This window comes from Fangia hongkongensis FSC776 = DSM 21703, assembly GCF_000379445.1.
GTDB lineage: Bacteria > Pseudomonadota > Gammaproteobacteria > Francisellales > Francisellaceae > Fangia > Fangia hongkongensis.
This window is the reverse complement of sequence record NZ_KB902242.1, coordinates 1-57,671: the sequence shown is the minus strand read 5'-3', so window position 1 is coordinate 57,671 and position 57,671 is coordinate 1. Positions and strand designations below refer to the sequence as shown.

Annotated in this window: 55 protein-coding genes, 2 tRNA genes and 1 riboswitch (1 of these 58 running past the window's edge); of the genes, 21 read left to right on the top strand and 36 right to left on the bottom strand. The window is 38.5% G+C overall.

Annotation, left to right across the window (positions count from 1 at the left end; genetic code table 11):
• From mraY to A37Q_RS0103470, 4 genes are all read right to left on the bottom strand, one after another.
• Nucleotides 1-450, bottom strand: the start of a protein-coding gene (gene mraY / locus A37Q_RS0103485; RefSeq protein ID WP_018298884.1) for a phospho-N-acetylmuramoyl-pentapeptide-transferase. Its footprint begins 642 nt before the window's first position; the window shows 450 of its 1,092 coding nt (coding positions 1-450); its start codon is at nucleotides 448-450; its stop codon lies beyond the left edge, outside the window.
• Nucleotides 451-614: 164 nt separating this feature from the next.
• Entirely contained in the window at nucleotides 615-2,033 is a 1,419-nt protein-coding gene (locus A37Q_RS0103480) for a YfcC family protein (RefSeq protein WP_018298883.1), read from the bottom strand.
• 36 nt (nucleotides 2,034-2,069) lie between these two features.
• Nucleotides 2,070-3,299 (bottom strand): M20 family metallo-hydrolase, encoded by a 1,230-nt coding sequence (locus A37Q_RS0103475; protein ID WP_018298882.1) that lies wholly within the window; start codon nucleotides 3,297-3,299, stop codon nucleotides 2,070-2,072.
• Nucleotides 3,300-3,441: 142 nt separating this feature from the next.
• A complete protein-coding gene (locus tag A37Q_RS0103470; RefSeq protein WP_018298881.1) occupies nucleotides 3,442-4,131 on the bottom strand; it encodes a DUF1028 domain-containing protein in 690 nt (229 codons plus the stop codon).
• Between the two features lie 193 nt (nucleotides 4,132-4,324).
• Here A37Q_RS0103470 and A37Q_RS0103465 point away from each other — a divergent pair, with 193 nt between their 5' ends.
• Together A37Q_RS0103465 and A37Q_RS0103460 are read left to right on the top strand one after the other, a co-directional pair.
• On the top strand, nucleotides 4,325-6,085 hold the full coding sequence (locus A37Q_RS0103465) for a hypothetical protein (protein WP_018298880.1): 1,761 nt from the start codon (nucleotides 4,325-4,327) through the stop codon (nucleotides 6,083-6,085).
• A 3-nt stretch (nucleotides 6,086-6,088) separates the two neighbouring features.
• Entirely contained in the window at nucleotides 6,089-7,621 is a 1,533-nt protein-coding gene (locus A37Q_RS0103460; protein ID WP_018298879.1) for a hypothetical protein, read from the top strand.
• A 247-nt stretch (nucleotides 7,622-7,868) separates the two neighbouring features.
• On the opposite strand, the gene A37Q_RS0103455 is transcribed toward A37Q_RS0103460, so the two are convergent.
• Together A37Q_RS0103455 and A37Q_RS0103450 are read right to left on the bottom strand one after the other, a co-directional pair.
• Entirely contained in the window at nucleotides 7,869-9,287 is a 1,419-nt protein-coding gene (locus A37Q_RS0103455) for an exodeoxyribonuclease I (protein WP_018298878.1), read from the bottom strand.
• A 17-nt stretch (nucleotides 9,288-9,304) separates the two neighbouring features.
• Nucleotides 9,305-9,769 carry a peroxiredoxin gene (locus A37Q_RS0103450; RefSeq protein WP_200403652.1) on the bottom strand — a complete coding sequence of 155 codons (465 nt, stop codon included), beginning with the start codon at nucleotides 9,767-9,769 and terminating at the stop codon, nucleotides 9,305-9,307.
• Between the two features lie 116 nt (nucleotides 9,770-9,885).
• Between A37Q_RS0103450 and A37Q_RS15765 the strand changes: the two genes are divergently transcribed.
• The 9 genes from A37Q_RS15765 (at nucleotide 9,886) to dusA (ending at nucleotide 17,151) form a co-directional block, all read left to right on the top strand.
• Entirely contained in the window at nucleotides 9,886-10,413 is a 528-nt protein-coding gene (locus tag A37Q_RS15765) for a YceD family protein (RefSeq protein WP_018298876.1), read from the top strand.
• A gap of 24 nt (nucleotides 10,414-10,437) precedes the next feature.
• Complete coding sequence (rpmF, locus tag A37Q_RS0103440; RefSeq protein ID WP_018298875.1) at nucleotides 10,438-10,623, top strand: 50S ribosomal protein L32; 186 nt, start codon at nucleotides 10,438-10,440, stop codon at nucleotides 10,621-10,623.
• 38 nt (nucleotides 10,624-10,661) lie between these two features.
• Nucleotides 10,662-11,714, top strand: coding sequence for a phosphate acyltransferase PlsX (gene plsX / locus A37Q_RS0103435; RefSeq protein ID WP_276104171.1), 1,053 nt, complete (start codon nucleotides 10,662-10,664; stop codon nucleotides 11,712-11,714).
• A 4-nt stretch (nucleotides 11,715-11,718) separates the two neighbouring features.
• Nucleotides 11,719-12,684 carry a beta-ketoacyl-ACP synthase III gene (locus A37Q_RS0103430; RefSeq protein WP_018298873.1) on the top strand — a complete coding sequence of 322 codons (966 nt, stop codon included), beginning with the start codon at nucleotides 11,719-11,721 and terminating at the stop codon, nucleotides 12,682-12,684.
• Between the two features lie 67 nt (nucleotides 12,685-12,751).
• Complete coding sequence (gene fabD / locus A37Q_RS0103425) at nucleotides 12,752-13,684, top strand: ACP S-malonyltransferase (protein WP_018298872.1); 933 nt, start codon at nucleotides 12,752-12,754, stop codon at nucleotides 13,682-13,684.
• 24 nt (nucleotides 13,685-13,708) lie between these two features.
• On the top strand, nucleotides 13,709-14,449 hold the full coding sequence (gene fabG, locus A37Q_RS0103420) for a 3-oxoacyl-ACP reductase FabG (RefSeq protein ID WP_018298871.1): 741 nt from the start codon (nucleotides 13,709-13,711) through the stop codon (nucleotides 14,447-14,449).
• Between the two features lie 134 nt (nucleotides 14,450-14,583).
• Entirely contained in the window at nucleotides 14,584-14,823 is a 240-nt protein-coding gene (gene acpP, locus A37Q_RS0103415) for an acyl carrier protein (RefSeq protein ID WP_018298870.1), read from the top strand.
• A 100-nt stretch (nucleotides 14,824-14,923) separates the two neighbouring features.
• Nucleotides 14,924-16,177 (top strand): beta-ketoacyl-ACP synthase II, encoded by a 1,254-nt coding sequence (gene fabF / locus A37Q_RS0103410; protein WP_026196499.1) that lies wholly within the window; start codon nucleotides 14,924-14,926, stop codon nucleotides 16,175-16,177.
• Entirely contained in the window at nucleotides 16,177-17,151 is a 975-nt protein-coding gene (dusA, locus tag A37Q_RS0103405) for a tRNA dihydrouridine(20/20a) synthase DusA (protein WP_018298868.1), read from the top strand. Before fabF ends, dusA begins: the two co-directional genes overlap by 1 nt.
• Here the strand turns inward: dusA and A37Q_RS14525 are convergent.
• Nucleotides 17,148-17,873, bottom strand: a complete 726-nt coding sequence (locus tag A37Q_RS14525) for a copper homeostasis protein CutC (RefSeq protein ID WP_018298867.1) — start codon at nucleotides 17,871-17,873, stop codon at nucleotides 17,148-17,150. The two genes, dusA and A37Q_RS14525, sit on opposite strands and share 4 nt — an antisense overlap.
• Before the next feature lie 105 nt (nucleotides 17,874-17,978).
• Here A37Q_RS14525 and A37Q_RS0103395 point away from each other — a divergent pair, with 105 nt between their 5' ends.
• The 3 genes from A37Q_RS0103395 (at nucleotide 17,979) to A37Q_RS0103385 (ending at nucleotide 20,610) form a co-directional block, all read left to right on the top strand.
• Complete coding sequence (locus A37Q_RS0103395; RefSeq protein ID WP_018298866.1) at nucleotides 17,979-18,323, top strand: ZapG family protein; 345 nt, start codon at nucleotides 17,979-17,981, stop codon at nucleotides 18,321-18,323.
• Nucleotides 18,316-19,308, top strand: coding sequence for a tRNA pseudouridine(13) synthase TruD (gene truD, locus A37Q_RS0103390; protein WP_026196498.1), 993 nt, complete (start codon nucleotides 18,316-18,318; stop codon nucleotides 19,306-19,308). The genes A37Q_RS0103395 and truD overlap by 8 nt, the downstream gene beginning before the upstream one ends.
• Nucleotides 19,309-19,392: 84 nt before the next feature.
• Complete coding sequence (locus A37Q_RS0103385; RefSeq protein WP_018298864.1) at nucleotides 19,393-20,610, top strand: protoporphyrinogen/coproporphyrinogen oxidase; 1,218 nt, start codon at nucleotides 19,393-19,395, stop codon at nucleotides 20,608-20,610.
• On the opposite strand, the gene metG is transcribed toward A37Q_RS0103385, so the two are convergent.
• Entirely contained in the window at nucleotides 20,603-22,630 is a 2,028-nt protein-coding gene (gene metG, locus A37Q_RS0103380; RefSeq protein ID WP_026196497.1) for a methionine--tRNA ligase, read from the bottom strand. The genes A37Q_RS0103385 and metG overlap by 8 nt on opposite strands.
• 78 nt (nucleotides 22,631-22,708) lie before the next feature.
• Nucleotides 22,709-23,803: a hypothetical protein gene (locus tag A37Q_RS0103375; RefSeq protein WP_018298862.1), complete on the bottom strand. Its 1,095-nt coding sequence runs from the start codon at nucleotides 23,801-23,803 to the stop codon at nucleotides 22,709-22,711.
• 387 nt (nucleotides 23,804-24,190) lie between these two features.
• Between A37Q_RS0103375 and A37Q_RS0103370 the strand changes: the two genes are divergently transcribed.
• The gene (locus tag A37Q_RS0103370; protein ID WP_018298861.1) at nucleotides 24,191-24,835 is read left to right on the top strand and encodes a helix-turn-helix domain-containing protein; all 645 of its coding nucleotides are present in this window, start codon (nucleotides 24,191-24,193) and stop codon (nucleotides 24,833-24,835) included.
• Nucleotides 24,836-24,837: 2 nt separating this feature from the next.
• On the opposite strand, the gene A37Q_RS0103365 is transcribed toward A37Q_RS0103370, so the two are convergent.
• Nucleotides 24,838-25,824 carry a VUT family protein gene (locus A37Q_RS0103365; protein WP_018298860.1) on the bottom strand — a complete coding sequence of 329 codons (987 nt, stop codon included), beginning with the start codon at nucleotides 25,822-25,824 and terminating at the stop codon, nucleotides 24,838-24,840.
• A 10-nt stretch (nucleotides 25,825-25,834) separates the two neighbouring features.
• Nucleotides 25,835-26,668 carry an NADPH-dependent 7-cyano-7-deazaguanine reductase QueF gene (gene queF / locus A37Q_RS0103360; protein ID WP_026196496.1) on the bottom strand — a complete coding sequence of 278 codons (834 nt, stop codon included), beginning with the start codon at nucleotides 26,666-26,668 and terminating at the stop codon, nucleotides 25,835-25,837.
• A 160-nt stretch (nucleotides 26,669-26,828) separates the two neighbouring features.
• On the opposite strand from queF, the gene A37Q_RS0103355 reads away from it, so the two are divergent.
• The gene (locus A37Q_RS0103355; RefSeq protein WP_018298858.1) at nucleotides 26,829-28,298 is read left to right on the top strand and encodes a peptide MFS transporter; all 1,470 of its coding nucleotides are present in this window, start codon (nucleotides 26,829-26,831) and stop codon (nucleotides 28,296-28,298) included.
• A 71-nt stretch (nucleotides 28,299-28,369) separates the two neighbouring features.
• Here the strand turns inward: A37Q_RS0103355 and A37Q_RS0103350 are convergent, their stop codons facing one another.
• From A37Q_RS0103350 to gltX, 10 genes are all read right to left on the bottom strand, one after another.
• Entirely contained in the window at nucleotides 28,370-30,481 is a 2,112-nt protein-coding gene (locus A37Q_RS0103350; protein WP_018298857.1) for a hypothetical protein, read from the bottom strand.
• A 117-nt stretch (nucleotides 30,482-30,598) separates the two neighbouring features.
• A complete protein-coding gene (locus A37Q_RS0103345) occupies nucleotides 30,599-31,717 on the bottom strand; it encodes a M14 family zinc carboxypeptidase (protein ID WP_018298856.1) in 1,119 nt (372 codons plus the stop codon).
• The gene (locus tag A37Q_RS0103340; RefSeq protein WP_026196494.1) at nucleotides 31,717-32,949 is read right to left on the bottom strand and encodes a PLP-dependent decarboxylase; all 1,233 of its coding nucleotides are present in this window, start codon (nucleotides 32,947-32,949) and stop codon (nucleotides 31,717-31,719) included. The genes A37Q_RS0103345 and A37Q_RS0103340 overlap by 1 nt, the downstream gene beginning before the upstream one ends.
• Before the next feature lie 8 nt (nucleotides 32,950-32,957).
• Entirely contained in the window at nucleotides 32,958-33,707 is a 750-nt protein-coding gene (locus A37Q_RS0103335; RefSeq protein WP_018298854.1) for a 2,3,4,5-tetrahydropyridine-2,6-dicarboxylate N-succinyltransferase, read from the bottom strand.
• Complete coding sequence (gene dapA / locus A37Q_RS0103330; protein ID WP_018298853.1) at nucleotides 33,708-34,610, bottom strand: 4-hydroxy-tetrahydrodipicolinate synthase; 903 nt, start codon at nucleotides 34,608-34,610, stop codon at nucleotides 33,708-33,710.
• Nucleotides 34,597-35,283, bottom strand: coding sequence for a dihydrodipicolinate reductase C-terminal domain-containing protein (locus A37Q_RS0103325; protein ID WP_018298852.1), 687 nt, complete (start codon nucleotides 35,281-35,283; stop codon nucleotides 34,597-34,599). Before A37Q_RS0103325 ends, dapA begins: the two co-directional genes overlap by 14 nt.
• Complete coding sequence (gene lysC / locus A37Q_RS0103320) at nucleotides 35,280-36,671, bottom strand: lysine-sensitive aspartokinase 3 (protein WP_018298851.1); 1,392 nt, start codon at nucleotides 36,669-36,671, stop codon at nucleotides 35,280-35,282. Before lysC ends, A37Q_RS0103325 begins: the two co-directional genes overlap by 4 nt.
• Nucleotides 36,672-36,729: 58 nt before the next feature.
• Nucleotides 36,730-36,913, bottom strand: a riboswitch (Lysine riboswitch).
• 123 nt (nucleotides 36,914-37,036) lie between these two features.
• A tRNA-Glu gene (locus tag A37Q_RS0103315) sits at nucleotides 37,037-37,112 on the bottom strand.
• Between the two features lie 21 nt (nucleotides 37,113-37,133).
• A tRNA-Ala gene (locus A37Q_RS0103310) sits at nucleotides 37,134-37,209 on the bottom strand.
• A 38-nt stretch (nucleotides 37,210-37,247) separates the two neighbouring features.
• A complete protein-coding gene (gltX, locus tag A37Q_RS0103305) occupies nucleotides 37,248-38,684 on the bottom strand; it encodes a glutamate--tRNA ligase (protein ID WP_018298850.1) in 1,437 nt (478 codons plus the stop codon).
• Between the two features lie 168 nt (nucleotides 38,685-38,852).
• On the opposite strand from gltX, the gene A37Q_RS0103300 reads away from it, so the two are divergent.
• The 3 genes from A37Q_RS0103300 (at nucleotide 38,853) to gltS (ending at nucleotide 42,422) form a co-directional block, all read left to right on the top strand.
• Nucleotides 38,853-39,671, top strand: coding sequence for a sulfite exporter TauE/SafE family protein (locus A37Q_RS0103300; protein WP_018298849.1), 819 nt, complete (start codon nucleotides 38,853-38,855; stop codon nucleotides 39,669-39,671).
• A 231-nt stretch (nucleotides 39,672-39,902) separates the two neighbouring features.
• Nucleotides 39,903-41,135, top strand: coding sequence for an MFS transporter (locus A37Q_RS0103295; protein ID WP_018298848.1), 1,233 nt, complete (start codon nucleotides 39,903-39,905; stop codon nucleotides 41,133-41,135).
• Between the two features lie 90 nt (nucleotides 41,136-41,225).
• Complete coding sequence (gene gltS / locus A37Q_RS0103290) at nucleotides 41,226-42,422, top strand: sodium/glutamate symporter (RefSeq protein WP_018298847.1); 1,197 nt, start codon at nucleotides 41,226-41,228, stop codon at nucleotides 42,420-42,422.
• A 1-nt stretch (nucleotide 42,423) separates the two neighbouring features.
• On the opposite strand, the gene hisIE is transcribed toward gltS, so the two are convergent.
• The 9 genes from hisIE to A37Q_RS0103245 are packed head-to-tail and all read right to left on the bottom strand — an operon-like array spanning nucleotide 42,424 to nucleotide 49,847.
• Nucleotides 42,424-43,062 carry a bifunctional phosphoribosyl-AMP cyclohydrolase/phosphoribosyl-ATP diphosphatase HisIE gene (hisIE, locus tag A37Q_RS0103285; RefSeq protein WP_018298846.1) on the bottom strand — a complete coding sequence of 213 codons (639 nt, stop codon included), beginning with the start codon at nucleotides 43,060-43,062 and terminating at the stop codon, nucleotides 42,424-42,426.
• Nucleotides 43,055-43,840 (bottom strand): imidazole glycerol phosphate synthase subunit HisF, encoded by a 786-nt coding sequence (gene hisF, locus A37Q_RS0103280; RefSeq protein ID WP_018298845.1) that lies wholly within the window; start codon nucleotides 43,838-43,840, stop codon nucleotides 43,055-43,057. The genes hisIE and hisF overlap by 8 nt, the downstream gene beginning before the upstream one ends.
• Nucleotides 43,834-44,559, bottom strand: coding sequence for a 1-(5-phosphoribosyl)-5-[(5-phosphoribosylamino)methylideneamino]imidazole-4-carboxamide isomerase (gene hisA / locus A37Q_RS0103275; protein WP_018298844.1), 726 nt, complete (start codon nucleotides 44,557-44,559; stop codon nucleotides 43,834-43,836). The genes hisF and hisA overlap by 7 nt, the downstream gene beginning before the upstream one ends.
• On the bottom strand, nucleotides 44,556-45,155 hold the full coding sequence (gene hisH, locus A37Q_RS0103270) for an imidazole glycerol phosphate synthase subunit HisH (protein WP_018298843.1): 600 nt from the start codon (nucleotides 45,153-45,155) through the stop codon (nucleotides 44,556-44,558). Before hisH ends, hisA begins: the two co-directional genes overlap by 4 nt.
• Complete coding sequence (hisB, locus tag A37Q_RS0103265) at nucleotides 45,152-46,222, bottom strand: bifunctional histidinol-phosphatase/imidazoleglycerol-phosphate dehydratase HisB (RefSeq protein ID WP_018298842.1); 1,071 nt, start codon at nucleotides 46,220-46,222, stop codon at nucleotides 45,152-45,154. The genes hisH and hisB overlap by 4 nt, the downstream gene beginning before the upstream one ends.
• Entirely contained in the window at nucleotides 46,209-47,276 is a 1,068-nt protein-coding gene (gene hisC, locus A37Q_RS0103260; protein WP_018298841.1) for a histidinol-phosphate transaminase, read from the bottom strand. The genes hisB and hisC overlap by 14 nt, the downstream gene beginning before the upstream one ends.
• Nucleotides 47,266-48,585, bottom strand: a complete 1,320-nt coding sequence (gene hisD / locus A37Q_RS0103255; protein WP_018298840.1) for a histidinol dehydrogenase — start codon at nucleotides 48,583-48,585, stop codon at nucleotides 47,266-47,268. The genes hisC and hisD overlap by 11 nt, the downstream gene beginning before the upstream one ends.
• A 9-nt stretch (nucleotides 48,586-48,594) precedes the next feature.
• Nucleotides 48,595-49,491, bottom strand: a complete 897-nt coding sequence (gene hisG / locus A37Q_RS0103250) for an ATP phosphoribosyltransferase (RefSeq protein ID WP_018298839.1) — start codon at nucleotides 49,489-49,491, stop codon at nucleotides 48,595-48,597.
• Between the two features lie 41 nt (nucleotides 49,492-49,532).
• A complete protein-coding gene (locus A37Q_RS0103245) occupies nucleotides 49,533-49,847 on the bottom strand; it encodes a YerC/YecD family TrpR-related protein (protein ID WP_018298838.1) in 315 nt (104 codons plus the stop codon).
• Between the two features lie 250 nt (nucleotides 49,848-50,097).
• On the opposite strand from A37Q_RS0103245, the gene phaR reads away from it, so the two are divergent.
• Nucleotides 50,098-50,553: a polyhydroxyalkanoate synthesis repressor PhaR gene (gene phaR, locus A37Q_RS14520; RefSeq protein ID WP_018298837.1), complete on the top strand. Its 456-nt coding sequence runs from the start codon at nucleotides 50,098-50,100 to the stop codon at nucleotides 50,551-50,553.
• A 4-nt stretch (nucleotides 50,554-50,557) separates the two neighbouring features.
• Nucleotides 50,558-51,439, top strand: a complete 882-nt coding sequence (locus A37Q_RS0103235; protein ID WP_018298836.1) for a helix-turn-helix transcriptional regulator — start codon at nucleotides 50,558-50,560, stop codon at nucleotides 51,437-51,439.
• A 20-nt stretch (nucleotides 51,440-51,459) separates the two neighbouring features.
• Here A37Q_RS0103235 and A37Q_RS0103230 read toward each other — a convergent pair whose 3' ends face one another.
• From A37Q_RS0103230 to A37Q_RS16570, 6 genes are all read right to left on the bottom strand, one after another.
• Nucleotides 51,460-54,081: a hypothetical protein gene (locus A37Q_RS0103230; protein ID WP_018298835.1), complete on the bottom strand. Its 2,622-nt coding sequence runs from the start codon at nucleotides 54,079-54,081 to the stop codon at nucleotides 51,460-51,462.
• Between the two features lie 220 nt (nucleotides 54,082-54,301).
• A complete protein-coding gene (gene tgt / locus A37Q_RS0103225) occupies nucleotides 54,302-55,420 on the bottom strand; it encodes a tRNA guanosine(34) transglycosylase Tgt (protein WP_018298834.1) in 1,119 nt (372 codons plus the stop codon).
• 131 nt (nucleotides 55,421-55,551) lie between these two features.
• Nucleotides 55,552-55,830, bottom strand: a complete 279-nt coding sequence (locus A37Q_RS14515; RefSeq protein ID WP_018298833.1) for a CopG family antitoxin — start codon at nucleotides 55,828-55,830, stop codon at nucleotides 55,552-55,554.
• Nucleotides 55,809-56,096 (bottom strand): hypothetical protein, encoded by a 288-nt coding sequence (locus A37Q_RS0103215; protein WP_018298832.1) that lies wholly within the window; start codon nucleotides 56,094-56,096, stop codon nucleotides 55,809-55,811. The genes A37Q_RS14515 and A37Q_RS0103215 overlap by 22 nt, the downstream gene beginning before the upstream one ends.
• A 177-nt stretch (nucleotides 56,097-56,273) precedes the next feature.
• Complete coding sequence (locus tag A37Q_RS16475; protein WP_018298831.1) at nucleotides 56,274-56,525, bottom strand: BrnA antitoxin family protein; 252 nt, start codon at nucleotides 56,523-56,525, stop codon at nucleotides 56,274-56,276.
• Nucleotides 56,479-56,757, bottom strand: coding sequence for a BrnT family toxin (locus A37Q_RS16570; protein WP_018298830.1), 279 nt, complete (start codon nucleotides 56,755-56,757; stop codon nucleotides 56,479-56,481). The genes A37Q_RS16475 and A37Q_RS16570 overlap by 47 nt, the downstream gene beginning before the upstream one ends.
• Between the last annotated feature and the right edge of the window lie 914 nt (nucleotides 56,758-57,671).

Genomic DNA, 57,671 nt, shown 5'->3' with positions numbered 1-57,671 from the left:
ATAAAGCCAGATCATGGCAATAATAGCAACCAGTGACTGACAAAGGTATTTATATTTTGCTCTTAGTCCTTTTGGGTTTTTCAGCACCAATTTGAGATAATCATCCAAAAAGCCGATCACGCCAAACCCTAACAGCACAAATAAGACAAGCCAAATAAACTGGCTATCAAGCTTTGCCCACAGTAACACTGAGATTGTAATAGAAAATAGAATTAAGCAGCCACCCATTGTTGGCGTATTGCCTTTTTTCAAATGCGATTTAGGTCCATCATCACGTATTACTTGGCCAATTTGCATTTTTGTTAGCCAATTGATCATGGGCTTACCCATAAAAAGTGCAATAATGAGCGCGCTTAATGCTGCCAAGATTGCCCTAACTGAAACATAATTAACAAACACATTTAAAAAACTGGCATATTTGTCTAAATATGCCGCTAACCATACTAACATCTATTGAAATCTAAGTGAGTTATTGCTTGTTAGCTATTGTATGGGCTGGATGTAAATAAATAAAGCAAACTCTCGGTCTTTTGCGCTATAACAAAGCTTTTCCATATTCGATATCATCCACTTAATGATTATCTTGCACAAAGAAAATAATATGACAGCAAAAACTACCACCCGATCACATAACCAATAATAATAAATAGCCACGACAGCAAATAGGCAAATATCATAAAAGGAAAAATCACTTTTAACCAATTGGTGTACGAGACCCTTGCAAGCGCTATCATGGCAAGGGTACCTCCTGATGTAGGAACGATTAAGTTTGTCAATCCATCACCTACTTGAAATGCCAGAATCATCAGCTGTTTACTCATACCAATCAAGCTCGCGACTGGCAGTAAAATAGGCATAGTGGCAAGAGCTTGACCTGAACCTCCGGGGATAAATAAATTGATCACACCTTGTATCACACTCATCATCACAGCTGAAATCACAACGGGAATATTATCAAGCGATCCGCTTAAATAAAACACTATTGTGTCAATGATATGCCCTTCTTCTAAAATAATTTTAATCGATGCGGCCAAGCCAATAACAAGCGCCCCTGCTGTCACTCTGGATGCCCCTTCCATCATTAATTGGATAAAATAATTAGGAGGATAGCGATAAATAAACGCCACGATAAAAGCAATAACCAGAAAAACTGCCGCTATCTGATTAATATACCAGCCCTCTACAAATATGGAGCCTAATGCAATAGCCGCAATCCCTAAAAATAACGTACTGATCACCAGCCAATCTTTTAGATGCATCTTGTAATCTGATAACGCTTTTTTTAATGACAAATCATTTATAGACGATTGTTCACTGTGCTTTGGAACAACAAAGCGCACAATATAATAAGCAAGTGCACTTAAAGTGATAAACACCAAAATTGTCCTTAATAAGGCGCCTGAAAAAATGGGCAGCTGTGCCATATGTTGCGCAACACCAATAGTATAAGGATTAATAGGCGAAAGCGCAAACCCAACACCAATGCCTCCAACGGCAATACATGCTCCCACAACATTTGATAACCCAAGCGCAGATGAAATTAATATCGCAATGGGAACCAGTGCAATGTTATTTTCAAAGCCAACAGCAACGCCAAATATCCCATATAAATATACTGACAAGTAAATCAATAGATGACGTCTTTTTGTTCCAATATGCTTCACTGCCGTTCCGATTGCATTTTCCAGTGCTTCAGTTTTTGAAAGAAGATGAAACAGCCCTCCTGCAATAAACACAATAAATAGATACTGACCAGCTGCAAGCAAGCCCTTTGGAATGGCAACAAAAATATCAAAGAGATTAACCGGCGTCTGTTTAATTTGCGTATACGAGCCTGTAACAACTTCCATTTGGCCATTGGCTAAAACCCTTTGAAACTCCCCAGAGGGAATGATATACGTCAAAATAGCGACAATTATTAGGATATAAAATATAATTGCCATTGGATCATCTACTTTCTTATACCAACGTGTTAATTTTTTACACTCTAGTGCACCTTCCCTCTCTATGGTATTAAGACTAACTTTATCCATTTCCCCCTCCTGTTTGTAAATATAACTAGATTTAACTTACGCCTCTTCTAACTCCAAGAGAAATGTTTCTATGACTTCAGCAGCAATAATTGCATCATGATAATCTATGTCTTCTTCGTGATGATGGCTTAACCCTTCCTTGCAACGCAAAAATAACATAGCAACACCAGTTAATCTGTCCATAGCCAAACCATCATGCCCCGCGCCACTGAATAAATGAAATACAGGGCGATTATTTTTCTCTATTGCCTCTCCTAATATTGATTGCAACTTCTCATCACACTTTATACCATCCATTTCATAATTATGATTAAAGTTAATTGCTGTATTTTGTTCAGATGCAAGCTTATTTGCATATTGGTATATCTTCTCAGCAGCTTCTTGTCTTATTTTCTTATCGGGAGATCTTATCTCAACAGTTAAATCAACCCGATCAGGAATGACATTCACTGCATTTGGATATACATTAAGCTCGCCCACAACACCCACTAAATTCTCCGTATTGCAAAACAAGTCATTGGCAAAACAAATGATATGAGATGCTGTGACCAATGCATCTTGACGCATATCCATCGGGGTTGTTCCTGCATGATTTGCCTTTCCCTGTATAAAAAGCCTATGGCGTTCAATTCCAGTAATGGCCGTCACCACACCAACAGGAAGTGACTCACTCTCAAGCACAGGCCCTTGTTCAATATGCACTTCAAAAAAGCCCAATACATCGTCTTTATCATATGCACATTTTGTAATCTCATTTGTATTGGCACCTAAAAACTCAAGCGCTGATTTCAGTGTCACCCCATCCTTATCAACCACTTCTAAATCTGCACTACAAACATCACCACAAAGCGATTTACTACCGAGCAGTGTTTTTGGAAAACGCACCCCTTCTTCATCACCAAAAGCAATTAGCTCAATATGATAATTCAATTCAATTTCTTGCTCATGCATCCTTTTTAAAACATAAAGTGGTAGAAGCACGCCCAGTATTCCATCATATTTTCCGCCTTCTATCACTGAATCTTGATGTGAGCCTATAATGAGTGTTTTTGCTTCTTTATTTTTTGACTTTTTAAACCCCCTAAGATTTCCCAGCGCATCCAAGCGAACTTGAAGTCCCGCTCCCTCCATCCAATTTCTCAGAACAGGCAATAAAGCTTTATGCTCCTCAGAGCAAAAAAGACGTGTAACACCTCTATCGCTTGACGAGAACTTTGCTGCCTTATCGAAGTAGTCTCTTATATCACTTATTTTATATTCAAGCATTTAACCCCCTATATAATAAAATTCCACACAATATTTCAATTAATTAACATTATGATGCTGACTCAACCTATCAAAGCATCTGGCTTAAATAATAGCCAGCCTTTATACCAGCTTAACTAGAGCTTATTTGCACTAATGCTATTTACTTATTTAGGCCCGCTTTAGAATAAAAACCATCCGTAGGAATGGCATTCAAAAAGCTCTGAAAACTATCATCAAGGTACCTCTGGTAAAGTGCTTTGACCATAGAAAAGATATGTTCTTGATCACCGTAGTCAATACGCAAATCTATTGGGCTTTTTTTCATATTCACCACTTTAATGGCAATAGAGCAAGCACCCTTTCTATCTCCACCTGCCTTGAACCCGCATTCCAAGGCATTGATCAATCTTAAAACCAGATCCCCTTCTTTCAACTGATAACCTTCCAGCATATTCTCCAGTACAGCATGACTATGCAAACGATTCCCCGCAACAGCAATATTCTTATCACAAATCATTCCTGCATCAGCATCGTTATGACAACCTGTAAAGCCACTAGTAGAGCCATTTTGATCAAGCACAATAATTTGTCGATACTCACGATTGTCATCGGCATTTATCGCATATGACAAAGCGGCATCTGCGCTTAGCCCTTCTACTAACTTTTCTTTCACCTTCTGTGCATATAAACGATTTGTATAAAAACCTTGAGTTGCTACACCACCGATATTTGGGAATACGTGAGGCACAAAAGCACCAACACAAACTGAGGCTGTAACTGTTGCTACAGCATAGTTATCACCTTCTTTTGCAAGAATTGAATACGTCAAATAACCTTCCTCAATTGTCACCCCCTAAAGTCCAATCTAACAACTTTGCAATAGTGAGTCAATATCGAATGTGCTTTGTTTTTACTCTATTCTTGCTTTAAATATAGGTTTTAATAAAGACAAGAAAGGTTAAATATAGAGCATAACTTTACTTGTTATCTCATCTCAATAAACCTAGGCTAGTTAAATATTTAAACCATGGAGCTATTATGTTATGCACATCTCAACCGCTGATCTTATCACTGTTTTTAATTCATCAGGCAGCATTAAGCGCATATTGACACGCTATGAGTTTAGAGATGCTCACAACATACATCCAGCTCCACAAAAATCTATTGAACTCGTTAAAATCATTAATGAGTGTACAGAGAGGCTAAAGCTCAGCATTCAAAATAATACAACAATGACTCCCTTTCAAAAAAATGCCCAGATGGCGCTTTGTGAGCCGCAGGCTGTCCGCCAAGCTATTTGTGAAATCTTTACTAACCAGCATCCAAATTTCACAAAAGATGAATTTGGAAACTATATAAACCCTTTGATCTTTTCACTTGCTTCTTTTTTCCAGCAAAGTAGTTTGAATATTGGCTGTTGCCGGAGTGAATATGAACTGCATGTTATTTTACTTACCTTAAAGGTTGCAATCGAGCTTTCCTGTTTGAATGTTTTTGATGAAAACTCAAATGCTTTTAAGATTGCAGTGCCAAGCTACGCACTACAAGAGACTTACAAAAGCATTGACAAGGTAAGCAAAATAATTCAATTTAATCTCCGTGTTTATGATAGTATTGCGCTACAGCTATATAGCGCTTTTGCCGCTTATTGGGAAGTTGATTGCAAAAAGAATGGTGCTAACTTTGCAAAGAAATGTGCTGATCTTTTTACCCCTAATAATAACTCTTCCCTTTCGCCACTAACATCACTCGATGACATGATATTTTCTGAGAACACTGAAGATATGCGTCACTTTATTCAAAACTTCAAGCTCACTCCAGATATAGGAAATTATACCGAGAACCTAATAGCCGAGCTGCCAAAAATCGCTCAGAATATTAATCAATCTTATGGCAAGCTTACACAAAATAAAACTCGCCTAAATTGTTTTAAAGAGGCGTTACTAAATGCTGATTTAACAATTCAAGCCAACGGCAAAAATGCCTTTAGTCTACATGCTTGCAATTATAATGATTTTATTGCTAAACATCAGTATGCTAAAGATCTAAGAAATCTAGCAAAAGCCTCACGTCAAGCACTACAGGAAAGGTATCCTACACCTCAAAATGGACAACTATGTTTTAATTTCATTAATGATAATGGGATTCAGATGGAATTAGCGTCATTTTTTAAGAAAGTTCCACAATATTTCAAGTTAAAGCCGATCTCTAGAACAAAGATATTCAACACTAGAATGCTTGGGCACTCTACTGAGTATAATGAAGACCGAGTTGACATCCTTGAAAAAATAACTTCTGCTGATAGTGAAGATACACTGCTTGCCATACGACTTCTATGGTTTCAAAGTGATATTTTTTTACAGCACCCTGGAAAGTATAAAACATCATTACACTGGAGCGTTGCACCTGATGGCAACATCGTTAGAATATCCGAAAGGAACAGTCGCCTCAATCTCCTTCTTGCCATTCGCCTTTATTTTCTTTGGTATCAAAACAGGCGCTTTCCGACTCAAGCTGACCTTGATAAATATATCTGCGATCACCCTCAATTATATTTCACCAAGCTTGCACGTAGAACTTATGTTGGCGGACTTAACTACCCTGATATATTGAAACGATCAATAAAAACTTCGTCTTTATATCAAACATACTGCAAGTACCTCAATCAACAACTAACGCCTGAACAAATAAAAGCCTATCTTGAAAGAAGATGGAATGAATATATAACAAAGTTAGATCACTCATTGCATTTAAACAGAAGTCCCAACTTTACAAACTATAGACTCACAATCGGAGCCTTATAAACTATGGCAAAACACCTTATTATTGATTTTTTAGGTACTGGCGATCATTCTGCAAAGTCTAATCTTCCCATCTCTGTACAAGATATATCGCTCAATTCCTTATCTAGAAATGCTGATCACCATCTTTTTTATGTTGAAGGCTGCGGACAAACAAACTATGATTTTGCTTTTCCTGATATTTCAAAAACAGCCCAGTTTATCGCATACCAATTACTATATAGCAATGGCAATCATCCATATAATAATGACAACTCTATTGGCCAACAATTTACCCAATATGAAAACAAGGAACATGTTGGAAATCATAAAAACAAAAGGTATCTACGCCCTTTCAATCTTAGTAGAAAGCACCCAGATACTTTGCAAAATTATGATAGTATTCAATTTATTGGGTTTAGTCGCGGCTGCTTTACTGCTATCTTTACCATCAAATACCTTTTAGATTTTTATCAACAGGAGCATAAAAATATTAATTGCATCACCAGCACAGATTCACTTGCCCACAAAGTTTTTTTATATTGTTTTGACCCTATCCCCGGTAACCTGATTCGAGGATGGAGTCTGCCAAGTGAAAAACTGCAATCCATTAGCAACAAGGCTAAGGTGTTGAAAGAGCTGCCTATTCGCTTTGTTCTCTACGCCTACTCTGCAACTACTTATCTTCTCCCTGGCTTTTTTCGATATCTACCTGAGACTTCACTTTATACAGAAACAGATATGCTACTGCTCCCTGGGGATTTTTTCAAATGGGCAACAACTAACCATCGTAGCTGCACTCGGTATAAAGAAAATATTTTACAGTTATATCTGGCACAACAGGAAAGAAATAATAACTCTCCAATAATAGGCAATGAGGTGGAATTAAATCCAGAGATCAGTTTCGCCCAGCTACCCCCTTATTTTTTCACTGCTAGACAGCCTCAAAAATCAAATATCCAATCTTTCGAGGCAATGCTAGCGGGCTTCCCAGTGACTTATTTTCCCCAAGGCACTATGAAAATATACTGCGCTCACATGTATTTTTCTTCTATCAATAAATATTTAGAGGAGTATCGGTTTACAACACCCAATACTAATATGATAAGTTTATGTCGCCTTTATGCACTCACCCAAGGAATTTTACAAAACTTAAATGTACTCCCCAATGTTCGCTCAGATAAAAAGAAGCAGCTTACTCGAATTAAAGAAACTATTGTCTCATATATTAAAGCTCACTATACACTTTCCAACCCTTCTATAAGCACACCTAACCAGCAGTCTGTCGATCAATTTATTTCTAACCAGCTAAAAAGCATCTGTCAGTATGTGATAAAAAAGAGTGTTAATTTCTACCGCAATAATGAAAAAACTCAATCCTATACAAACTTTATTCAAGCATTACAACACCCCAGTTATCGCTGTCTTTTTACTATTTGGTATGTTCAAGTGCCGCACCACTCATTTTTTCAAGAAAATGAAATCAAAAGCTTTATTTATCATCTTAACAATATTCATATTGATAATATTGAAAGACAAAGGTTATCTAGCAGTATCTAGGCATCAAATATTGAAGCCAAGCAAAATCTAAACTAACCCTACGACCAACCCAGAAGCAAAAGCATTAGTGAGGACAGATTTTTCTCCCCAGATAGTTTTAGACAACTACCTGCTGACTTTTTGGATTGAGGATAAGTTGCTTTCTATATCCGAAAGCCTGTTATTCCAACTTAGAAATAGCCTTCTTGTTGTCAATTCTCAATAATGGAGTTGTGTTTCACTTTATACAGGATAAATTTATGCATTATTATGACAAATAACCCTCAAGCTCCTCAAGTAAGGTAATTTGCTCCTCTGTCAGATTATCCTCCAAAAGAAGCTTTTGAATTTCCTCATATGCCTCAGGTAATGAGAGTTTACGCTCCCCTTTATAATCAACCGGCATATTTTCAACTTCATAACTGGCAATTTGCTCAAGATAAGCTTGAAATTCAAGCTGCATATCAGCTGTCAGCGACTCTGGAGACAAGCGTCCAATAACACGAAGTGCACGCTGGTAATAGTCCTTATTCATCTCCCCTAGTAGAGACACTTTTTTGTTTACATTTCCTTGATGAAAGGCTCTTGATAAATTTTGCTCTGCTTGATTCATAAAGCCCGCCTGATAAAGCGCCGCATCTGCATCCACATTTTCAACCACTGGGTAAGTATAATCCAAGATATAATCACGTATTTCAATAAACACTTCGGGGTTATCTTGCAAAAATGCTTTATTCTTTTTGATTATCTCTATACGATCCTGTGAAAACTTAGCCAAAAAGCGCTTTTTAGCAGGAAGTAAAATGGGGGGCTCTCCCCACTTTTTATTCATTCCCCAGATGAAATCTGTGAAATTATCGCTATTTGCTTTTGACAAGTCCTCTAAATCAAGGCGTAAAAAACACCATTGATTCTTATAATGACGGTGCTGACCAAGTGAGAGAACAGGCGCAATAAAGTTTGCATCCGAACCAAATTTACCTGACACCATCAGCGCCTGAAGGTAGCTTTTTTTATCAACCTCCAATCCCACATCCAACTGCCCCATAACTTTCTGGTCTTCTGCTTTATCAAATCTCTGGGTTAGATAATGCCACATTTTTTCATTGGCCGATTTTAGCTTTTTTGCCAACTCTAAAGTAACCACAACATCACTCATCGCATCGTGCGCACGCCCTTGCAAAAACAAATGATTCATCTCATTTAGATGCTCAAGTTTTAAAGAAGTTTTTTGCTTCTCATTAGTAGGCCATTTCAACACATCATCTGCAAAAAGATAATAAGCACTCACAATCGGATATAAGTCCATACGCATGCAGTTATTTTTATACTGATGGTCATAGGGCGGAAGCAAATTTTTAAAAAAAGAAAAGCGCAAAAACTCATCATCAAAACCAAGCGTATTATAACCAATACTGATAGTATTCGGTGTATTAATTAGCTTGAAAATACGACAAACCGCCTCATATTCACTGATCCCTGTGTTTGCCTTTTCAATGGATATATGATGGGTGATACTCGCTTTTGGGTGTGGAATGGTATCTGGGTTTAAACGCACTAAAAATTCATAGCGTTCCAGCTCACGGAGGTTTTCATCCGTTCTAATCGCTGCAAATTGCAAGATTTGATCAAAGCATTTATTAATGCCTGATGTTTCCAAGTCATAAAAAAGATAGCTCTTTTGCATCCTAATCGGTTCTCAATTTATAAGGTTTGCACGAAGGATAACACTTCCAAAACATGCCCTGGCACCTTCACTTTTCGCCACTCTTTGACAAGTTTTTCCTCTTTATCAATGACAAAAGTACTTCTTTCGATTCCCATATATTTTTTGCCAAACATGCTTTTTTCCTTTAAGACACCAAAAGCTTCACACAAATACTTTTCTGTATCGGCAATTAGCTCAAAAGGCATGTTGTACTTCTCTTTAAATTTTTCATGTGATTTAAGCGTGTCTTTAGATATACCAAAAATAACGCTGTCTGCTTGATTAAACGCTTCAATTTCATTACTAAAATCAATGCTTTCATTGGTGCACCCAGGTGTGCTGTCCTTTGGATAAAAATATAAAATCACATTCTTGCCTTTATAATCTTCAAGCGTAAAGGTTTTATCTGAAGTCATTGGTACTGAATCTAGTGTGATTTTCTCATTAAGTTTAAAGCACATCGCTTGCATACTCCCATAGATTGTATATTATATGCTCTCAAAGGCATCTGCATGATTCCTTTAACAGGCTAGATAAATAGCCCTACTTTATACAATTTTTAAAAAGAGATCAAAGCGTGTTGAACAAAAAGACCCTCTTAAACTTATCAAAAGCAGTAAAAGATTCACTCATTGTGGATGAAAACTATGATTTAAATGAGCTTCACAGCCTCAATCCTTGTATTTCAGCGAAAGAATATCCTTTTCATCTCAAGGGAAATTTTAGCACGGAAAATGCAAAGATGCTTTTTACTGGGCAGTTAAGTGGAACGCTCACTCTAATCTGCCAAAGAACACTTGATGCTTTTCCCTTGCCGATCAACATTGAAATAAAGCTTGGATTTGTCACAGATGATCGGTTCTTTAAAGGCTTCCCCGCTGAGTATGAACCTTATGTCTATGATGATGATCAAATTAATATTAAAGAGATGATCGAACAAGAGGTATTATTGAGTGTCCCAATGATTCCAAAAAAACCACTAAAAGATTGTCAAGGTAAAGAAAATACGTCATACTATGGCGTTTCTGAAACTAAGGGTAGTAAATCCCAAGAAAAAGAGAACCCTTTTTCTGTGTTAAAAACACTTAAGTTTGATAAAGAATAACAGTTAAGCAATAGGAGAATAACCATGGCTGTACAACAAAACAAGAAAAGTCGCTCTAAAAGAGATATGCGCCGTTCACACGATGCATTAAGCGCTTCTGCACTTTCTACTGACAAGACAACAGGTGAGCTTCACCTACGTCACCATGTTACTGCAAATGGCTACTACAAAGGCAAGAAAGTAGTTGCTGTTAGCGGCGATGACGAATAGAATACCTTGCATGATAGCGTAACTTTCCAACATGTATTGTGAAGGTAGATAATTATACAATTTCTATTGACGCCATGGGCGGCGATCACGGTTTAGATAGCACACTACCAGCTGCTATCTCTGCTCTTAACAAAGATCAGCAACTACAAGTTGTCCTCGTTGGCAATGCTGATCACATTCATCAAAGATTAAAATCACACTTCAGTGGCAAATATGATGTTGCTCGCTTAAGTGTTATTCATGCCAGTCAGATTGTTGAGATGGATGAGTCACCTGCACTTGCTCTTCGAAACAAAAAAGACTCTTCAATGCGTGTTGCGATTAATCTTGTTAAAGACGGAACAGTAGATGCTTGCATTAGCGCGGGCAACACCGGCGCCTTAATGGCTACTTCTAAATTTGTCTTAAAAACACTCCCGGAAATTGACAGGCCTGCCATTGTCTATGCCATCCCCTCTTTAGATAGAAAAACCAAGAAAATGAATCCTGTCTATATGCTGGATTTGGGTGCTAATGTAAACTGCTCCTCTGAACAGCTTTTTCAGTTTGGCATTATGGGGTCGATTCTGGCTGAAAACTTGAAAGGCAAAGAAAGACCTTCTGTCGCACTTTTGAATATTGGCGAAGAAGAAATGAAGGGCTTAGATAGCATTAAACAAGCAGCAAAAATGTTTAATAACTATGACCCTGTTAACTATATCGGCTATGTTGAAGGTAATGATATCTTCTCTGCTAAGGCCGATGTCATTGTCTGTGACGGTTTTGCTGGCAATATTGCGCTTAAGACCTCCGAAGGCACGGCGAAGCTTATTGCTGATATGATCAAAGATAGCTTCAATAACAGCTTATTCTCAAAATTTGCCATGTTATTATCTGCCCCAGTACTTAAGAAAATTAAAAACAAGCTGAATATTAATCAGTATAATGGCGCCTCTTTACTTGGACTTCGCGGCATTGTTATTAAAAGCCATGGCGGTGCATCAAGCGAAGCGTTTGAAACAGCCATTTTTGAAGGCATTAAAGAAATTCGCCACAATATCCCTCAAAAAATACAATCGCAGATTGAAAACGTCATGCAAAGTGAAGGCTAGAGGGATGTTTGCAAAAATAACAGGCACAGGGAGCTACTTACCTAAAAAGTCACTGACAAACCATGATTTAGCTGAATTTGTTGATACATCAGATGAATGGGTTAAACAACGCGTTGGCATTAAATCAAGACATATAGCAAGCGATGATGAAACCACATCACTCATGGCACTTGAGGCTGCAAAAGATGCGATTAAAAGTGCTAACATTTCAGCAAAAGATATCGGACTTGTTATTGTTGCAACAGGGACCAGTGAGTATCTAATGCCCTCTGTAGCCAGTATTTTACAGCATGAGCTTTCCATACCAAGTTGCCCTGCCTTTGATATAGGCGCCGCTTGTAGCGGTTTTGTCTACGCTGTAGATATCGCTAAGCAATATATTGAAAATAACACCGCAAAACATGTTTTGGTTGTTGCCTCTGAGAGAATGTCTCGGGCACTTGACTGGAATGATCGCTCCACCTGTGTTCTTTTTGGTGATGGCGCAGGCGCTGTTATCTTATCACAAAGTCATGAACCGGGAATCATTGCTTCAAAGCTACACACAAACGGTGAAGGCCTTGAAATGTTGCAGTTTAAAAGCCCGCTCAAAAGAAAACTTGATGAAACACATAGCGAGAATGCCTATATTACCATGCAAGGTAATAAGGTTTTCAAGCAAGCAGTCTCAAGCCTAACCACTTTGGTTAATGAGCTATTAGAAGATGCCAAGATCACAAAAAAAGACATCGATTGGCTCGTACCCCATCAAGCAAATTATCGCATATTAGAAGCAACTGCTAAAAAGCTTGGACTTTGCATGTCACAAGTTGTTGTGACACTTGATACACAAGGAAATACTTCAGCGGCCTCCATTCCCCTTGCATTAGACTATGCCATAAAAAACAAAATGATCACCTCAGGACAAACTATTTTAACCGAGGCATTTGGGGCAGGACTAGTTTGGGGCGGGTTTATCGCAAAGTTTTAATACGCTAAAAACCATTTAGTTAATATTCGTTCAACATAACAACAATTAAAAAAAATAGGGTGGGAAGATGACAAAACTTGCAATTGTTTTTCCAGGTCAAGGATCACAACGCCTTGGCATGCTTAAAGATTACTATGAGCAATTTGATCTTGTAAAGCATACTTTTCAAGAAGCCAATGAAGCACTTGGTTTTGATTTATGGCAAATCATTCAACGAGATGAGCAAAAGCTTAATCAAACCGAATACACGCAACCTGCACTTTTAGCCTCAAGTGTCTCTATTTGGCGTGTTTTACAAACGCTAAATATTAAACAACCAGAAGCGCTTGCTGGGCACAGTCTTGGAGAATACTCTGCACTAACATGTGCCAATGCAATCTCATTTTCAGATGCGCTTTTACTGGTTAAAACACGTGGCGAGCTTATGCAGTCAGCTGTGACGAATAAAGCTTGTGCAATGAGCGCTATTCTTGGTCTTTCTAATGAAGCGGTTATTGAGTGCTGCAATGCAGCAAGCCAATATGGTATTGTTGAACCTGCAAACTTTAACTCCATAGGTCAAGTCGTTATCTCAGGAGAAAAGCTTGCCGTTGAAAAAGCCAATGAAATAGCAAAAGAAAAAGGCGCCAAAAGAGCACAGATATTACCTGTTAGCGTACCATCTCACTCACCACTGATGAAGCCTGCGGCTGAGATTTTTGCTAAAGAGCTTGATAAAATCAATATTCAAGCCCCTTCTATTTCAGTTATTCATAATGTTGATATCCAAACCCACAATACAGAGTCGGCTATTAAAGAGGCTTTAATTAAGCAGCTGTACTCCCCTGTACTTTGGACACAAACAATTGAAAAGCTCGCGCAAGAATCATTTGACACTGTGATCGAGTGTGGGGCAAATAAAGTATTAACCGGTTTAAACAAACGTATTGTCAAATCGCTACAGTATTTCGATAGTGCAACGGTAACTGCGCTTGAGAATATTGAACAACAAACGGTATAAAACTCGATTAAATCAGGAGAAACCATGTCATTTAATGAAAAAGTTATTTTAGTTACTGGCGCATCTAGAGGCATTGGAAAAGCCATTGCAAAGGCTTTTTTACAGCAAGGCGCAACGGTTATAGGCACTGCAACCTCTGAGAGTGGCGCTCAAAAGATTGAAGATAGCCTAAAAGAATATGGCAACATTCACGGGCAAAAGCTGAACATTACCTCAATTGAGGATATTAAAGCCATTTTTGATTGGATGAAAGCTAATACTGGTCTTCCAGATGTCCTTGTTAACAACGCCGGCATCACTAAAGATAATTTAATGATGCGCCTCTCTGAAGAAGATTGGCTGGATGTGCTTCACACCAATCTAGACTCCGTATTTCACTTATCAAAGGCTGCGATACGTCACATGATGAAAAAGCGAAATGGCCGCATTATTACTATCGGATCGGTCGTTGGCTCATCTGGCAACCCGGGACAAGCAAACTATTGCGCGAGTAAAGCAGGCGTAATCGGCTTTAGTAAATCTTTAGCACAAGAGGTTGCCTCTCGCAATATCACCGTAAACGTTGTTGCCCCTGGGTTTATCCAAACTGATATGACAGACAAGCTCACTGACGAGCAAAAAACAGCCATTATGGGACAGATCCCATCTCAAAAGCTAGGCTCACCTCAAGATATTGCAGAGGCAACTGTGTTTCTTGCTTCAGAGGGGGCACATTATATTACAGGACAAACTTTACATGTCAATGGCGGCATGTATATGGTATGATTTAGCTGAATTTAGTAGAAAGGTTCTTGCAAAAAAGTAGCATTTCACTACAATAAACAGTCGATTGTGGCAAAAGCCTTTGGCAAACACATAATTCAATCAGTTTTAGATAGTAATAAACTAAGGAAAAAAAAATGAGCACAATTCATGAAAGAGTAAACGCAATTATCGTTGAGCAATTAGGCGTGAAAGAAGAAGAAGTTAAAGCAGAAGCTTCTTTTATCGATGATCTAGGCGCGGACTCTTTAGATACAGTTGAGCTAGTTATGGCTTTAGAAGAAGAATTTGACACTGAAATTCCTGATGAAGAAGCTGAAAAAATCAAAACAGTACAAGATGTATATAACTACATTGATGCTAGAGCGGAAAGCTAAGCAACCTCTTCACATGAAATCATAATTTAGAATCAGTATTGATCTTAAGTCAATGCTGATTTTTTGTTTAACAGAACAAATAATTTTGGATGGCTTGATTATGAAATCTGCACGACGCGTTGTTGTAACCGGCCTTGGCGCAATAAGCCCACTAGGAAACAATGTTAAAGACACCTGGGATGGCATTTTAAAAGGGAAAAGCGGCATTGCCCAACTTCCTGAATTTACTGTGAATGTTGGCCCACAAATATCAGAGTTTAAAGTTCGTATTGGCGGCACCATCACAAACTATGAGCCGACAGATCACTTTAATGTCAAAGAGCTAAAAAAGTACGACCCTTTTATGCAATATGGTCTTGTTGCTTCAGAAGAAGCGTGGCAAGATGCAGGCATTACTGTCACTGAGAAAAATGCATCAAGAATCGGTATCTCGATGTCTTCTGGCATTGGTGGTATTGAAACACTTGAGTATACTCGTACGCAAATCGATCAATTTGGCCCAAAAAGAATTTCACCATTTTGTATTCCTGCCACAATCATTAATATGATTTCAGGGAATTTCTCGATTAAGCACAATCTTCGCGGTCCTAATACCGCTGTTGTTACCGCTTGCACAACAGGAACACACAACATTGGAATGGCTGCGCGCATGATTGCCTATGGTGATGCAGATGTCATGATCGCCGGTGGCGCAGATAAAGCAAACACATCTATCGGTATTGGTGGATTTGCTGCAGCTCGCGCTCTTTCATCACGCAATGATGATCCCGAGCATGCTTCTCGCCCATGGGATAAAGATCGTGATGGTTTTGTCCTATCAAATGGCGCTGCAGCAATTGTACTTGAAGAATATGAACATGCTAAGGCGCGTGGTGCACACATCTATGGCGAACTTATTGGATTTGGTATGAATGCTGATGCCTATCACATCACAAGCCCAAGTGGCGTTGGCGCCTATGAATGCATGAAGCTTGCCGTCAATGATGCTGAGATTTCAGTTGATCAAATTGACTACATCAATGCACATGGCACCTCAACACCAGCCGGTGATGTTCAAGAAAGTCAAGCAGCGGAAAAAATGCTTGGCAGCCATGCTAAGAATATTGTTATGAGCTCAACCAAATCCATGACAGGGCATATGCTTGGCGCTGCTGGCGCTATTGAGGCAATCTTTTCACTCTTAGCAATACGTGATCAAGTTGCACCACCAACAATCAATCTTGATAATGTTGATGAAGGCTGTAACTTAGACTATGCCGCACATAATGCAAAAGAAATGAAAATTGAGATCGCCCTTTCCAATTCATTTGGATTTGGCGGCACAAACGGTACGCTTATTTTCAAAAAAATCTAATGTCTCAATCTTTTTCTCGCACAATTTGTATTGCACCGATGATTGCATGGAGTGACAGGCACTATCGCTATATGATGCGCCTTATCACCAAAAAAACCATGCTCTACACAGAAATGGTAAGTGCTAACGCGATTATTCATGGTCCGCGCGAGCGTTTGCTTCGCTTTTCTACCAAAGAATCTCCAGTTACACTTCAGCTTGGTGGAAATGACCCAAAGGATCTTGTTTATTGTGCTAAACTTGCAGAATCTCTTGGTTTTAATGAGATCAATCTGAATGTTGGATGCCCAAGCGACAGGGTGTCAAAAGGCGCATTTGGGCTTTCTCTTATGTATAAGCCTGAGCTGGTTGCTGAATGTGTTTATGAGATGAAAAAAGCACTGTCCATTCCTGTATCAGTTAAATGTAGAACAGGCGTTGATGAGCTAGATAGCTTTGAGTATCTGAATAAATTTATCAAAGGCGTTGTCGATAGCGGCGCTGATTTTATTTGCATTCATGCAAGAAAAGGATGGTTAAATGGTTTAAGTCCGGCTCAAAACCGCACCATTCCGCCTTTGAACTATGAGACTGTCTATCAAATAAAACAAAACTTTCCTCATATAGCCATTGGCATTAATGGTGGCATTACCAGCTTTGAGTCTGCTCAAAAACACCTAAAGCATGTAGATAGTGTGATGATTGGTCGAGAAGCCTATCATAACCCGATGTTATTTAAAGATGCTGATCATCTTTTCCACCATCAGCCTCTCTCTGATATCACTCCCTTTGATATTACTGAAGGCATGGTTGAATATATAGAAAAAGAAATGTATGAAGATGGCTGTCGTTTAAGTAACATTACACGTCATACATTAAACCTTTTTAATGGCTATCCAAATGCGCGCGCCTATAGGCGTTATTTGAGTGAGAATGCAACTAAAGAAAATGCAACCGTCCAAGTTTTCAAAGACGCGGTTAATCTACTTCGCTAAGCACTATATTGCTTCAAATAATTCAAAAGAGCAGCTAGCTTTTTCTCATCAGTAAGATTGTAGCTAAGTGATACTTTAGAGAATACATCAAAGTGATCAACCTCACAAATCGTTTTACCCGCTGAAAAATGCACCGCTGAAACACCACTTTTGAGCACTGATTGAATATTATCATAACTGATACCTGAACCGGCCATAATTTCAATATCTGAACCATATCTCTCAGCTGCCTCTTTAAGATTATTTACACCTTCCATAGCCGTTTTTTCCCCACCTGAGGTTAATATTCTAGTCACCCCAAGCTCAATGCATGTTTCGATACTAGCAAAGTAATCAGCGCTCATATCAATTGCACGGTGAAAAGTTGTCTCTAGATGATATGCTTTTGCAAGCGCAGCAATTTCTTTAGTTTTTATAACATCAATAACCCTATCATTTGTTAAAGAGCCAAATACCACACCATGAATTCCTATCTCAGCAAATAAGTTTATACTGCTTAGCATCTCACTATGCTCAAGATCATTATAGCTAAAATCACCAGATCGAGGACGCAACATGACATGGCGCTCTGCACCAACATGCTTTTTTGCATATTGGACTAGGGTTGGTTGAGGTGTTAAGCCATCAAGCGCAAGTGCACTACAAAGCTCAATGCGATCAAGTCCATAGTTATTTAGAATTTGTAATGAGCGCACATTATCAACACACACCTCTACCTGCATGATTGTCCTTTAATATTACATTCAATAATTACTACTATCCCACTGTAACACACGATACAATAGATGGTATTAAAATTCTGCCAAAGTATAAAGGAGTAAGCACCAATGCTTGTAATACTAATCTTAATTGCCATTGTAATTTTCATTGTTGGCTTATTTGTCGGCATGGGAATTAAAAAAGGCGCAAATTCAGCAGTACAAAAAGAGCTGGAAGAAACAAAGCGCCAATTAAGCTACTATCAGGATACTGTTAATCAACATGTATTTAAAACTCAACAGATTATGGAGAATATTAATCAGCAGTTTGAAGAGCTACAACAACACTCCAAAGACTACAGTGTCAAACTAAATGCCGTCAATCCACCGCCAAGACAGGCAAAACCACTAGAGACAGATAACAAAGAGAATAAAACAGAAGTACCAAAAGACTATGCAATTGGCAATGACTAATGCTACAGCTCAAAAGAACTTCACGCTTAAAGCTTCATTTGAAGACTTTATTGTTGAGGAAATCCTTGGTTTTGATTTAAGTGGTGAGGGAGAGCATCTATGGCTCTATATTCAAAAAACAGGAATGAATACGCAAGAGGCAATCAAGCGCATCTCCCATTACAGCAATATTCCAAAGCGCCATATTGGCTATTCAGGATTAAAAGATAAACAAGCGGTCACTTCCCAATGGCTCTCTTTATATTTACCCGGAAAAGAGGATATTGATTTTAGTCAGTTTAACGATGAAAACATTATCATCAAAACACTTAAAAGACATAATAAAAAGCTTAAAGTTGGCACCCATAAGCAAAATCGCTTTATCTTAACGCTGCGTGATATCCAAAAGGAGTTTAGCGAGATTGAGTCTACGCTTCAATCCATTAAACAAAATGGTTATATTAATTACTATGGTGAGCAGAGATTTGGCCATGACAATCTCTCACTTGCCACCCAATGGATAAAGGGCACATATACTCCCAAAAGGCATGAAAAAGGGTTTTTATACTCGGTTATTCGCGCCTATCTATTCAATGCTTATATTGATGATCGTCTAGCTCAAGGGACTTTTGAGAAACCACTTATAGGCGATATCGTAAGCTTAAGCCATGGCAGTAGTTTTTTTAAAGTGGACTCTGCCGCTGAAAAAGACATCAAAGCGCGCTTTGAAAAGGGGGAGATTTTACTCGCCGCGCCATTAATCGGTAAAGCACAAAAGCTTCACTACGATGATGAGGCACTTCAAAGCTATCTTAGATTCTGTGAGCCTTATCAGGAATATATTGACTTTCTAAACTCCGAGAATTTAGAGATGCAATTTCGCGCAACAAAGGTATTGCCAGAGAATTTAAGCTATCAATACAATGAAAATGATAATACATTAGTACTTCACTTTACGCTCATAAAAGGGGCTTATGCAACGACCCTTGTAGATGCCCTAAACTAAATAAAAATGCTAATAATTTACTTGTTATAATGCGCTAGCATTTTATAGTGTAATATAAGCTTATCTGCGATAGATATAACTTTTATGAAAACACTCAATGACATTGCCATTATTGGCGCGGGCATCTCTGGAATTAGCTTTGCTCACAAGTTACAAAATCAAGGTTACAATAGTATCATTATCGAGCAAAACGCATACTCAGGTGGCTGCATTGAAACTTTTCACTCAAACAAAGCTTCTGGATTCTGGCTAGAGCTTGGCGCGCATACGCTCTATAACTCCTATCATAATGCTTTAGCGTATCTTTCTGATCACGATCTTACTTCAGCACTTCAAAAACGAGAGAAATTAAGCTTTAACCTTATCAGCAAGAATGGCGAAATCACCAGCGTACTGAAACATTTAAATCTATTTCGCGCCGCCCTTGGCTGGCCGCTGTTTTTCTTAAGCTCCGCCAAAGATAAAACGGTTAAAGCGTATTTCAGCTTTCTATTTGGCAAAAAAAATTACGAACAAACACTCAAATACTGCTTCAATGCAGTCTTATCTCAACATGCTGATCAATTCCCTGCTGATTTTTTATTTAAGAGGCGTCAAAAAGATAAATCCTTCCCTCGCAGCTTTTCTTTTCAACATGGACTCTCAACACTTTTCAATAAATCCATAATTAATGGGCTTAATCTTAAACTGAATACAAAGGTTACCTCACTTAGTTATGCAAACAACGCGTGGCAAATTAAAACGCAAGAGGAAACCTATTACGCAAAAGCATTGTTACTTGCAACCCCTTGGCATGTTAGTCAATCACTTTTAAAGGATATCCAAAGTCCAATTGCCGATATTAAATACCAGCCAAAGGTATCCAATTTTATAAGTTGTGGCATTATATTAGAGAAAAAACACACCGCTCATATTGAAAAGCTGGCAGGCTTAATTGGTGTCAAACAAAGCTTTTTTTCTGTTGTCTCTAGAGATGTTATTGCAGATGAAAAATATCGCGGATTCACCATTCACTTTTTTGAACGCCGCGAATCGGTAGAAACACTGCTTGAGAAATTTCTTCAATCGCTCAATATTCCCAAAGAGCATCTTATTGACACGAAAGTTAAGAAAAACACTCTGCCAATGTATGATGCAAACCATGCAGAGTTTCTACTGAGCCTAGATAAAGCTCTACACAATGAGCCAAATCTATATTTAACGGGCAATTACTTTACCCGCTTAGCCATCGAAGATTGCATCAAACGCTCTGTGAGCGAATATAAGCGCTTTCTAAGCAATCACCCTTCCTCTATTAGCTAACACGTAAACCCGCAACCGCTCCCTCATGTGGCTCAAGAATATATAAATCTTTACCATCGCCAGCGGCAAGCACCATGCCTTCAGAAACACCAAAGCGCATTTTTCTTGGCGCTAGGTTTGCAACCATCACCGTATGCTTACCAATTAAGCTTTCAGGATCATAAGCAGACTTAATCCCAGCAAAGACTTGTCTTTGTTCTGCTCCCAGATCAAGCTTCAAACGAAGCAGCTTGTTTGAGCTTTCTACATGCTCCGCTTCAATAATCTTCGCAATACGCAAATCCACCTTTAAGAAATCATCAATTTTGATTTCAGGGGCAAGATTAAGCGCATTTTCTTTAACTACTTCTTCAACTTGCGCACCTGTTTCTTCAGCTTGTTTTTGTTTTGTTTCTTCAATAATCATATCAATTTTTTCCTTTTCAATACGAACCATAAGCGGCTTAAATTTATTAATCTTATGCGCACCAAGCGTCATTGGAATGTCACTCCATTTGATCGGCGTAATATTCAAAAATTGCTCCGACTTGGTGGCAAGCTCTGGCACAACCGGTTTTAAATAACCAATCAGCATTTTAAAGAGATTAATTCCTAAAGAACACACATCATGTACCAGCTCTTCTTTGCCTTCCTCTTTAATCAACTGCCAAGGTTTATAATGATCAATAAATTGATTCGCCTGATCTGCAAGCTGCATAATCAAGCGTATCCCTTGTGCAAAGTCACGATTTTCAAAGCAAATGCTAATTTCTTTATGTGCACTTTGAAAGCTATCCACTAGACTCTGATCAATAATTTTATCTGATAACACCCCATCAAATTTCTTATTAATAAAGCCCGCACAACGACTGGCAATATTAACGACCTTGCCAATCACATCTGAGTTAACTTTTTGCAAAAAGTCTTCCAAATTTAAATCGATATCATCAATTTTTGCAGTTAACTTACTTGCAAAATAATAACGCAAATAATCCGCTTTCAAATGATTTAAATAGGTTCTCGCTGATACAAAAGTCCCTCTTGATTTGGACATTTTTTTGCCATTAATGGTGAGAAAGCCATTTACAAAAATACCACTTGGCTCACGGTAGTCTACAGAAGCCAAAATTGCCGGCCAAAAAAGCGCATGGAAATATAAAATATCTTTGCCGATAAAATGATAAAGCTCGCTGTTTGTTCCTTTTTTCCAATAGTTATCAAAATCAATGCCTGATTTATTACAGTAATCTTGGAAACTGGCTAAATATCCCATTGGTGCATCAAGCCATACATAGAAAAACTTTTTCTCATCTGTACCTGGGATTGGAAAACCAAAATAAGGCGCATCACGCGAAATATCCCAATCTTGAAGTCCCGCTTCAAACCACTCTTTTAGCTTATTTTTCACTTCAGGCTGTAGAGAGTCTGTGGATTTGATCCAGCTTTGAATTTCCTGAGATAAACTGCTTAATTTAAAGAAATAATGCTCTGAAGATTTTTCAATTGGCCTCTCCCCTGTTACCACAGAAACTGGGTTAATCATATCCAAAGGCGAGTAAGTGGCACTACACACTTCACAACTATCACCATATTGATCTTCAGCCTTACACTTTGGACATGTGCCTTTTACAAATCGATCAGGCAAGAACATATCTGCTTTAGGATCATAGGCTTGCAGAATTTCCTTTGAGTCAATAAGTTTCGCTGCTTGCAACTTCTCATATATTGCCTCAACAACTTCCTGATTCAGCTTATTGTGAGTTGAATGGTAATTATCAAACTCAACCTCAAAATCCATAAAATCATCTAAATGTGACTTTGACATTTCTTCCACCAGCTTTTCAGGCTTCACACCCAGCTTTTGTGCACGGAGCATAATAGGCGTTCCATGGGTATCACTACCACAGACAAAATGACACTGATTCCCTTGAAGTTTCTGAAACCTTACCCAAATATCCGATTGAATATACCCCAGCATATGCCCTAAGTGCAAATGCCCATTGGCATAAGGCAATGCATTTGTTACCAAAATGTTTCGCATAACAGAATAATTATAAAATTTGAATGGCATTATTATACCATTGCTAGGTCAGTTTGCGGATGCTAATTGTGAAGAAATTTATGCAGGCACAGTGTTACCACTCCAAAGAGAAGTCAATGCTGAAAACAAATCATTATGACTTAAGACATGACGCGTTCTTGTTTCTCTTGCTCTATAGATATATCGAAACCAATATGAACGCTGAAAATCGATAATCCTCAAGATCTCCTCAATGACTTCATAAGGTGATTGCAAGAAATTTGATAACGGGGTATTTTCTAAGATACGCCAAATATGCACTCTTTTACTCTGAGTGATGTTAAAATCGGGCGTGTAAGTTGTTTCCGGCTGAAAAAGCATCTGTAACAAAAGATAACTATAACAGGCTTTAAATGGCATGGAGATATTGAGTAGCTCTGCTAGCGCAAGCTGGTAGACTGGTTTTAATATGCGTCCGTTTTGTGAGGAGCAAGTAAACTCAGCTCTGTTTTTAATTAGATGCCCATAGATTGCGGTACTAAAAAGACTATCAATAAGTGGCAATCTAGGAAAATCTTCAGCATAAATCTCTCTTCGGTGATATTTATACAGCGCTCTTATAGGTACCAGAACCAATTGTTGATAAGTAGATATGGAACGATTTAAGCTGTGTAAATTTAAACCCTTTTGACGCGCTTGTGTAGCAGCGGCATCTATCGCTTGATATGGCGTTGGGCTCATTATATCTGTAGATATAATTTTTTGTAAAAAGTTAAAGTCATATTGCTGATTTTGTGGAGAAATCGCCTGCTCATGCTTAAAGATCTCAGCCAAATTTTCTACCTGAGAGCTTAAGAGATGCTTAACTTCATTTTCAACCTGACTAACAAAGGGCACCATGATATTTTTAAGGTTATAGAATAAGGTCAAATGCCGCCTTTCATCTAGAGAACCTTGAGTGATGAGCGAAACTATATCCGCGCCATCCAAGAGGAGTTGCGTTACTTCACTTGAAGCACTTTGATTAAGAGCCGCTGTTATTTTATTTAAGAGTAGCGCTTCTTTTCCTACAATGACACTTTTTAGAGGTGGTATTTGGCTGCGCTCTAATGTCAGATTTGTCGCACCATTCACCCTGCTTTCACTTGCAGTAAGATTATATTTCTTTGCAATGTTTTTAAATTTTCCTTTCATATTTTAATGTCATAGCACAACTATAGAAACAATATAATCAAAAGAAATAAAACATCAACAGAATATATAATGAAATGACAGCATTCAAAGCGTTGGCTGAACACATAAGATCCCACCTCTTATCCGAATCTTATGTACTCAGCACCCCCGCACTTACTTGACAGACACTTAGCAAACAAGCATCTGATGATATGGCCACTTATCCCCCGGCTGCATATCTGAGACCCATATTATGTGATATTAATATCACTGTAAAGTAAAATATTTACTTATTTTTACTTTTTTAAGTAATTTTATCTTGCTAGGTAAATATGTTATGATTCACTCTGTACAAACAGAGCTGATTATAGCTACACTACTAATTATGTAAATGGGGAAAATTCCATAATGAGTGACAAACAAAATACGGTTAAAATTATTAGCCATAATATTTTTGCTTTAATGAAGAAGCATCAAATAAAATCAGTCAGTGAGCTTGCTAGACAAATTAACTGTTCTGCAACCACCTTATACAACATCACAAATCATGCCAATAAAAACCCCTCAATTGAAACCATTAAGATGATTACTGATTTCTTTGATATTTCAATTGATGCATTTATTTCTGAGAACCTTTTTACTCAATCAAGTAAAAAATCACGCGCCTGCCCTTTGCTTGATATAGAGCACATCGCTGCATTTTATGAAGGCAAGTTAGATGCCTCTGATATTGCTGTCACTGAGATATCTAATACATTTGTTTCAGAAAAGGCATTCGCCATCAGGCTGAATAAAAATATCACCCCTTATCAACAGGGCAATATTTTAATTTTTGATGCGCTTGACCCCTATGAAATTTCATTTCCTAATCTTTGCCTGCTCAATATAGGCAACCAATATCTCATTGAAAATACTTACTTTATTGACAACGAGCTTTATATTAAAGAATCTCAGGGCTTTTTAACTAAAAAAGAAGTGCTGGTTCCTATTAATGAGAAACATCAAGACTGTAGCCTAGCTGCAACCTTGATTGAGGTGAAGTTTTATAACTAGACTTAATACTTTCCATAGTCATTACTACAACGCTCAGTATCTATCTTAAATCCAACCATTTTCGCAATATTATTGCTTGGCAGCTCAACAATATCTGTTTTTTCAAGGCGCTTAATATATAAAGCGATTTTGCTTGAAAAAATACACGCAATGATATCATAGCATAGTTTTATGGTATATTGAGTTGCCACAATGACTAATATAGTTTTGACTGGCACCACGAAAAGGAAAACTCCAAAACAAAAGATAAAACTATCCACCAAAGTGCCTATTGACGTTGCACTGATAAACCTTACCATGATTCTTCTACGTTCTTTTGTTGGCTGAATACCATGCTTCCTTCTAGAATAGTATTTCATCCTAGCAATAATATTGGTATTCACATACTCTGCTATAATAAAGCTGATAAAAGATACCACAAAGGTTCTTAAAATATCTGCTCCATAAAATACTAGCTCTTGGATATAATTATGGCCATCAACTGTCGGGAGTAATGATAATATCACCAAGGCAATGATTGCAAGTAACGAAGTAAATACAACAATAGTGTAAATTCGTCTAACAATAGAAAAGCCATATATCTCAGTTAAGATGGAATCTATCAAAAATGTGAATGCATAAATAAAAATTGCTGCAGGAACTGCAAGAGAAACCCCTCCAATACTACCAAGACTAACTAATGTTGATCCCGTAATGTTAGAGGTAAAAAAGACAACTGTATATAGTGATACAAAGATAAGAAATATATATTTTTTATCTTTTAGAGCGGATGACTTTATATGTTTCCTTTGTCGGCCATATAAAGCCTGCTCTTTCCCTGCATGGAATGCAATCGTACGTTGATCCACCTCAGAAAAGAGATCTAAAATATCATCATTAAAAAGTTTCGTAGCGCCTTGCGTGGCACTTTTTTTAGTCAATGTATCATAATACTCAATGCTAAATGCATTAGGATCAATATCACCTATTTTAAAATGTATTTGAGACATAAAGTAAGAATTACTGTCTTACAAGACGTAGATTTTTAAGCGCTTCATCTATTTCAAGCTCACTTAAAGAACTACGAAGCGGATTAATATCCAAGCCACCTCGACGAGTATAACGCGCATAAACCAATAATTTTTCAGGCTGGCAATGCTTCATAATATCCGTGTAGATTCGCTCAACACATTGCTCATGAAACTCATTATGATCACGAAAAGAAATAATATACTTCAATAAGCTTTCATGATCAATTTGCGCCCCTTTATAGGAGATCATTACACTACCCCAATCTGGTTGGTTGGTAACAAGGCAGTTTGACTTTAGAAGATCACTTGTTAGTGTTTCCTCCACAATCAGCTCAGAGGCACACTTAAGAAGCGATGGGTTTGTCATATATTCATTAATTTCGACATCCAACACATCCAGATTAACCCCTGAGAACCCATTGACGAATGTACAATCATATTCACTTAATTTAATCAGTCGAACGATTACTTCACCATTTGCTGCTTGAGAGAGGTCACTTTTCATCAAAGCGGTTACTTCACTTTCACTGTGAAATTTAGTGTTATTAAACGAGTTAAGATAAAGCTTAAAACTCTTAGATTCAATAATATTTTCTGAATCTGAGCTAATTTCAAATACCCCAACTCTCACCTCTGGTTTGCCTTTACTATTCAACCAAGAAATTTCAAAGCTACTCCAGATATCAACCCCGCTAAAATTAACTTTTTGTGATAATCCTAGCTCCTCTCGTTTAATCAATCTTGGAATTGGGAAAAGTAAACTTGCATCATATTGTGTTAAATAATCAGATTTTTTACCTAACTCTGATAATTCTAACTCCATACCATCTACCATTTAATAACCATCCATTATTTTGTAAATTTAAGACAGAATGAATCTATCATATTCTGCAAAACTCCACAATTAGCAAATGATTAAAATGGCACAGTTGTCCTTTATAAACTAAGCTCAATATCATCTAACACGACACTATGCTGATATTATGACCAATCAAAATATTGCTACGATTCCACAAAGCTCCCACCCACGTGCGCTTTGGGTTTTATCAATTATCTATACTACCTTCACATTCGCCTTTGGCGTTCAAATGACTAATCTTTTGGTACGTTTAAATACTTATTATGGTCTAAGCGAAACGGCTAGTTTTAATTTGTTTGCTGCTTTTATGTCATTGGCTTACACACTTCCTGTGCTTGGCGGATATCTATGCGATCGCTTTGGTTTTAGAAATTCGGCTGTTATTGGGCTTTTATTCAGCGCCATTGGCATGTTAACGTTAGCGCTTCCAGGCTTTCACACCATGATGCTTGGGTTATCACTTTTTCTTGTTGGAAACGCCCTTTGTACGCCGGCCATTTGGTCTTTGATTGGCATGCTGTATCATAAAGATGATCACAAACGAGAATCCGGCAGTACACTTTTTTATGTTGTGTTTAACATCGGTTTTTTCTTATCGGATATTTCCTCTGGGTTTGTGTTACAAGGTATTGGCAAAATTGGTCTATTAATCTATGCGCTTCCGCTGTTTGCTGGCGCACTGATTATGCTGATTATTCGCAACAAATTTAGCACCTTTAAAGAAAAAGAGGCAGGTTGCCGCTTGCCAAGACTACATAACAAACGAAATGTAACTGTACTTATTATCACTTCAATTATTCTAACACCTATCTGTCTGATCTTACTTAACTATGTTTTAATTAACAGCATTCTGTTATGGTTGTTTCTTGTGTTCTCACTTCTTTATATCCTATTTATCAGCTTTCGCTTATTCAAAAACCCAGATCAAAAGAGAATTAAAGAAGGCAAAAGAATGTTCGCCTTTTTTATTCTCTGCCTAATCGGTTTCTCTTATTTCATTATCTTTAACTCAGAATTTGGTCTACTGCCGCTTTATGCTGAACATAATTTAAATAGAGTGGTTGCAGGCATCACATTCCCTTCAGGCAGTCTTACCTCGCTTGATCCACTTTATTGTGTACTTCTTGGGTTTATCTATAGCGCAATGTGGGATAAATTAAGTCAAATGAATAAAAATCCAGCCCTTGCGACCAAATTCTCCTATGGCTTAATCTTAGCATCCATTGGATATTTGCTTCTTGCGCTTTTAATCTTCACCAATATCAGCTCCACCTATTCCATTTTGTGGTTATTATTAATATTTTTCTTTTTTGTCTCTGGCGAGCTTATGGTATTTCCTATTGGTATTGCAATGGCTGGAAAACTTGCTGCCGAAGGAAAAGAAGGTCTATTGATGGGTGTTTGGAATCTAATTATCGGCGCCTCAGCGGTATTTGTCGGCTTTATTGCCTCATTTACTATCACACCAAAAGGCGCAACACTCACACAAAGCAATACTCAGTTTATGCAGGTATTTCTGAGCATTGGTCTTATTGTACTGATTGTTGGGGTTGTCATGTTTGCTATTCGAAAATTGATTAACCGGCTGATTTAGAATATATCCCTAGCACAACATGAGAACCTCATTATTCAACACACCTTAATTTTTTCACATTTGCTCAATAGTCAATTTAAAATAAACGCACTTTGCTCTGCCTCTGGCATGTCCCCAACAACTTCAGCCAGACGTGATTTATAATGCGCTCTTAATGCCTGAGATAGTCTTTGCGATTCTAAATCATTTGCCAGACGATACTGCTCCATGATCCGAGAGTTTCTTAGATTTAATCGTATGAAATTTCGCTCTTCACGACAGTTTTCGACAATATACTCAACTAATCGTACCACATGAAATGCACAATCATTATTTACCTGATAAGTGTAGGTGTAGTACTGCTGCCTTTCAGCTGCAATGCCTAATATCCTTGCAATATTTTGCGCATATCCCATTGGCGCACTTCTAAAAGAATCACAAAACACACTGGATAATTCACCATTAGCAAGCCTTCTAATAATCATTACTGTCCAGTGATGACCTACTTCATTAACTGGAATTACTAGAGATTGATTGTTAGCAAGCTGATTAACTTGGTAAATAACACTATCAGCATTACATAAACGCTCACCCTCAACCATCAGCGGCGGGTCTAACAAGCGATAGCTTGGATCACTTTCCAGTGCTGCAATCAGCAATAAATAGATGATTGGCTGCTGAATAAAATTCGCATGACCGATCATTAATGCCTCAGCATCACCTTGTTTGTTCATCTCTTTAGATACACTATCAATTTCAATTTCCAACGGATCTAGTTTACTTTTATCGTCTGCTTTTAACCCTTCATATTTTGCCTCTGGATCATATTCACCCTTAAAATAACCAATATGATCTTCATTGCCTGTATAATTTTCTAACAGCTTACTTAACCCACCTTTTTTATCTACCCAACGGCCATGGGTCTTTTGCGCTTTTTGATTATCAATAATCAGCTCTTTAACAATACGATCCACTTCAGCCGCACCTCTTGCATGTACTAAAGCCTGAATCGCTTTATCAATTGCCTCTACTCTGGCACCTGATAAACGCCTATTTTTCCAAAAATCAGCAGCCTTTGTACTTGATCTGTGTTTTCGATACTTAAGTGCTAAAATCACCCGATCAATTTGCACGAGCTCTTGAAAGTCTTTCTCAGCATGATAGAGCACACCTTCTAACTCTTTAGGGTTAAGCTTTTCTGTGACCTTAACCCTGAAATTTCTCTTTTCATAAGGAAGGGAAGACTCACTCTCAAAGTAGCTTATTTCAACCCCTGAAATCGCTGATAGCTCTGTTTTAAGTGCAAGCTGAGCAATACTCACACCAGATTGTGCCATTCTCACCAGTTTAAAGGTGCTTGTTTTTTCTTTTTCAAACCTTGGCAGTAGCTCTGTATTAATTGCACGGACAAGGTCAGTGAGTCCAAGTCGTGAAAAACGTGGCTCAAGCTCAAAGCTCACTCTCTTACCTTCTTCCTTGAGAACAATCCAGCCGCGCCATTTTTTCTGTGTCTCAGAGGTACTTGATTTAATCTCATAGTATTTCATGGCAGCATCAATAATGCCTCGGCATACTGAAGAGGCTCGCACCTCATCATCAACGCCATCGGTTAAGTTACTCAACAAATGTTCTAACCATGCTTTGGTAACTTGATAATCCTTATTTTCAAGCTTTTTTTGTTTTATCGATACCCATAGACTCACAAGCTTGATGGTTTTTGCAGTAACCATACTCCTTGCATCTTTGCCAACAAAACCGGCAAACACAATCTGATAGGCCTGCACATTATTAAAAATAACTTTATCCAAAAATATATCGTTAAATTTATTAATGAAGCTAATTTGACCAAGTGCCATATTTGTTTTGCCCATCGCTGCCATTGCACCAACAACCCCTGCCATGCCATCTGATGGTGCCACCGGTTTTGCAGGCGATTTCATTAAATCAAGCGCACGTTGATAGGCATCAATCATACTTTGAATGCTAATTGTAATTGTTGTATCTAGAAAGCGTATTCCATGCATTTTAAAGAAGGTGTTTCCTATCCGCTGAGATAGCGCCTGATATGCTTCACCGTATTGATCTTCGGTGATTAAGCCTTGCTCTATCAGCCTTTTAACCTCACTTAACACCATCTTATAATCAGCAACAAGCTTCATTAGACTTGCCATCATATCTCGTATATGTCTTGTGTTCTTTGGCATCGAAAAACTCCTTTTTAGTAATTCCTAGCAATGAAAAGCACAAAAATCAGACCAAATTGATCTGTATAAAACCATGACAAATTTTTGCAGTGATGTAAAGATAAACACAATTGTTTGTTATTGAGTAAAAATATTTAGAAGATGTGAATTTTGTGGCAAAGCTCCTTTGTTGGAAACGCTTGCAATCTTTCCGGATACTGGCGCAAGAACATCAACCTCCATCGCATAAGATGGCTGAATCACACGCCCGATAACCATGCCTTTTTTAATAAACTCTCCGGGGTGAACATACCATTCATAAAGACCACCCATCTCAGCATAAATAGTTTTAAAGTTTGAAATTTCACAGTAGTTGACTTTATTTTCTATTTGAGACCCGCTCATCACACCTTTATGATAAAAATAATTCAAAATGCCATCTACCTGTTCAATGGCAAGTGACTTAGAAATCACCTCTTCAGAACCAAGCTCCAAAGTGTAACTTTCAACACACACCTCCGAGTTATATTTTTCCTTCTCCAAAGCTTGCTGCAAATGCCACCACGGAGAAAATATTGCTTCATCCAAGGCGCCACCAAATGTGTTTTCAATTAAAATCACATCGGAATATCCAAAGTAACTTGCCGTATTTTTGGTATAGCTTGGACTATAGAGGTATGTAATCGCATTATTGTCAGTATGCAAATCCAGCACAATATCTGCCTTATAAGCAAGTGATTGCAAACGATACGCCATATATTTTGCTCGCGTTAACAAATATGGCTTTGAAAGCGCTTCTTCAATCTCCTTCAGCAAAAGCTTTCGAAAATCTACCTTATACTCTTTCTCACTCTTATTTACATAGCTTTTTGCCAATGCATCATAGTTTAGATTTGGGTAAAAATAATACCGATTCCAATTATCTCCACTCATTGGATCAAAACGCCCTTGGTGGGCTGCACCAACTCGATGTGTGCCACCTACAGGGTTACACTGTGGCACGATAGTGATATTTCCATTTGGTCTTTTTTCACTAAAATGCTTTAACAGCTCAAATATAACGGCATTTCCTTGAATCTCCGCACCATGCATGCTTGCTTGAATATAAACGCTTGGCGCATTCTTATCCGACCCATCAACTTGTATCACTGTAACAAACAAATCCTCACCATAGGCATTTTGTCCCACTTTAAGTTTAGATTTTGTTATATAACTTGGGTATTGAATTTCCCCCATCATCACTCCTTTTAACTTCATTACTTTAGCCAACTCTCAGCACCTACTGGCGCTCGAACAATATGAACTTTATTATCCTGAAATATCACTTCAGCTGGCAAGGTATGACATAGAAAAAATGGCATACTTTCACTAAAACCATAAGCACCGACCTGATCATATAGCAAATAATCATCAGGAGAGACATCCTCTGAAAAAAGATAGCCGCCCATTTTATCCAAAGAAGTGCAAAGCGGACCGTGCACATGAAACGCTTTAGTTTGCATATTACTATCAAGCTTCTCTCGCAACAGCTGACATGGAAATGGATCTTGAGTTAGTGCAGGACGCAGCAAATGTTGCGCACCACCTTCTGTGATTAATAGCCCCTTATTATTCACCGTTTTTTTATCCACAATCCGACTAACATAGCCACCATATTCACCAACAGCATAGCGCCCAAGCTCAAGCCAGTATTCAGCACCTAGCTCTTCTAGATAAGCTTCTTTCAGCTCACTTAGCGCTTGATCCACCTCGCTTAAACAAAGTGTTTCATTTGCATTATGATGATAAGGAATACCAAGGCCACCACCAAGATCGATCACTTTTAAATCGATCTCTAAAGCATCACTTAAATGAATGAGCTTCTTTGTAATGGTTGTCCAAATCAGCTTTAGCTCATTGATATCAACAATATTGCCCCATTGAAAGCAATGAAGTCCAATAATATCAAGATAAGACAAATCATTAAATAAGCCATTGGCTTTTACTTCTTGCCACTCATTTGGCAGTAAACCAAATGGTGTCTGACAACCTCCACCGCCTAAAACATTCTCCTTATCGCTATCCCAAATAAGCTGCACACGTAAAAGTGCTTGCACTGGCAGTTTTTTAAGCTTGCTTAGTACTTTTAAATCGCAAAGTTGCTGCGCACTCTCAAGTACAAATATACGCACCCCTTTTTCTAAAAAATATTCAAGCTGCTCGTAAGATTTACAAGGCCCAGTATGCAATATATCTTTAGGGTCAACACCTTGTTTTAGCACCTGCTCTAACTCGCCAATACTTGCCACATCAAAGCGAAACCCCTCGGTATGTAAGGTGCGTATAATACTTGATAAAGGATTCGCCTTGAGCGCATAAAATAACTTCACAGGTAAGCGATTTAACCTCTCGGCATGCTTGGCAAGAGCATCCAAATCATAATAAAAAAAAGGAGCTTTAAGTTTTTTTGCTAAATCTAACAATACCTCTCGGTGGGCTGATACATCCAACATGGTAACTAACGAAGTGCCTCTTCAAGTGATAAGGCTTTATTGCTCTTATCATCTCTGTATTTGATAATAATTGGACAGGAAGCCTGTAAAAATTGTGCTTTTGCCCAAGGCGTATCAATTGGTCTTGTCCCTGGAATAACGACCGCACCTTCTGGAATTGGGGCGCCTTTTTCAAGTAGCGTTTCATTGACACAATCATAAACACGCACACCTTTTGATAGCACCACAGAAGGGGCAATCACCGCTCTTTTAGAGACAACTGCTCCCTCAACGATAATACTCCCAGCACCAACAAACACATCATCCTCAATCACAACAGGACTCATTCCAACAGGCTCTAACACACCGCCAATTTGCACACCTGCTGACAAATGTACGTTTTTGCCTATCTGGGCACAAGAGCCAACCAATACATGACTATCAACCATTGTTCCTTCATCAACATAGGCACCTGTATTGATATAAGCAGGCGGCATAATAATCACTGATGGCGCAACATATGCGCCCCGTCTCACAGAAGAGCCACCTGGCACCATTCTGACTCCATCATCCACTGAAAACTTTCTAGGCTTCAGATTATGCTTATCTACAAACCCATCATAGCCTTCTTCATACCCCACATTCTCACCAGCACGAAATGCCGCCAAAATAGCCTCTTTTGCGGTTACATTCGCTTCCCACTGACCAGATGCATTTTTTAATGCTGAACGTAAGCTACCTGTTTCCAATTGATTTAATGTACTTTCCCAACTCATTTATACTGCTCCTTCCAATTCATTTTGATACCATTTATTCACTGCATGATCCGCCTCACGCAACAAGCTTAAATCTGTTAACTCATCTGCAACAAGTGGCGCTCTTAGTGTACTATATTTAATGTAACTCTCTGCTGCCAACCACGCTTTCACAGGAATGGGATTAGCAACACTAAAGCAAGACTTTGCCGCCAACTGCCAAAGGATTTTTGTCTGATTTGTAATATCACCCGATAGTGATGCATCAACATATAGCTTTGCTGCTTTTGGCCAAATGTTAGATACGACCGAGACAAGCCCACAACCACCAACCTCAGCAAGCTCAGGCATCAGTGCATCTTCACCACTGTAGACACAAATATGCTTGGCAATATTCACATAATGTTTAAATCGCTCAATATCGCCTGAAGCCTCTTTAATTGCCCAGAAATTTGGATGTTGAGATAATGCTTCTACCACCTCATATGCAAGATTGACGCCAGTTCTAGAAGGAACATTATAGAGCATACAAGGCTTTTTTGACTGATCCAGCAATGATCTAAACCATATCTTTTGCCCCAAAGGACCTGGCTTTGCATAAAGTGGTGTGACCATTAAAAACGCGCTAATGGCTTGAAATTGGTTACAATACTCAACCCATTTAAGCTGTTCATTTAACTGAAACCCACCAACACCAACCATAAGTGGTACATCAAGAGAGAGATTCACGGTAAACTCAAGCACTTCTTTTTGCTCATCTAAAGAAAGTGCTAGCGCTTCACCTGTACTTCCTAACACCAAAATACCACATCCGGCCTCACTTTGGCGCCTCAAAAGCCGCTCAAAACTCACAAAATCAACACCGCCAAACTCATCCATTGGCGTAATCACGGCTGTAAATATTTTTGTATTACTCAAGCTCATTGATAGTGACTCCTTTTTTTACAATCTCATCAAACTGATAGAAACCTGTTAGTTCTTTGTGCAGATTTAAATAACGCGCTGACCATAGCGCCCCTTCAGCAAACAATGTGCGACTGTGCGCAGTATGTAAAAGCTCAATGTGCTCATTACTATTGTCAATATGAAGCGCATGAATGCCTTTAACATCATCTTTTCGAATTGACTCAATGGGGCAGTCATCAACATTGAGCCATGATTGCCATGACAGTGCTGTCCCACTTGGGGCATCTAGCTTTTGGGTATGATGTGTTTCAGATAAACTGTATGCCGTTTCTTTAGATAGGGATCCAAGTTTCCCAAGTGACGAAAGCGCCTCTTTTATCAACACCATAGATAGGCTAAAATTATGCGCCACAACCCACGGTTTTCCTGCCTCTGTCACGCTTTGTATGAGCTTTTGATCATACCGAAACCCTGTTACGCCGCTAACAACTGGTATTTGTACCTCTAAAAGCACTGGATAAATATGCTCAAAAACAGCTGCATTCACAAATACAACTGCAACATCAGCACCTTTTAATTTCTCACAAGTTGGTGGATTTTGCGAGTCAAAGACTTGATGAATTTCTTCTCTTTTTAATAGATCAATAACTGCCTGACCTGTTTTTCCTTTACCAATAACAGCAACTTTCATATTACCACCTTTTCATGCTCTGCTGCCTGAATAAAAAATTGTTGATAGATTTTTTGTATCACTTCAACAGCATCCCCTTTATTAACCAATAAGCAGATATTATGCCCACTTGCTCCGTGAGAAAAAAGACGAATATTATATTCTTTCAAACTTGAAAACAGCTGACCACTAATCCCACTTGTGACATGCAGCCTATTTCCAACAACTGCAATAAGTGACATATTCTCTTCAATATTAATTTCCACTTGCCCAAGTGCTCTAAGCTCGGTTAATAAATCGTTGGTAATCACACTCTGACCAATCGATTGGCTACCAATATGATCAATGGTTAAGGCAACACTCACTTCACTTGTTGTCACTAAATCAACACTCACTTTATGTTTTGCCAAAATAGCAAAAATATTAGCCAGAAAACCACGCGTCTGAAACATATCAAAAGACTTAATGGTCAACAAAGTTTGATTTTTCCGCTCAGCCACCGCGTGAATGCTGTGAACTTCCTCTTGATTCTCTTTTGGAACTATCCACGTGCCACCAGCTTCAGGATTCAAAGTTGAGCCGACAAATACACGGATATTTTGGCGAATTGCAGGCCAAAGTGTGGCCGGATGCAGCACCTTAGCACCAAATGTTGCAAGCTCAGCGGCCTCATTAAATCTGAGTGTTTCTATCACCTTAGCAGAAGGAATCACCCTTGGATCTACCTGATATACCCCTGCAACATCTGTCCAAATTTGTAGTGCCTTTGCCTCTAGAGCCTCTGAGATTAAAGCCGCAGAGTAATCACTCCCACCACGACCTAAAGTTGTTGTATTTCCCTCAACATCTGCTGCAATAAAGCCTTCTGTTACATATATAGTATTGTGTAAATCATTCAATGTATTTAATACATTTTCTTTTGTGCGCACAATATCTGGCTCGGCCTGCCCAAAATGTGAATTACTCTGAATAAGCGATTTTGAGCAAATATAGCGCGCATTTACTCCGGCAGAGATAAGTGATTTAACCATTAGACGTGCTGAAATACGCTCACCGAACGATAAAATTTCATCGCAAATATGAAGATTATGCATACGTGAACTTATTTGACATAGCTGCGATAACTCAAAGAGCATTGCATGCACCTCCTTTTCAAGCGACTCATCATCAAGTTGGATCAAAATAGGGTCAATAATAGATCGAATCTTTAAGAGCACTTCATCAGAGTTCACTTGTAATTTGGCTGCTTTGGCCAATTGAACCAAGAGGTTTGTCACCCCTGATTGTGCGCTGACGACAACAACACGAATTTCTGGTGTTGATCTGACGATATTAACACAATTTTCAATCGCAGAAATATTGGCAACACTTGTGCCACCAAATTTCGCGACGATAACAGACTGATGCATACTCAGTTTCCTATATTATCGACGCGGGGAAATAACGGTGTTTGAATCAATAACAAAAAACAACCGAAGCGCCCCACATCATTTTGTTTGTGATGTGACAGTACTAATATCTTTCAACATTAGTCCCAAGACAAATGAACATAACCTCAATTCACCTTTCGGCACGCACCCTATTTAACTGCTGGTCTTTGAGTGTTATGGCTCTTGCAACAGAATATGGCTCGTGCGCCTCTTCTTACTGATCACTTTATATCAAAAGCGACCTTAAGGCATACTATAACGCGATCTTTCGCTTAAGGTCAATTATTTAAGGAAGAAATTTATGGTAGAAATGCGAAAGCCATCATATTGATGGCTTTCTATTATGGCGTCCCCAAGGGGATTCGAACCCCTGTTACCGCCGTGAAAGGGCGATGTCCTAGGCCTCTAGACGATGGGGACAAAACAAGTTTTGTCATTATCTGGTGGAGCTAAGCGGGATCGAACCGCTGACCTCTTGCATGCCATGCAAGCGCTCTCCCAGCTGAGCTATAGCCCCGAGACAAGTGGGCATTCTAGAGCGCTTTGATAGCACTGTCAAGCACTAGCCTCACTCTTTTTATCAATTTCTTGAATTGCTCTTTCTAAGCGTTCAATCACACGCTTTTTACCAATCCATTTCAGTGTAATGCCAATATCTGGAGACTGACCTGATCCGGTAACAGCAACCCGCGCTGGCATACCAACTTTTCCCATCCCTAAATCAAGCTCATCTGCTGTTTCTTGAAGGGCATTATGCAATAGTGACTCACTTTGCCAAGCATCTTCATCTGCCTTAGCCAACTTGTCTTTTAAATGGGTAAGTACATGCTTAGATTTTAAGGTTAAGTGCTTTTTAGCAGATTTCTCATCAAAACTGTCAAAATCCTGATAGAAATACAAGCTCTTTTCTAAAAGCTCTTTTAAGGTTTTAACCTTTTCAGCCATTACAGGGATAAGCACTTCTAAAGCTGGGCCATCTTCTATCTTCACACCACTTTGGTCAAAGTGCCACCTCAAGGCATCTGCAACTTGTTTAGGCGGCAAGGTTCTCATATAGTGCTGGTTTAACCAATTTAATTTTTCGGTATTAAAGGCCGAAGCTGAAGCATTGATATCATCTAACTCAAAATACTTAAAAATCTCTTCCATGCTAAAGACTTCCTGATCCTTATAAGACCAACCAAGACGGATAAGGTAATTGATCAATGCTTCGGGTAAATAGCCCGCATCACGGTACTCCATAACACTCACAGCGCCATGACGCTTAGAGAGTTTTTTACCATCATCTCCTAAAATCATTGGCACATGAGCAAAAACTGGAACAGGTGCTTTTAAAGCATGATATAAATTAATTTGCTTTGGTGTATTATTCACATGGTCATCACCACGCACAACATGCGTAATTTCCATATCCATATCATCAACGACCACGCAAAAATTATATGTTGGCGAACCATCCGTACGCGCAATAATAAAATCATCGAGCTCTGCATTGGAAATAGTAATATCGCCCTTAACCGCATCCTCCCAACTCACTACACCTGTTAATGGATTTTTAAAGCGAATAACGTGTGGCTTTGATGGATCTTGCGATGCTGGATCTAAATGGCGACAATGCCCATCATATTTTGGCTTTTCCTTATTTTGCATTTGCTGTTCACGAAGCGTATCAAGCCTTGCTTTCGAGCAATAACAACGATAGGCTTCACCAGAGGATAACAGCTGATCAATAACCTCCTTATATCGATCAAAATGTTCCGTTTGGAAATAAGGCGCATAATCTGCCTTTAAACCAAGCCAAGCCATGCCATCTAGAATCGCTTTTACCGCTTCATCTGTTGAGCGTTCCAAGTCAGTATCTTCCACTCGAAGTACAAATTGTCCATGATTCTTTTTTGCATACACCCATGAAAAAAGTGCTGTTCTTGCACCACCTACATGCAAATACCCTGTTGGACTAGGGGCAAATCGTGTTTTTACAACAGAACTCATATTTATTCAACCTTAAATTCATCTCACTTTAATCGAACGCCTGTCAGTTTACCGTAAAAAACGATGAATAATAAGACAATGAAGACGATTTTATTGCCTTTAACTGCAAAATAAACGCACATTGATATACACTAAATAGTATCCATATCTAGCAAATGGTTTTGCCTTGTGACAATTGATCTTCTTTTTTTATTACTCATTTTACTCAGTGGTGCTGTTGCTGGATTTGCATCGGGCTTTTTTGGCATTGGCGGCGGCGTGATTTTAGTCCCTATTTTCATTATTGTGTTCGAGCATTTTGGTCATGCAGGCATTGCAACCCACACTGCCATTGGAACCTCTTTAGCCATCATTATTCCCAATGCTTTGATGGCCAGCAAAAAGCAAATTGCTCTTGGGAATCTAGATACCTTACTATTTAAACGCTGGTTGCCTGGACTTATTATTGGTATTGTAATAGGAGGCATTGCTATGCTGTTTATTGCAGGCATTATTCTGAAGATTATTTTTCTTTTTCTACTGTTATTCTCAATGTTCTCTTTGTTTCTAAAAGACACCCACAAAACACCTGATGCGATAAGCACACCTTCCTCCACAATACGCATTGCAGCCGGCAGTAGCATTATCGCCCTTCTCTCTGTATTAATGGGCATAGGTGGCGGCACTTTTATTGTTCCGTATTGTAAGAAGCTGCTTCATATCAGCATTAAAAAAGCCATGGCAATTTCAAGTCTATCTGGTGTTTTTATTGGCATTGGAGGGACTATTATGGCAATTATCACAGGTGTCATATACCAAGGTCCAAGCATCCCACTTAGCATTGGGTATGTTAACTGGCTGAGCTTTTTGCTGATTCTACCGATGAGCTTATGGCTCACGCCAAAAGGTGTCTCAGCAGCGCATAAACTATCAGAATCAACCGTTAAAAAGTGCTTTATTGGTCTACTTCTTGTCTGTATTTTGCTGTTATTGGTAAAAATGTTCTAATTTTGTTTTGCTTTTTTGCTTAAACAGGGTAAATTATACTCTCGTAGCTTTTACAGTCTATTCATATCAACGCTAAAACAGTATCTTAGTTTTTGATTGATATACAAGTACATGTTCGAAAGATAAACCTATGTACACCTTCCTCGTTGATATTCACACCTTCTGCTTTTTTAAAAGAAAGCCCCGTGCTTATTTACAAGGGATATAAATGACAAAAGGAAATAGTAGTTTATGAAAACAGATAACAATCAAATGCTTTTACTTGGCATTTTAATGCTAACCATTGTCATTGACATTATGGGGGTTGGGCTTGTTTTCCCCGTTATCCCTGAGATTATTTTCTCTCACAACAGTGTGTTATTTGCCCCAGAGACATCACAAAGCACACGAAGCTTGTATTACGGTGTATCGATGGCAGCGTGGCCGCTTGGTATTTTTATTGGCAGCGCAATCATCGGTCGTCTGTCTGATAATTATGGCCGTAAAACCATGCTGATCGCCTCGTTAATCGGTACAGCCATTGCCTATTTACTTTCAGTGCTGGCTTTCCATAGTGGCTCATTGGCACTTTTTATCTTCAGTCGATTTATTTGTGGTTTTTTTGGTGGCAGTTTCAGCATTGCACAAACCGTTATTCTTGATATATCTACCAGTGAAAACAGGATTAAAAACTTAAGCTTAATCACCTTGGCGGCATCAATTGGCTTTATCTTTGGTCCTATTATTACCACCATAGTAGGGATGCTCGCGACAACAGAGTATCAAGCAATCAATCTGCCTTTTCTCTTTGGTGCCATTTTAGCCATTGTTAATTTAATCAGCGTTTGCATGTTTCTGCCAGAGACCTATACAAAACCACTACAAAAAGCCAAGCTACACTTAATCTCACTTATTTTTAGCTTTCGCATTATGTTTATCGATAAGCGCGTTCAAATATTAGCACTCGCCTTTTTAATGCTGCAAATTGGTTGGGGCTATTATGCCCAAGCACTGCCACTTGCGCTGGCAAAACTCTTTGGCTTTGGACAAAGTGCTGTTGGCGGTATTTTTATTGTTTTAAGCGCAGGCTTTGCGCTCTCAACACTATGGGTGCAACAAAAAGTACTCAAACGCTTAAGCTCAAAGCAGGCCATGTATACTACTGCCACCTTACTTGCGCTCATTTTTCTTTTGGCGGCCACTTGGATTAATGTTGGCGTGATGATATTTAGTGCTTTTTTTAGTGCTATGATTCAGATCATCTTCTACACTGCACTACTGGCTGTTATTGCTTCAATGGTTGAAGAGCATGAACAAGGCGCCATCATGGGCGGCGCTACCTCTGTATTTGGTGTTGCCTGGTTTATCAATGCCTTTAGCCTTGGACCTATTGTTAATTTGAATGTTATCTTTCCATTTTATCTTGCTGCTATTGCATTGGCATTTGGCGGGTTTTTCTCCTATCTCCACTATAAAAGACGCTAATTACACCCCATCAATTTGGTATAAAAAGCTTTCTATGATTTTTTTATCTTTATATGCTGTTAGAGATAATGGGTATGGGAGAGATTTAATATGATCACATTAGAAAGTAATGCACTACTGACTATTGCAATTTCTATTTTGGTATTGCTTGCGGGTATTTTTATACAAAAGCGCGTGAATATTTTGTCACGCTTTTTTATTCCACCTCCAGTAGTCGGAGGCCTTTTATTTTCTATCTTAATCGCTATTTTAGCCTATTTTGAGCTACTGCATATTCACTTTGACTCCAGCGCGCAAAACTACTTTATGCTTATTTTCTTTGCCACGATTGGTTTTTCCGCTAGCCTACGATTCTTGTTTATTGGTGGGCGAACGGTGATTATTTTATTTGTTTGCATGTGTATTTTAGTAATATTACAAAACCTTCTTGGTGTTTCTTTAGCAAATCTTTTAGGATTGTCTTCTGCATTTGGGATGGCAAATAGCTCGGTAACCATGGTTGGTGGTCATGGCACTGGAATTGCTTTTTCACAAATACTTGAAGATAATTTCGGACTGAAAAGCGCAACCACTATTACTGCTGCCGCTGCAACTTTTGGGCTGATAGCTGGCAGCTTATCAGGTGGACCCGTTGCAAGATATCTTATGAAAAAATATCAACTGAAGCCAAAAGAGGATGCTGTGCATCCAGATACGCGAAAAAGCAATGAAGATCGGGTTTTATCGATCTGCCAACATGGTGTGTTTAATGCTGTTGTTATGATTATTCTTGCCATTGGTATTGGTAGTCTCTTCTCTGCTTGGTTTGAGTCTATGAATATTATCTTGCCCCCTTATATTGGTGCCATGCTTGCTGCGGCCATTATTCGAAATCTGGCAGATGCAACAGATATCTTTGAAATCAAAGACACAGAGCTTCAAATGCTTGGCGCAATTTCTTTATCGATATTCTTATCGATGGCATTGATGCAAATGAAACTTCTCTCTTTAGTCAGCCTTGCATTGCCGATGCTGCTGATTCTCTTTGCTCAGCTGATTTTAGTTGTTTTATTTGCACGCTTTGTCATTTTCAGAGCACTTGGCAAAAACTATGATGCTGCGGTTATGACCTGTGGAACAGTTGGGCTTGGCATGGGCGCTACACCTAATGCTATTGCCAATATGGAAGCTTTCACTGCCAAAAACTATCCAGCACCTCAAGCATTCTTTGTCGTTCCAATTGTTGGCTCTGTACTGATTGATTTTTTCAACGCTGGCGCCATTACAACGTTTTTAAATATTTTTTAGCTTAACGCGTCCTTTTCTGTAAAACGCTAAGTACATCATCCAATGAAAGATCTTGCGCTTTGAGTAATATCATCAAGTGGAACAAAAGATCAGCACTTTCCTCAGCAAGTTCCGCTTTGGCATCGGAATCTTTTTTCATCGCAGCAATGGCGACTTCCACCCCCTCTTCACCAACCTTCTGAGCCATCCTTGCAACCCCTGACTCAATCAATGAGGTGATATAACTATCTTTAGGTCTCTTATCAAACCTTGATTGAATCGTTGCCTGCAAATGCGTTAATACATTAAATTCGCCCGTAATAGCTCCATCACTATTATCAACCTTATCAAAGCAACTTGTTTTTCCCAAATGACAGGTTGGCCCTTTTGGATGTGCTTTGACTAAAAGCGTATCATTATCACAATCAAGCGACATCGTAACAACATTCAGTATATTGCCACTACTCTCACCTTTCATCCAAAGCCTTTTTTTTGTCCTGCTATAAAATACAACCTTCTGAGACTCTATCGTTTGAATAAGCGCAGCTTTATCCATAAACCCAAGCATCAGCACTTGATTGGTATTTGCATCTTGGATAATTGCAGGAACAAGTCCATCAATCTTTTCCCAGTCTATTTTTTCGGCTAATTTCTTATCCATTACATGCCCTTATTGGAATATTGTTACTGACTAAGTTTTCTTTTAAATCAGAAATTGAAATCAATTCATCATGAAACACACTTGCTGCCAGCGCACCACTGACCGTGCTTTTAGTAAAAACCTCATAAAAATGCGCTATTTCTCCTGCACCACCTGATGCTATTACGGGGATATTAACCGCTTGTGCTATTTCATTTAGATGATTGATTGCATAGCCTTTTTTAACTCCATCTTGATTCATACAGTTAAGTACAATCTCACCTGCTCCGCGCTTTGCAACTTCCTGTGCCCAAATAAGTGGATCTTTAGTTGTTTTAATGGTTTTTTTCTCATCACCTGTGTATTGATAGACCTGATAATGTCCTTTATTCTCTTTATCTTCTTTGCTATCAATACCCACAACCACACACTGCTGACCAAAGCAATCTACAAGCTCATTAATAAAATCTGCTCGCTCTAATGCTGGCGAGTTAATAGAAATTTTATCTGCCCCTGCATTTAAAATTTCCCTGGCATCTTCTACGGTGCGAATGCCACCTGCAACACAAAATGGAATATTAATATTTTCAGCAATCTGACTCACCCAATGTGTCCTGACACGGCACATATCACTGCTGGCACTAATATCATAAAACACCAGCTCATCAGCGCCACTATCTGAGTACTTTTTTGCCAACGGCACAATATCACCAATCACACGATGATTTTTAAACTTAACCCCTTTCACCACTTTGCCATCTTTAACATCAAGGCAAGGAATAATTCTCTTGGCTAGCATGTCAGCGCCTCTTTGAGTGTGAATTTGTTCTCATATAATGCCTTGCCAACAATGACACTTTTTACTCCAGCTTTTTTTAAACTTGTTAAATCACTTAACTGCCCAACTCCGCCTGAGGCTTGAAATACAATATCTGAATAGCGTCTTTGATAGGCTTGATAAAGCTTGATATTAGGCCCTTTTAGCAAACCATCTTTGGAGATATCTGTGCAAAGAACATGTTTTAATCCTTGTGGCGCGTAATACTCGATTAAATCATCAAGTGTTTGATCTGAAGTATTCACCCATCCATGAGTTGCAATCATAGGCAGGCTATTTTGAATATGAACATCAAGCGCCAGTGTAATCCTCTCACTGCCGTAGTATTGAAGGAGCTCGCTTGTTAGATATTTATCTCTCACTGCCAGCGAACCGATAACCACCCGATCAACGCCTATTGCAAAGAGTCTATCAATAATCTCTTTAGATTTAATCCCACCGCCTACTTGCAGTGTCATATCACATGCATCTCTTATTTGCTGAGTCACATCAAATTGCTCAAATGCACCTTTTTTTGCGCCATCCAAATCAACCACATGAAGAAACTTTGCGCCATTTGTTTGATACTCTCTTGCAACCTCAAAAGGTGAAAGTGGATAGGTGGTAAGTTGATTAAAATCCCCTTTTTTCAAACGCACACACTGAGCATTAATTAGATCAATCGCAGGTAAAATATTCACTTTTTCCCCTCATTAATAAAATTTCTTAATAGTGTCTCACCGACAGTTCCTGACTTTTCAGGGTGAAACTGCATGCCATAAAAGTTTCTTTTTTGCACCATCGCAGCAAATGGTAAAATATAATCACACTCAGCCATACAGTCTTCTGTAATATCCGCATAGTAACTATGAACAAAATAAAGGTGTTTGGTTTGCTCTAAACCTTGAAGCAGATTCACCTCTGCAATGTTTGTCAATGTGTTCCATCCCATATGCGGGACAGACTCTTTGGAATTATGTGCACTAAAAGATCTCACTTTTCCCTGAATAATATCAAGACACTTTGTGTCACCTTCTTCTGAGTGGGAATATAAAAGCTGCATCCCCAAACAAATGCCTAAAACAGGCTGTTTTAAAGTAGGAATAAAGGCATCAAGGGCATGGCTTTTAAGCGCTTTCATAGAAGATTTTGCATGGCCCACTCCCGGCAAGATGACATAATTTGCTCTACTGATCGCATCTTTATCATGCGTTAACAAACAGCTTTGCCCTAGGCGCTCAAAGGCATATTGAATCGAAGCAAAATTACTGCCACAGCAATCAATAATGGCAATCATAACACCCCCTTGGTGCTTGGCAGCTCTTTAGAGGTGCGCTCGATTGCCTGAGCTAATACTTTACCTAATGCCTTAAATGCGGCCTCAACCATATGATGTGTGTTTTCACCAGTGACTGACAGGTGTAGTGTTGCCTTAAGCCCCGCTGCAAACGATGAGAAAAAATGTGATACCATCTCTGTAGACAACATGCCTACTTTTTCACTTGGGAAGTTTGCATTAAATTGACAAAAAGCACGGCCACTTAAATCAAGAGAAATCTTTGCTTCAGATTCATCCATTGGCAACAAAAAACCATAGCGGTTAATCCCATATTTATCACCAAGCGCCTGTGAAATAGCTTCTGACAAGCTAATGGCAACATCTTCAACACTATGGTGATCATCCACCTCCAGATCCCCTTTTACCTTGATATCAACTGAAAAACCACCATGCTTTGCAATCTGATCCAACATATGATCAAAAAAGCCAATGCCTGTATCAATTTCTCTTATCCCATTTTGATCCAAGTTCACAGAAACAGTAATGTCCGTTTCATTAGTTTTTCGCTGTATTTTTGCCTTTCTATCTGCCTGTAAAATTGCTTTACGTACAGCATGCCAATCTGGGGTCTTTGCTGTAGCAATTTTAATGCCCTCAATATTAAGCCTAGCTGCAAGCTCTATATCAGTGTCTCTATCACCAACCACATAGCTTTGTTTTAAATCAATGCACTGTTGAGTCAAATATGGAATTAAAAGACCAATCTCTGGCTTTCTACAGTGACATTTATCCTCTGGTAAATGCGGACAGATAAGTACATCTTCAAACTGAATGCCTTGTGATAAGAATATTTTTAACATCATATTATGTGCTGGATCAAAATCGCTTTGCGGGAAGGATGCTGTCCCGAGCCCATCTTGATTGGTGATCATCACAAGCTTAAAACCTGCATGACTCAAGTCTCTAAGGACGTCAAAAACCCCCTCCATAAAATCAAGCTTATCGAGTGAATCAACTTGATAATCTTCAGGCTCTTTAATTAAGGTGCCATCTCGATCAATAAATAAATACTTATATTGCTGCATTTTGCTTCATTATCTCGCGTATAGTTTTCATTAACTTTTCATTTTCATTTGGCGTACCAATGCTAATACGCACGAGATTTTCAATATCTAAACTACTTGAAAAATCACGTATTACAATCCTTTGGTCTAACAATATTTGATAGACGTTCTCTTTAAACTGGCACAATAGAAAATTACCATAAGATTGCCAAATTTTAATGACTATTGACTGTGATTTTAAAAATGTATATAACATATCTCGCGCCTTATTAATATCTTCCATCTCTTGCTGATAGCATGCTTTAGAGGCATGAGAGCACAACTTCTCGATAGCAGCATTGGCCACAGGTGTCGGGATTGGATAAGGCGCAATGATGCTACTTAACCAAAAAGTCAGCTTTTTATTGGCAATCACGCTGCCAACCCTTGCCCCTGCAAGCCCCATCGCTTTTGACAGGGTTCTTAAAACAACCACATTATCAAAGCGTTCGATCAACGTGCTTGCTGAAGCTTGCTTACTAAACTCAATATAAGCCTCATCAACCACAAGCATACTTTGCCCTTGTAATACCTTTGCAAGCTCAGCAATATCCTCAAGCGGAATAATCTGGCCAGTTGGATTATTGGGCGAGCATAAAAAAACAAGCTTTGTTTTATCTGTCATAGAAGATAAAAGGGTATGTTTATCAAACTGAAAATCATCTTCTGCAATAAGTTTACAAGTGTTACAAGCAACCCCCTGGAGTGATGCTGAAACACGATACATGCCAAAAGTTGGCTCAAGTGCTAAGATTTCATCTTCATTATAAGTGCAAAACAAGCGGATCAATAGATCAATCCCTTCATCACTTCCTCTGGTAATAAGTAGCTCATCTTCCGTAATCTCATAGAAATCTGCCAATAGCGCCTTTAGTTTTTTAGGTTGTGGCTCAGGATAGCGATTAAGTCTTTTCTCATCATTATATGGAGACTCATTAGCATTTAGCCATATCTCCCCTTGAAGCTTTATTGAGCGCGCTGATTTGTAAGGAGAAAAACACTGTAAATCCCGACGTATTAATTGCTCAAAGCTCATAAAAAACTGCCTTTTCTAGATCTTTTAATCTAATATCAACTGCCAGAGCATGTGCATCCAATCCCTCAGTTAGGGCGAGTTTACTTGCCATTTTTCCAATGTTTTTGATACCTATATCAGAGACTTCCTGTACGCTGATTGCCACCATAAAATCACGTGTTTCAAGTCCGCCATAGCTCTTGGCAAAACCCGAGGTCGGTAGCACATGATTTGATCCAGTAAGATAATCACCCAAGGCTTCTGCTGCATATTGACCTATAAATACAGCTCCTGCTGCCATCACTTGAGAAAGAAGCGCTTTAGCATTGTCAGTATTAATAATTAAATGCTCTGGTGCGTACTGATTTGATAGCCTTACAGCTTCATCTAAGCTCTCAGTCAAAACAATTACCAAGTTTTGAATGGATTTAGTTAAAATGCTTTGTCGAGTAAGTATTTTTGATAGGTTAGTTACTTCATTTTGCACTTTATCCACTAGCTTTTCACTATTGGTTAATAAAATAGCCTGCGAATCAACGCCATGCTCCAATTGCGCCAATAAATCTGAAGCGATATAACGTGCATTTGCCTTTTGATCAGCAATCACAAGCACCTCTGATGGACCTGCTGGTAAGTCAATCGCTGCGCCCTTGGCATCTTGAGATACCTGAAGCTTAGCCTCTGTTACCCAGCTATTTCCAGGGCCATAAATTTTATTTACTTTAGCAATGCTTTCAGTCCCATACGCCATTGCCGCAATCGCTTGGGCGCCACCAATTTTATATACACAGCGAACACCACAAAGCTGAGCGGCAACCAACAAAAGCGGGTGAATTTTCTTAGTTTTATCACATGGTGTGCAAACTGAAATATTTTGACAGCCTGCAATTTTCGCAGGAACTGCCAGCATGATAAGTGTTGAAATTAAAGGCGCAGAGCCTCCTGGCACATAAAGACCAACCGATTCAATGGCGTGATATAACTTTTGGCAAATCACACCATCTTCCGTATCAACAATAAGCGTTTTTGGTTTTATCTCTCTATGATAGTTTTCAACTCGCTGGATGACTTTTTTGATGAGATTAACCTCTTCTTCACTTACAGATTGAAGAGCGGCTTCAAACTCCGCATCACTTACTCTCAAATCATCGAGCGCCACACCATCATACTTCCGTGTGTATTCATATAGTGCGGCATCTTTATTGGAATAGACATTTTGTAGTATTTCGCCAACAGCACTTTTTAGCGCCTTATTTTTCGAACTTAATGGTCGGGATAAAATACTATCTTTTTCACTATCTAACAGTGTTTTGTAGTCATATATTTTCATAAACCCCTCTCATGCCAGCATTTTTTCAATTGGCAACACTAAAATGGAACTTGCCCTTGCTTTTTTAAGCTGCTCTAGTGTCTGCCAAAACACGCCCTCTTTCGTGACAATATGTACCGCCACTTTGTCATCAGAATGAGACAAAGGAATAACAGTTGGCTCTTCATGTCCCGGCAAAAGTTGAGCAATTTCTTTTAATGCTTCTTTTGGTGCATGAAACATAACATATTTACACTCTTTTGCCTGATTCGCCCCATCTATGCGATCAAGCAGTCTTTGATAAAATTGTTGAAGCTCACTATCAAGAACATTTGTGCTTTTAATCAGCACCGCTTCAGAGTTTAAAACGACTTGTAGCTCTTTAAGATTATGCTCTTCCAGTGTTCTACCCGTTGAAACCAAATCACAAATGATATCAGACATATCAAGACTTGGCGCAATTTCAACCGAACCTGAAATATTCAGCGCCCTAAGTGATAGGTTATATTGATCAGAGAAATCCTTTATAGTATTTGGGTAGGATGTTGCAACACGCATACCATTTAAGCTTTGAATCCCCTTAAACTCAAAATCATTTGGTGCCGCAAGTGATAATCTGCACTTTCCAAAGCCAAGTGTTCTCTCAGTCACTATATTTGTTTGTTCTTTATTATTTTGTGCCAAAGAGAACTCTTTTAAAACATTTTCACCGACAATACCCAAATCACATACCCCACTATTAACAAGCACGGGGATATCATCATCTCGAACGAATAAACAATCAACTGGCGTGTTGGCACTATGACAGTACAATGAACTTTTAGATAACTGCATATTGATGCCAATACTTTTTAATAAGGCAAGGGAGTCACTATTTAAGCGACCTTTTTTTTGAATAGCAATTCTGAGTCTTTTTCTTATTTGCATTTGATGTGTATCTCTATTTTTTTACGGTACAATGATGTGCATCATTCATTTCGGTTCAAGCGATCTAAAATTAAATTATATCCGCCAGTGCCATATTCAATACAACGTGCGATACGTCCAACTGTTGTCACACTAACTCCAGTCTCGGCATAAATTTGACGATATGGCTTTTGTGCTTTAATCTCTATTGCTGCACGTAACCTCCCTGCCATTGCTGTTATTTCAGCTGGCGTACAGATATCCTCAAAAAGCGCTTTAACCTCTTTTTCACTTTTGGCAAGAAAAATCGCTCTATATAAAAGATCGCTATCATTCTTTTTTGTTTGTTTGATTTTTTTATCGTCTTCTGCCTGCATCTTTAGTTTCCAGTCTTAACTCACATCATATTGTGTTATGTGTTAATGTGTTAATGTGTTAATGTGTTAATGTGTTAATGTGTTAATACATTACATCAGTTACAACCCTAAATCAACCTCTTAATGGTTTCTTTTAAACACAAATCTCAAAAACCAGAAATACTGGAAAATGGCTCATGGCTCATATCTATAATCAAATTTTGTGTTAAACTATAAAAAACAGAGCCATTAAATAAATGTAGAATGAGAGATGGACACAGAAGACAATCCGGTTCGCCTAATTAAGAAGTACCCTAACCGGCGACTGTATGATACAAAAACAAGTGCTTATATTACCATGGAAGATGTTGAGCGCTTGATTAACTCGAGTGAAAACATCAAGATCATTGATAATAAATCCGGAAAAGATATTACCCGTGGCATTTTAATGCAGATTATTAATGAGCTTGAAGATAAAAGCCCAAGACAAATGTTTAGTAATGCTTTTTTGACGCAAGTCATTAAATCTTATGGAACAGATATGCAAAACACTTTGGTCATGTGTTTTAATAAGACGCTTGATTTGTACTTAAGTCAAGCGCCTAAAGCCACTAATATCAACAAACCCAGCTCCAAAATGGATCCAAATACTTATTTTAATACCGTTGCCCGTGATAATATCTCTAGATGGCAAAAATCATGGGATAATTTAAAGAGTAAAAAATAAACTTATGACACATCGTTATGAAAAAGTTGTAAAGGTTATACTCAATTCCATTCGATATCGTGACTTTCATAAACAATCTTTGCTCTATACACAGCCTATTAATAGCCTGATTCAACTTTGCTCGACGCAATTGAAAATTAGAAATTTTACATTTTTTCGCCTATGGAATGACTTGTCCTTTTCAACTATTAGTGCTGAGCCCTCTTTGATAAAACCTTATGTCTTAAATAAGTTATGGCAATATGACCTTGTAGCAATCCCTTCTCTTACCCAGCCGATATATTCAAGGCTGGACGCTTATCCTTTTACTGCCAAGTCTATCTATCTTAAAAATATTCAAAAATATCAGGCAAAAAATGTCATTGTCATTGAACATGATTTACATACTTGTAAAGATAGTCACTGTTTTTTAGTTGACCTTGAAACCGATGAGATAGCCTTTCAAGAGATATTTAGACAGCTCTTTGACATCACCTTATTTTTCTACAAAAAATATCAAGAGAGAGATTTTCCTGAACCTAAAATGTTTGTGCCTAATACCTATTCACGTCCAACGCAACATTATTATTACAATAAGGTTAATACTTTGTTCTCACCTTATTTATCACTTAAACAGCATTATCACCTGACCGATAGAAACCTTGACTATATGCATCTGATTACGCTTGGACTTGCAAGTAGTGAGATCTCTAGCATCTTAAAGCGCTCCTTAAGGACAGTTGAGCAAACCATCGATAACATTCGCTATAATATGAATCTTAAAACGCGAAAAGAGCTAGAGGCTTTTTTGCAAGTTTTTTACCGCTCGCAAGTTGATGCTTACCTTGCAAAAAACAATCCAAACGTCATTATCCAACAGTGGAAGGATAAACTTATAACCCCTTGAATGAGACAATACTTTATACATTACAGGCTTAGATCAGCCATTGAAGTAGCAGCAAGCTTTTGTGTTTGTGTAGTTTCATCTTGATAATCTGCACTAATAAATACGCGGTAGCTTGTTGATGGCGCCAGTTGAATATCAAGTGACCTTTGTGTTGTCTGACCACTAAACGCAACTTTATACACGCCTTTCTCCAAATAAAGTATCTCAATATGATAGTTAAATATTGGCGCCTTTGCAGTTGCATCTTTTGGTGCATCCCAGATGAGTTTACCGCTCACATATTGCAAATTTAGCCCATTTGACCAATCAGCCAAGCCTGAAGTGTAATCACTTATAACAGGATAAGTATCGATATTCGCGCCGCTAAAGACAGGATCGCTAAACAGTCCCCAAAAACCATCTACATTGCTAAAGTGGTTATTATTGAACAAACTCCATAAAATGACGCTTTGTGGGTAGTGGACTGCTGTATTTTGCGTGCTGTTCATTGTCGTCGCCAAATCAGCATAGAGCGCTTTTCTGAAATTCACGCCTGTTCCATTTGGCCATGAGCGATTTTGCGGGCTACTTTTATCATCACTTGGCCAGCCACTTTCAGCCGCAACAAGTGATATCCGACCTTGATAACTAGTATCAAATGCATGGTTAAATGCCGTTAATATACTTGAGATAAGCTTTTGAAATTGTACCTGATCATTTACATTTTGTGCAAAACTGCCACTTCCGGCATAAATCCACCCCGGATAGATCGAACCAAAAACAGCTGGTGTAAACTCTTTACTATGATTTTCAGTCCCACTTAAGCGAATGGTACTTTGTCCCTTTAGGGCGATAAGATACGCCTCTGTTAAATGTTGAAACATCTTACCAAGCGTAAAGTTATTTACTGCAATCTTATCAGGGTAGCTGTAGCTGATAGGCATCTTGCTAAAAGTGCTACTTGCCTGCAAGTTACAATTCTCCCCTTCCACACAGTTGTTTTTGCCATAGATACCGTACTCAAGCACTCGGGTATTCGGATCATTATTTTGCATGCTGTAGTTGAGCATATTGACAAAATCAAATGGAAATATTGCACCATCTTTGCTCGTTTGATAAATCTCAAGTTTTGTTGTTGGCGCAGGCTTCTCTGCAATGTTATATGACAGCGTCGCCTGTGTTCCCACCGCAAAATCAAGCCCCACAATCACATGCCCTTGCAAACGATAAATATCAGAGAATCTGGGATCACTTGCATGGGCATTAGCAATAATATTATTCATTGTTGTCACATAATAAGGGGATAAAAAAGCCGTGTTAGCAAAAGTTGCCCCCTGTCCACTTCCTTGTGGTGAGTCATTAAATTGCCAGATTTTGTTACTTTGGCTGTACTTTGCCTGAATCTGTGTGTTACTGGCAAGCTCATTGCCAAGTAAAATTGCTTTCACCTGACAGCTATTGTTAGTACATAAATACTGCGCAATATTATTCAGGTAGGTCTTTATGTTCAGACAAATGGAAGTTGCCGGTGGCTCTTTAGCCCAAGGAGATGGATTAAAGCTTTCATTTGCCTTAGCATAACTGCAAATATCATTATTATACTGGGCAAGGGATGACCATTTATCAAAATAATTTTCACTTGTCACGGTTAAGCCTTTTCCCCCTTTTTTAGTAACCTGTTTGATGCTAGTAGCTGTCCCTGGGTTCCAATAGGCTTGATTAAAGCGATTATCCGGATGATATGCCAAAAAAATCACTGCCAATTTGGCATTTTTAATCGCTTGGTATAAAGAGAAATCATTTTTTTCACAGCCCATATCACGGAATGAGCCCATCACTTTCACAAGATTAAATCTCGTTGCAATTAAATTCATAATAAGCCCAATATCGCTTGCATCTTTGGCGTATTTGCAAACATCTCCCGGCGGTGTTAAAATCAAATTCACCCCCACTTTTGGCATAAATAATGGGTTTTCATAATAACTATAATAGCTCTCAGCGCTACTGGTTATCACTTTAAAAAGATTATAATTAAAATTGGTTTTCAGATAAAATGCACAGCTTTTTCCAGATGCTAGCGCTAAAGCTGATGTACATTTTGGATACAGGGTTGATGCTGTGTTAACTGAACTTACTGGATGCCCATTTAATTGAAAAGACTGAAGTGTGATGTTTTTCTGATTATTTACATTCGCCGAAATAATAATGGCATTATTCACATAATCATTAGATAGCACTAATGTGTTATTTGAAGCGGGTACACTTGAGACCGTTAAGACATGCGTTTGTGAACTGGATGCACCATTTGCAGTGAGATAAAGCTTATAGTTACCAGCACGTGTTGGGGTAATATCAAATTGACAGCTACTTGAAGTTGTCAGTGGAATATTCTGGCAATTATCAGCAACAACACTAATACCAGTTTGATTGGAATGTAGGCTAATCGTTGTGTTTTGACTCTGTGAAAGCGTTAACTCACTCGATGAATTTTGAATGCTTGCGTTTATGGTGACACTGCCGTTGACCAAAGAAGAGCTTGTGCTTAGCGTTTCATTGAGTATATAGGATCCAGCAGGTGGTGTTGGTGTTGAGCCAGAGGATCCAGAGCCCCCACAGCTTGTTATCAGTAACGTGATAGGCAAAATAAAGATAATATAGCGCATAATATCACTTCCATTTTTATTTCCAGCTAGTATTTAACTGTATCTTAGCATTCTCTTTAATAGCGCTCTAAAGCGCATAAAGCATCCATTTATATCATAAAATATCAACATCAATACGACTATAAAACAAAAGAAGATAAAAGAGAACCGTAGTTGCTACGGCTATTTTAATCGGCTAGATATGACTCTGGCTCTTATCACTCAATACGATGAATGCTAGTTATGCTAATAGCTCAGGAACTGGCTTGCCAATATTATGATAAAACGTCTCAACAAATGCTTCAAAATTCCCCTCTTCCAAAGACTGACGAATGCCCTTCATCAGATTTTGAAAGTAGGTGATATTATGAATGGTGTTCAATCTTGCGCCAAGTGACTCTTTGGTTTTATCCAAATGATGCAGATAGCTTTTTGAGAAGTTCTTACAAGTATAACATTCACAAGAATCATCAAGTGCTGAGGTATCAGTTTTATATTTACTATTACGAATACGCACCACACCTGATTTCACAAATAAGTGACCATTTCTAGCATTTCTAGATGGCAGTACACAGTCAAACATATCAACCCCACGGCGCACGCCTTCAACTAAATCCTCAGGCTTGCCAACACCCATTAAATAGCGCGGCTTATCCTTTGGCATCTGATGCGCAGTATGATCTAGAATACGAATCATATCTTCTTTGGGTTCACCAACAGAGAGTCCACCAATTGCATAGCCATCAAAGCCAATATCGGTAAGTGCTTTGAGTGATTTATCTCGTAAATGTTCATACATTCCACCTTGAATAATGCCAAAAAGCGCCGCTTTATTATCACCGTGGGCATGTTTACTTCTAAGCGCCCAGCGCATTGATAGCTCCATGGAGTCTTTGGCTTCTTTTTCTGTTGCTGGATACGGTGTACACTCATCAAAACACATCACAATATCAGAGCCCAGATCACGCTGAATTTGCATGGAAATTTCAGGGTCTAGAAATACCTTTGCGCCATCAATGGGTGAGCGAAAACTTACCCCCTCTTCTGTCAGCTTACGAAGTGCGCCAAGACTAAAGACTTGAAAGCCACCAGAATCTGTAAGAATAGGCCCCTTCCAACGCATAAAATCATGTAAATCGCCATGCGCTTTGATAATATCAGTTCCTGGGCGAAGCCACAGGTGAAATGTATTGCCAAGCACGATTTCAGCACCTGTTTTTGCAACATCATCAGGAGAAAGTGACTTCACCGCACCATAAGTCCCCACTGGCATAAATGCAGGCGTTTGAACCACACCTCTATCAAAAACAAGCTGACCACGGCGTGCTTTTTTATGCTCGCCCAATAAGGTAAATTTCATCGTATTGTTCTTTATCGAAAAATAATCGCATTATAATATAGTAATTACAGAAGATTTGAAATTATAAACGGCTAAATTCAAGAGATCTCATCGGGATATGGTTTAAATCTGCAGGCAGTCAAGCGGTTATACTAAGAGTACTTTTTATGATACATTGATACATACTCAGTTAATACTTGCCGTATTAGTGGCTGATAATTAATCCCTTTTGATGAGGCAATATGCTTCAAATCATCAATAAGGTCTTGTTGTAATCTGCAAGAAATAAGCTTCAAATTAAGCCCCCTATCTGCACTTGTTTTAAATGGCACTGCATGTTCAATATCCGCACCTAATTTTTTCTCATCCCAACTATTATCATTTTCGATATCAGCTAATAAGTGTTGTTCTAATTTTTGTTGTTTAGACATTTGTAAATCTCCCGTTCTTTGGAGTTAGGTTCATAGGAAGTTTTAAGCACAATATCACTCTCAAACTCAATAAATACTATTTTCAATAACCTTCCAGCATCAGTTTCAGCTAGAAACCACTGTGTTGGTGGTATCGTTTTATTTTGTTCTCTATCATCGATCAGTGTGCAACCTTCTCTATTGATAAAGCATTGATGCACTTCACTTATAGTTACTTTATGCTTATTCCAAAGTTTATCTTTAATCTTTGCTGTTGCAACTAACATAATGAATATTGCCTAATTAACTTTATATATCTATTGTATATGCAAATAAAGTATAGCGCAAGGGCAAGTACAAAAAGCATGCAAGATGTTTGATTCAGCTTGGAAGAGCGTTGAGGATGATTTGTTTAGCCAAATAGTTCAAGTGTAAGTGACAATAAAAAAATAAATTCAAATAATTTAGTGATGCCTTTTGTACTCTCTTAAGACTGCATTAATTTTAGTTTGATACCCTTTGCCCATTGATTTGAAATATTCAATAATATCGCTATCAAGTCTAATTGTGACTGATTTTTTTGTATTAGTAAAAGGCTTAAATTTAGCCCAATCAGCATCACCCATGTCAGAGCTATCAGAGTAATCTATTTCACTATCTTTCATATTTTTAACAGCTTCTAATTGCTGCTTTATATCTAGCTTTTTCTCTTTCATTTGCTTTCCTCACAGATATGATTCTAATTTTATTATTGCGCTCTGTATATACAACGTTAAATAAGCAATTTTCATAAAGCGAATAGGCCGTATACCTTATTTCACCGTAGTCTTTTCTATCATCAACCGCAACAAGCATGGAGTCATTAAAAAGATAGTGGACAATATCAAACGAGATTTTGTGCTTCTCAAGGTTTCTTAAGCTTTTATACTCATCCCACTCAAATTGCATTTTATATCTTTCAGCTCGACACAGCGTAATCACAATTGTACATACAAATGTGCATATTGTCAAATAATATCAAAGTAAATCAACTGCTTTTTGTTTAAGCTCATCTAAGTAGTCGCCCCTGAAAAAGTAGCTTTTCACATTGTTTTTGTGTGTTTATTGTTCACTGAACTTTATTTCAAAACTCAAAGATATGCCCTAATTGAGTTGAGCCAGCTTCTTCTGGATAAAAATAAATCAAACAGTGACATGCAGGACACAAATACCCAACCCATCTACCAGAGTGACTCATTTAATCTGTGTCAGGTATGTCTAAACAGGTGTCAATAACCTCATCACATGCTTAAGATTCATTCCCATTCCAGCTGAGATTGCATTAATCTTATCTCCAAGCTCGCCCTTGAGAAAATTGCGATCCATGCCATGGTCTGATTTCAAATGCCCGATAATCGGTTCAATACTGGAGCGGCGCTTCATGCGTTTTTTAATAGCCTGTGTCACTCCTCGCTTTTGCCCTGAGCAGTAAACCTTAACATCAGTAACACCATGCCCCTTGTAACCACGATCAACATGCACCTCTTTAATATCAGCACCACTTAGCTCTTTTGCTTTGGACAGCGATGACTCTAACGTATGACCATCATAGGGATTACCATGTAATGAATGAGAACACAAAATCCANCCTGATTTCACCGTTGCAACAATGGACGCTTTAACACCAAACTCATACTTTTTATGCGCCTTACCCTTGGCAATACACTCAACTTCAGGCGCATGAATAGCATAAAGTTTCTTCTTGTCTTTCACCTTCTGATTAAGTAACCGGTTAGATAAATGCAGTAACTCAGTCACCTCCAGTGGAACTTCTGATAGCTTCTTAGTTTTACGATCCATATCGCGATAAACACGAGCAAGGT

Bases quoted from the DNA above. Each gene is read 5' to 3' on its own strand.
- A37Q_RS0103480 (WP_018298883.1), bottom strand. From the start codon at position 2,033: ATGGATAAAGTTAGTCTTAATACCATAGAGAGGGAAGGTGCACTAGAG.
- A37Q_RS0103475 (WP_018298882.1), bottom strand. From the start codon at position 3,299: ATGCTTGAATATAAAATAAGTGATATAAGAGACTACTTCGATAAGGCA.
- A37Q_RS0103465 (WP_018298880.1), top strand. From the start codon at position 4,325: ATGCACATCTCAACCGCTGATCTTATCACTGTTTTTAATTCATCAGGC.
- A37Q_RS0103460 (WP_018298879.1), top strand. From the start codon at position 6,089: ATGGCAAAACACCTTATTATTGATTTTTTAGGTACTGGCGATCATTCT.
- A37Q_RS0103455 (WP_018298878.1), bottom strand. From the start codon at position 9,287: ATGCAAAAGAGCTATCTTTTTTATGACTTGGAAACATCAGGCATTAAT.
- A37Q_RS0103450 (WP_200403652.1), bottom strand. From the start codon at position 9,769: ATGTGCTTTAAACTTAATGAGAAAATCACACTAGATTCAGTACCAATG.
- rpmF (WP_018298875.1), top strand. From the start codon at position 10,438: ATGGCTGTACAACAAAACAAGAAAAGTCGCTCTAAAAGAGATATGCGC.
- A37Q_RS0103430 (WP_018298873.1), top strand. From the start codon at position 11,719: ATGTTTGCAAAAATAACAGGCACAGGGAGCTACTTACCTAAAAAGTCA.
- fabD (WP_018298872.1), top strand. From the start codon at position 12,752: ATGACAAAACTTGCAATTGTTTTTCCAGGTCAAGGATCACAACGCCTT.
- fabG (WP_018298871.1), top strand. From the start codon at position 13,709: ATGTCATTTAATGAAAAAGTTATTTTAGTTACTGGCGCATCTAGAGGC.
- acpP (WP_018298870.1), top strand. From the start codon at position 14,584: ATGAGCACAATTCATGAAAGAGTAAACGCAATTATCGTTGAGCAATTA.
- fabF (WP_026196499.1), top strand. From the start codon at position 14,924: ATGAAATCTGCACGACGCGTTGTTGTAACCGGCCTTGGCGCAATAAGC.
- dusA (WP_018298868.1), top strand. From the start codon at position 16,177: ATGTCTCAATCTTTTTCTCGCACAATTTGTATTGCACCGATGATTGCA.
- A37Q_RS14525 (WP_018298867.1), bottom strand. From the start codon at position 17,873: ATGCAGGTAGAGGTGTGTGTTGATAATGTGCGCTCATTACAAATTCTA.
- A37Q_RS0103395 (WP_018298866.1), top strand. From the start codon at position 17,979: ATGCTTGTAATACTAATCTTAATTGCCATTGTAATTTTCATTGTTGGC.
- truD (WP_026196498.1), top strand. From the start codon at position 18,316: ATGACTAATGCTACAGCTCAAAAGAACTTCACGCTTAAAGCTTCATTT.
- A37Q_RS0103385 (WP_018298864.1), top strand. From the start codon at position 19,393: ATGAAAACACTCAATGACATTGCCATTATTGGCGCGGGCATCTCTGGA.
- metG (WP_026196497.1), bottom strand. From the start codon at position 22,630: ATGCGAAACATTTTGGTAACAAATGCATTGCCTTATGCCAATGGGCAT.
- A37Q_RS0103375 (WP_018298862.1), bottom strand. From the start codon at position 23,803: ATGAAAGGAAAATTTAAAAACATTGCAAAGAAATATAATCTTACTGCA.
- A37Q_RS0103370 (WP_018298861.1), top strand. From the start codon at position 24,191: ATGAGTGACAAACAAAATACGGTTAAAATTATTAGCCATAATATTTTT.
- A37Q_RS0103365 (WP_018298860.1), bottom strand. From the start codon at position 25,824: ATGTCTCAAATACATTTTAAAATAGGTGATATTGATCCTAATGCATTT.
- queF (WP_026196496.1), bottom strand. From the start codon at position 26,668: ATGGAGTTAGAATTATCAGAGTTAGGTAAAAAATCTGATTATTTAACA.
- A37Q_RS0103355 (WP_018298858.1), top strand. From the start codon at position 26,829: ATGACCAATCAAAATATTGCTACGATTCCACAAAGCTCCCACCCACGT.
- A37Q_RS0103350 (WP_018298857.1), bottom strand. From the start codon at position 30,481: ATGCCAAAGAACACAAGACATATACGAGATATGATGGCAAGTCTAATG.
- A37Q_RS0103345 (WP_018298856.1), bottom strand. From the start codon at position 31,717: ATGAAGTTAAAAGGAGTGATGATGGGGGAAATTCAATACCCAAGTTAT.
- A37Q_RS0103335 (WP_018298854.1), bottom strand. From the start codon at position 33,707: ATGAGTTGGGAAAGTACATTAAATCAATTGGAAACAGGTAGCTTACGT.
- dapA (WP_018298853.1), bottom strand. From the start codon at position 34,610: ATGAGCTTGAGTAATACAAAAATATTTACAGCCGTGATTACGCCAATG.
- A37Q_RS0103325 (WP_018298852.1), bottom strand. From the start codon at position 35,283: ATGAAAGTTGCTGTTATTGGTAAAGGAAAAACAGGTCAGGCAGTTATT.
- lysC (WP_018298851.1), bottom strand. From the start codon at position 36,671: ATGCATCAGTCTGTTATCGTCGCGAAATTTGGTGGCACAAGTGTTGCC.
- gltX (WP_018298850.1), bottom strand. From the start codon at position 38,684: ATGAGTTCTGTTGTAAAAACACGATTTGCCCCTAGTCCAACAGGGTAT.
- A37Q_RS0103295 (WP_018298848.1), top strand. From the start codon at position 39,903: ATGAAAACAGATAACAATCAAATGCTTTTACTTGGCATTTTAATGCTA.
- gltS (WP_018298847.1), top strand. From the start codon at position 41,226: ATGATCACATTAGAAAGTAATGCACTACTGACTATTGCAATTTCTATT.
- hisIE (WP_018298846.1), bottom strand. From the start codon at position 43,062: ATGGATAAGAAATTAGCCGAAAAAATAGACTGGGAAAAGATTGATGGA.
- hisF (WP_018298845.1), bottom strand. From the start codon at position 43,840: ATGCTAGCCAAGAGAATTATTCCTTGCCTTGATGTTAAAGATGGCAAA.
- hisH (WP_018298843.1), bottom strand. From the start codon at position 45,155: ATGATTGCCATTATTGATTGCTGTGGCAGTAATTTTGCTTCGATTCAA.
- hisB (WP_018298842.1), bottom strand. From the start codon at position 46,222: ATGCAGCAATATAAGTATTTATTTATTGATCGAGATGGCACCTTAATT.
- hisC (WP_018298841.1), bottom strand. From the start codon at position 47,276: ATGAGCTTTGAGCAATTAATACGTCGGGATTTACAGTGTTTTTCTCCT.
- hisD (WP_018298840.1), bottom strand. From the start codon at position 48,585: ATGAAAATATATGACTACAAAACACTGTTAGATAGTGAAAAAGATAGT.
- hisG (WP_018298839.1), bottom strand. From the start codon at position 49,491: ATGCAAATAAGAAAAAGACTCAGAATTGCTATTCAAAAAAAAGGTCGC.
- A37Q_RS0103245 (WP_018298838.1), bottom strand. From the start codon at position 49,847: ATGCAGGCAGAAGACGATAAAAAAATCAAACAAACAAAAAAGAATGAT.
- phaR (WP_018298837.1), top strand. From the start codon at position 50,098: ATGGACACAGAAGACAATCCGGTTCGCCTAATTAAGAAGTACCCTAAC.
- A37Q_RS0103235 (WP_018298836.1), top strand. From the start codon at position 50,558: ATGACACATCGTTATGAAAAAGTTGTAAAGGTTATACTCAATTCCATT.
- A37Q_RS0103230 (WP_018298835.1), bottom strand. From the start codon at position 54,081: ATGCGCTATATTATCTTTATTTTGCCTATCACGTTACTGATAACAAGC.
- tgt (WP_018298834.1), bottom strand. From the start codon at position 55,420: ATGAAATTTACCTTATTGGGCGAGCATAAAAAAGCACGCCGTGGTCAG.
- A37Q_RS14515 (WP_018298833.1), bottom strand. From the start codon at position 55,830: ATGTCTAAACAACAAAAATTAGAACAACACTTATTAGCTGATATCGAA.
- A37Q_RS0103215 (WP_018298832.1), bottom strand. From the start codon at position 56,096: ATGTTAGTTGCAACAGCAAAGATTAAAGATAAACTTTGGAATAAGCAT.
- A37Q_RS16475 (WP_018298831.1), bottom strand. From the start codon at position 56,525: ATGAAAGAGAAAAAGCTAGATATAAAGCAGCAATTAGAAGCTGTTAAA.
- A37Q_RS16570 (WP_018298830.1), bottom strand. From the start codon at position 56,757: ATGCAATTTGAGTGGGATGAGTATAAAAGCTTAAGAAACCTTGAGAAG.